Below are 57671 nucleotides of genomic sequence, written 5' to 3'. Positions count from 1 at the left end.
GCCGCCTCGACGTCGGGGGTCGCGAGGTCGACCCGGACCGGTGCGCCCAGGACGTGATCGGTCGTAAGCATGAGCTGGTCCTCCGATCTGTCGGTGGTGAACGAACCTTCGGCGGAAGGGCCTTGGCCGAGCGGGTGTGCCGAGCGGTTCCCAGCATGGCAGGGGGCACTGACAACGGGCCCGCCCGCGCCGCCCGCTGCTCGCCCGCCCCACGCCGCACGGCTCCTTTGCCTGCTTGACGCGCGCGCCGCCGCGGCGTATGAGAAACCGCCGCTGACGGATCGTTGTCTTATTTCTCCCGGAAAACGCAAGTCGTGATCGAGACGATTTCCTCCGCCGGCGGCGTCTCCCGCCGATTTCCAGAAATGATCAGTAAACGATCAGGCAGAATTCACGGGCACCGAACAGAACCGGCTACGGAACCAGCTGCGAACCGACAGCTGAACCGGCAGCGGAACCGATACGAGAATCAGGGAGAAGCCGTGAACCGAGAGCGAAGATTCGGCCGCAGAAGACTCTTACAGGCGGGGCTCGGCGTCGGCGGCGCGGCCCTGACGGCGAATCTCCTGCCCGCCCTGCCGGGCCCGCAGGGCCGGACCGCCTGGGCCGTGCCCGCCGGGGCGCCGCCCGGCGCGGACCGCCTCGGCGGCGGCTTCCCCGACTGGAGCAGATACGCGCGGCTGGCCGACGCCACCTTCGACGACGACGCCGAGGCCGGCGCCCTGAAGCCGGTGATCGCCGCCCTCAAGGCACAGCACGTCAGCGTGATCGAGGTCGACACCATCCTGTCGAACTGGCTGACGGACGCCGAGTACACCGCACACCTGAAGACGATCAAAACTTTCACGAACCTGGCGCACCAGTCCGGGATGCGGGTCGTCATGTATTACCCGTCGCTGGAATTGATCAGCGCCGGGGGCGAGAAGGGCCCCTCGTTCTACAAGAACAGCAACGGAAAGGCATGGGTGCAGCGCTCCCTGGACGGGAAGCCCAATGTCTTCTACGGCAGCCTGGTCGTATGGGTGGACCCCGGCGACGAAAGCTGCTGGATGAGCCCCAACTCCCCGTGGCGCGACTACTACCTGGGCCGGATCAAGCTGCTCGCGGCCACCGGCGTCGACGCGATCTGGCCGGACGTGCCGATCTACTTCGACGGCGCGGCCGACTGGTGCGACGCATCCACCTGGGCGGCGACCGCCTTCAAGGCGGACACCGGCCTCGACCTGCCGACGAAGAAGGACTTCGGCAACCTGACCTTCCGCCGCTTCGTGGAGTGGCGCCACCGCAATCTGCACCAGTGGCAGGTCGACATCGCCGCCGCCGGCGCGTCCGTCAACCCGGACCTGGTCACCTTCTCCGAGACGGTGAGCATGGACTACCAGTACGCCACCCTGATCGGGCTCGACGGCGCGTACACCCGGCAGACGCCGGGGCTCAGCCAGTGCTGGGAAGTGGACATCCTCAGCAACTACGACGGGATGCGGCACGCCACCGCCTCCGACTGGACCTGTCTGATCTCGATGTACAAGTACGCGCGGGCCGCCAGCGGCGCCAAGCCCGCCTGGGCGTTCTCCTACGGCTGGAAGGCCGACGACGCCTCCCTGGTGATGGCCGAGGTGCTGGCCTCCGGCTGCAACGCGTACGAGGTCAAGACGCCCTTCAAGAGCGACAGCGCCGACCTCCCGATGCGCACCCGCATGTACGGCTTCGCCGAGGCCCACGAGAAGCAGCTGTACGACGCCACGACGCTGGCGGACGTCGGCGTGTACCACTCCGCCGCCTCCCGCGACTTCGTCAGCCCCTCGTCGGGCAACGGCATGTACGTCACCACCAAGAAGCCCGCCGGTGTGAAGGAGTGGTGGGCCGACGAGGCGGAGGAGAGCTGCACCCGGCAGCAGTGGCTCGGCGAGTTCCGCGGCACCGTCAAGGCCCTGGTCTTCGAGCACATTCCGTTCACCACTGTGACCAGCCCCGGACTCACCGCCGCGGACCTGACCGGTTACCGGGCGCTGCTGCTGCCCAACCTCCAGGCCGTCTCGGACATCGAGGCCGAGGTGCTGCGCGGTTTCGTCTCGGGCGGCGGCACCGTCGTGATCACCGGCCCGGCGCCCACCGCGTACGACCAGCTGGGCACGGCCCGCGCCGAACTGGCCCTCGCCGACGTGCTCGGCTTCCGCAAGGCCGACCCGCTGCCTGTCAGCAAGGAGAATCGGTTCGGCTCCGGCGTCTGCTGGTATTTCAAGGCCCTGCTGGGCCACAGCTATCTGGCCTCCACCGACCAGGCGAGCGTCGACCAGCTCCTCGCCCCGGTCCGCGCGGCGGCCCCGGCGCAGGTCAAGTTCACCGGCGACCGCCGCGTCCACCTGGAGGCGAGCCGGCTCGGCGACGACACCATCGTGCAGCTGGTCAACTTCACCGGCTTCGGGGACGCCCCCGCCGCCTTCAAGGTCACCCCGGCGGCCTGCTCGGTCTCGCTCGTCGTCCCGGCGGGCAAGCAGGTGAAGGCGGCCACGGTCAGCTCGCCGGACGGGCCCTCGCCCGCCCCGCAGCCGGTCTCCTGGACCGTCTCCGGCGACGAGGCCACCGTCGCCCTGACCGTCACCCAGTACTCCCTCGTGACGATCACCACGGGCTGACCGCGCCCGCCCTACGCCCCGGGGACGCGGATGCGCCACAGCGACGTCGGCCGCTCCTCGTCCCCGGGGTGGGACTCGAAGGCGATCCACCGCCCGTCCGGCGACCAACTGGGCGCTCCGTCATAGCTGTTGTTCCGCGTCACCCGGACCGGGCGGCCGCCGTCGGCGGACATCACGAAGACCTGCGGTATCTCCAGCCCGCCCGAGGTGGAGGAGAAGACCACCGAACGGCCGTCCGGCGACCAGGTGGCGTCGGTGTGCTCGCCCGAGCCCGTGGTGAGCCGCCGCAGCCCGCCGCCGTCCGCGTTCACGACGTACAGCGCCCACGCGTCGCTGTGCTGCTCGCGGCGCTGGAAGACGAGCCGGTCGCCCCGCGGGGACCAGTTGGGCTGCCGGTTGTCCGTACCCGTGGCGGGGCCGTCGAGCAGCCGGGTCTGCCCGCTGCCGTCCCGCCGGATCTTCCACAGGGAGCCGAGCGCGGACCGCTCCGGCCGCGCCGCCGCGGCCTCCTCCTCCGCCTCGTCGCCGTCGTCCTCCGGATCCGCGTCCTCCGCTTCCGAGGGCGCCGGTTCCTCCCGCTCCACGCTCTCCTGGAAGGCGATCCAGTCCCCGCGCGGCGAGAAACTGGGCTCCAGATACCCCGACGCGCCGCCGTGCCGGGTCACTCTCGTGGGCTTGCCGCCGGGCGGCAGCACCCAGATCTCGTCGCGGTCCGCCCGGTCGGAGGCGAAGGTCACCCCGGCGGCCGGGTGCCAGCTGGAACCGGGCAGGTTCACCGCGGCCTGACCGGACTCGTCGAGCAGTTTCCGCGAACCGCCGCGCGCCGCGCGGGCGGACGGCCCGTCGGCTCCCGGCGGGAGCACCCGCAGCGCGGCGGAGCCCGCGTTGTAGCCATCGTGGAAGAGGGTGAAGAGCATCGACTTCCCGTCCGGCGAGAACGCGGGGTTCTGCGCGCTGGTCCGCCCGCCCGCGCGGTACATCAGCTCGGCGCCGTCCCCGCGCGTCGCCCGCCGCTCCGCCGGCCCCGTGGGGCTCCCGGGCCCGGTCGGCAGCTTTGGCTCGGCAGGCCCCGTGGGGTCCTTCGGCCCGGCTTCCCTCGTCGGGGCGTCCGACCCGGTGGGCCCGTGCGGGCGCGGCGGCTCGGCCGAGGAGCCGCACGCCGTCAGAACGAGGGCGGACAGCATGGCTGCGACGTACGGACGGCTGCGCATCGCCCCGACAGTAGCCCAGTCAACTCCGGTACCACTACGGCGAATTGACGAACCGGCCATTCCGCTACGCGAGCACGTTCTCCACGAACCAGCCATTCCGCTACGCGAGCACGTCCTCCACCCGGACGGGCAGCGCCCGGTGCCGCCGCCCCGTCGCGTGATGGATCGCGTTGACGATGGCGGGCGCCACCCCCACCAGCGCCACCTCGCCGCACCCCTTCACCCCGAGCGGGTTGACCAGCGGATCGGGCACGTCGATGAACTCGACGTCGATCCGTCCGACATCGGCGTTGACCGGGACGACGTACTCGGCCAGATCGGCGTTCCGGAACCCGCCGAAGCGGGGATCGGGCTCGCTGCGCTCGCGCAGCGCCGCCCCGATGCCCCAGACGACGCCCCCGCGGATCTGCGAGGCGGCGGTCACCGGACTCGCGACCCGGCCGCAGTCCACGACGCTCACCACCCGCGCCACCCGGACCCGCCCGATATCCGGTTCGACGCGGACCTCCGCGAAATGGGCGATGAAGCTGAACGCCGTGAAGCCGGGATACTCCGGCCCGGCCGGAGCGGGCAGCCCCGCCCGCAGCCGGTCGGCGGCCCGCGCGGACTGGCCCGGCGGGAGGGAGACCGCCTCCACCACGGTCTCCGGCCGCCCCGCGGCAGCCGTCGAAGCCGCCGCCGCGACCGTATCGAGGGGCCCCTCGTCCGGCGCCCCCAGGCGCGCCCGCAGCTCCCGCAGCGCGGCGTGGACCGCGGGCAGCGCCGTGGCCGTCCCCCACGAACCGGCGGTCAGGTGCTGCGGCACCCCGCCGGTGTCGCCGACCCCGATCCGTACGCGCGCGGCCGCGATCCCCAGGTCCAGGGCGACGGTACGGGCGATCGCGGTCCGCAGGCCCTGCCCCATCTCGTGCCCCGACACCTCGACGGCGACCGTGCCGTCGGCCGCCAGCCGCAGCCGCGCGACGGCGGGGCCCGCCGAGGCGCGGTACGCGCCGGCGGCGACGCCCCACCCGACGAGGGCGCCGTCGTCCGCGCGCATCGAGCCGGGCCGCGGCGGGCGGGCCGCCCAGCCGAACCGCTCCGCGCCCCGGCGCAGACACGCGGCGAGATGGCGGGAGGAGAACGGCCGCCCGGTCACGGGGTCGGTGCCCGTGTCGTTCGCCAGGCGCAGCGCCACCGGGTCGCGGCCCGTGGCGCAGGCGATCTCGTCCACCGCCGATTCGAGGGCGAACACGGCGGCGTGCTCGAAGGGGGCGCGCATGAACCCCGGCGTCTGCACATCGGTGCGGGTCAGCCGCTGATGGCCCCGGAAGTCCGCGATCCCGTACATGCGCGCGGTGACCGACGTGAAGTCGGAGGCGAACAGGTCGTGTCGCGACGTCTGCTGCCGCGTCTCGTGGACGGCGGCCGTGAGCCGCCCCGACCGGTCGGCGCCGAGCCGTATCCGATGGCGGCTCGCGGGGCGGAACGTACTCCCGTGGAACGTCTGCGTCCGGTCCACCACGAGCTTGACCGGCCTGCCGAGCCGGCGCGCGGCGACGGCCAGCGGGCCGACATGCGACTGGAGCCACGTCTTCTGCCCGAAACCGCCGCCGACCTGCGGGGACACCACGCGGACACGGGCCGGGTCGATGCCCAGCTGGCGGGCCAGGCCGTGCCGCACCGCCCCCGAGTTCTGCGTGCACTCGTGCACGACGAGGTCGTCGCCGCGCCACTCGACGACCGTGCCCAGCAGCTCCATCGGGACCTGGTGCTGCGCGCCGACGTCGAACTCCGCGTCGAACCGCACCGGGCTCCGCGCGAACGCCGCGTCGGCGTCGCCCACCGCCGTGTCCGCGAACATCGGCTGCGGCAGGGCCGCCGCCTGCCCGAGCGTCTCGGCGCCCGGCGCGTCGAGCGTCACGGCCACCGGCTTCTCCTCGTACCGCGCCCCGACCAGCGCTGCCGCCTCGGCGGCCGCGACCAGGGACTCGGCGACGACCAGCGCGATCGGCTGGCCGCGGTAGGCGATACGGTCGTCCAGCAGCGGCTGGAGGGTCTGGAAGCCGTAGCCGCCGCTCAACCGGTAGCCCGCGGGGCGCAGTTCGTGCTCCTCGAAGCGGGTCAGCACCAGCAGCACGCCGTCCACGGCACGGGCCGCGGCGGTCTCGACGTGCGTGACGCGGCCCTTGCCCGCGGTCGCGACGGCGAGGGCGGCGTACGCGAGGCCGGGCGGCGTGCGGTCCGCGCTGTAGCGGGTCGCGCCGGTCACCTTCTCGTAGGCGTCGACACGGGGGAGCGGGGCGTCGGGGGCCGCGGCGCTCATGAGGCGCTCCGTTCCGCGGCCGTACGCAGCGCCCGCGCGACGACCCGCGCCCCGAGCCGGATCGTGAAGGCGTTGTGCGAGCCCGGCCGGGCGCCGGCCAACGCGGCCTCGCCCGCGCGCACGGCGCTCTCCCGCGTCAACGGGCCTCCTATGACGACCCGTTCGGCCGCTTCGGCGCGCCAGGGTCGCGTGGCGACGCCGCCCAGCGCGATCCGGCAGTCCGCGACCCGGCCCCGGCCGTCGAGGGCGAGCACCACGGCCGCGGACGCCAGCGCGAAGGCGAAGGACTCGCGGTCGCGGACCTTGTGGAAGACGGAAGCGCGTCCGGCGGCGGTGGCCGGGACGCGGATGCGGACGATGAGTTCGCCCGCGCCGAGGGTGTGCTCCAGGTGCGGGGCGTCGGCCGGGTCCCGGTGGAGGTCGGCCAGCGCGATCGTACGGGCGCCATGGGGCCCGTACAGGTCGAGCCGGGCGCCGAAGGCGAGCAGCGCCACCGCCCAGTCGCCGGGGTAGGCGGCGGTGCAGGCGCCGCCCGCGCCGAGCACGGCGTGGCCCCGGTCGAGGCCGCCGCGGGCCGCGCAGCCGCTGCCCGGCCGCCGCTTGTCGCAGGGGAACGCCGGTCCGCCGCGGAAATAGCCGCACCGGGTGCGCTGGAGCAGATTGCCGCCCACCGTCGCCATGTTCCGCACCTGCGGCGAGGCGGCCTGGGCCAGCGACTCGGCCAGCGCCGGATAGCCGGCGCGCAGCACCGCGTCCTCGGCGACGTCGGCCATCCGCGCGCAGGCGCCGAAGACCAGCTCGTCGGGGCCGGACGTGTCGAACCCCGTCAGCTCCGGCAGCCGCCCGATGTCCACGACGGCCGACGGCGCCTCCACGCCCAGCTTCATCAGGTCGTACAGGCTCGTCCCGCCGGCCAGCAGGCGCGCGCCGGGCCCGCCCTCGGCGAGCGCGGCGACGGCCTCGGCGACGGTCGCGGGCGCGCGGTAGGAGAAGGGGCGCATCGGCTCAGTCCGCCGTCGCGCGCGCGTACTCGCGGACCGCGGCCACGATCCCCGGATACGCGCCGCACCGGCACAGGTTGCCGCTGAGGTACTCCCGGATCTCGTCGTCGTCCCCGGCGTGGCCCTCGGCCACGCACGCCAGGGCCGACATGATCTGGCCCGGCGTGCAGTAGCCGCACTGGAGCGCGTCATGGTCGATGAACGCCTGCTGAAGCGGGTGCGGGGCGCCGTCCGGCGCGGCCACCCCCTCGACGGTCGTCACCGCCCGGCCCCGGACCTGGAGGGCGAGGGTCAGACACGCCAGCACTCGGCGGCCGTCGACATGCACGGTGCACGCGCCGCACTGGCCGTGGTCGCAGCCCTTCTTCGCACCCGTCAGCGCCAGCCGCTCGCGCAGCACGTCGAGGAGGGATTCGCGTACGTCGAGGACGGGGCGGACCGTTTCCCCGTCCACCGCGAAGACCACCTCCGTCGCGTCGCCGGCGGACGAGCCGCGCTCCGGGTCCGTTGCCGTGTCGGTCACCGTTTCCTCCGTATATCCGCCGGTCCGGGCAGGTCTCGACGCGCTCACGGGCGTTCCCGCGCGGCTTTGACCAGCGCGGTGACGATGCGCTGGAGCAGGGGGCGCGAGGTGGCGAAGTTGAGCCGTACGAAGCCGCGTCCGGCGGCCCCGAACACGGATCCGTCGCTCAGCGCCACCTTGGCGTGCCGCAGGAAATAGCCGCCGGGGTCGTCCAGGCCGAGGCCCCGGCAGTCCAGCCACGCCAGATAGGTGGCCTCCGGCGAGCGGTGGCCGACCTCCGGCAGTTCGGCCGCGAGCGCCTGGGCGAGGAACTGGCGGTTCCCGTCCAGATAGCGCACCGCGCGCCGCCGCCACGCGTCCCCCTCGCGGTAGGCGGCGATATTGGCGACGATGCCCAGCGTGCTCGATCCGTGCCGCGCGTGGAAGGGCAACTGACGCCAGCGCACCACATCCTGAGGGTTCGTCAGGATGACCTGGGAGCACTTGAGCCCGGCGATGTTCCACGCCTTCGACGCGGACGTCACCGTGATGGTGTGCGCCGCCGCCTCGGCGGAGAGCGAGGCGTACGGAACGTGCCGGTGACCGGGGTAGACCAGGCCCGCGTGTACCTCGTCGGCGATCACCCGCGCGCCGTGCGCGGTGACGACGTCGCGCAGGGCGGTCAGCTCCGCCGGGGTGAACACCCGCCCGGCCGGATTGTGGGGGCTGCACAGGACGACGGTCCGCGCGCCCGCGGCCAGCGCCGCGCCGATGGCCTCTATGTCCAGCGCCGGGCGTCCGCCGTCGGGCGTCAGCGCCACCTCGACGAGGGGGCGGCCCAGCGCCTCGACGATCTCGAAGAACGGCGGATAGGCGGGCGTCGGGACGACCACGGCCGACCCGGGCGGGCTGTACGCGTCGATGCCCAGGCCGGCGCCGGTGAGGATGTCGGGCACCAGGAAGATCTGCTCGGCCGGCACGGACCAGCCGAAGCTGTCCCGCAGCCAGTCGGCGCAGGCCGCGGGCAGCCCCGTGCGGATGTCGCGCAGCGGATAGCCCGTCTCGCCGCGGTCGACCGCCCGGTGCAGCGCCTCCCGGACCTCCGGCGCCGGCGGGAAGTCCATCTCGGCCACCCACGCGCCCAGCACCGAGGGGCCGTTCCGCCCCCACTTGAGGGAGCGCCGCGCCATTGCGTCGTCTATGCCGATGTCGTGGAACTCGGATGCCATGCCGCGCCGCCCGCCGCCGTCCGGTAGCCCTCGGGGAATGTTCCAGTGGGAGAGCGGTCAGTGGGAGAACAGCCGCAGGCCCGTACGGACCAGGACGATGCCGTGCTCCCGGCAGGCCGCCTCGACCTCGTCGCTCCGCTTCGATCCGCCGCCCTCCACCACGCACCGCACGCCGTGCGCGGCGGCGACGTCCACGTTGTCGCGGAACGGGAAGAAGGCGTCCGAGGCGAGCGTGCAGGGCGCCTCGCGGGACAGCCACGCCGCGCGCTCACCGGCGTCGAGCTCGTCGACCGTCCGCAGCACGGTGTTCACCCGCTCCTGGAGCGGCGTGCCGGCCGGGAACGCGCCGCCGGTGATCCGCGGGTGCCGCCGCAGCCGCCAGCGGTCGGCCTTCTCCCCGGCCAGCCGCACGCAGTCCACCCGCGACTGCTGCCCCGTGCCGATGCCGACCGTCTTCCCGCCCAGGACGTACGCCACCGAGTTGGACTGCGCGTACCGCGCCGCGATCAGCCCCAGCACCGCGTCCCGGCGCAGCTCCTCGGTGAAACCCTCCGCGTCGCCCAGTGCGGCGCCGTCGATCGTCAGGGGGTCCCGGTCCTGGACGAGGCGCACCCCGAAGACGTCCCGGACCTCCTCCTGCGGCGGTACGTGGCCGGGGTCCATCTCCAGCACCAGGAACGTGCCGCGCTTCTTGCGGGAGAGCGTCGCGAGGACGCCCGGCTCGTACGCGGGGGCGATGACGCCGTCGGAGACGACGCGGGCCAGGAGCCGCGCGGTGTCCGCGTCGACGGGATGCGACACGGCCGCCATGTCGCCGTAGGACGAGCGCGGATCGCAGTCGCGGGCCCGCGCGTACGCGGACGCCACGTCCGAGAGCGGCGCGTCCAGCGCGAACGTGGCGCGGGCGGTCGCGTCGGTCTCGCCCGCGACGGCGGCGCCGGCCGGGGAGACGTGTTTCATGGAGGCCGCGGCGGGCGCCCCGAGCGCCGCGCTCGCCGCCCGCACCAACTGCCAGCCCTGGAGCGCGTCGAGGAGATTGACGACGGAAGGCGTGCCATTCAATACGGAGAACGGCAGGGGGCCGCCGTCCGGCATTGTCACCATGGCCCGCGCCTGCTGGGGGTTCAATCCGTATTTGAGCGGTAATCCGGTCTGACTGCTCGGCATTCGAATGACCTCTCCTGTGTCAACAGCAGGTGGTCGGCAGGCGGCCGACGGCCGGGCCGGACGGGCCGTGCGGCGGCCGGGCGGATTGCCCTCCGTCAAGGTAGCGGCAAGCCGGTGGCGGCCGTCAACCCGCTGAACAAGGCCACCGGGACCGTGGCGCGCGGCCGTCCGAGGTGTCCCCTTGCTGTCGGGGTAGCGCTCCCATACGCTCCAACGAGCTGTCCGCGACCGGGAAATGAGCCGGTTCGCCGAAGGAGGAGCCGCGCCGCCTTGGACGTAGAGAAGAAATCGGATACTCCGCAGAGAGTATTACCGGCGGAGTCGGCCCCGACAAGCTTTTCGTGGAGCTATTGGTCGCGGTTCGCCCTCGTCTACTGCTGCGGGATTCTCGCGGCCATGAGCCTCGGCAAAATGGCCCCCATCGCCGTGCAGCTGCGGGGCGCGCTGGGGCTGTCCCTCGACCAGATGTCGCTGGTCACCTCCGCCACGACGGCCGTCGCCGCGCTGTTCGGCATCCCGGTGAGCTACCTCCTGGTGCGCTTCCCGCTCCGCCGGGCCCTGGTGGCCGGCTGCCTCGTCATGGCCGTCGCCGGCTTCCTCGGCTCGCGGACCGGCGGCTTCGGCTCGATGATGGCGACGCGGCTGGTGGAGAGCCTCGGCTACGTGGCCGTGGTGGTCGCCGCGCCCGCGGTGATCATCTCCATGGGCGGGGGCGTCCGGCGCATCACCGCGCTCGCCGTGTGGGGCACCTTCTTCCCCGTCGGACTGGCGCTGGGACTCTTCGCCGGCGGCCTGCTCTCCGCCTGGTTCAGCTGGCGGACCTGGCTGGCCATCGCCGCGGTCACGCTCCTCGCGATGGGCGCCGTGGCCGCCGTCGTCCTCGGCCGGTCCGCCCGCCTCGCGGCGGCCGGCGCCGAGGGCGCGGAGGAGGGCGAGAGCGCCGCGGACCGGTCCGCGGCGGCGGGGGAGCGGCGGGTCCGCAGGCTCACCCGGCCGCTGCTCCTCGCCCTGGGGTTCGCCACCGCCAGCGGATCGATCGTCGCCGTCGTCTCCCTGCTCCCCACCTATCTGCACGAGGAACTGTCCGTCTCCACGGCCGAGGCCGGGACCCTGACCGGCGGCGTCTCCCTGGTCGGCACGGTCGGCGGCTTCCTCAGCGGCTGGCTGCTGCGCCGCGGCGTGCCCGTGCGCCGGGTCTTCACCGCCTCGCTGCTGATGCCGCTCGGCACGGCCGTCGCGTTCCTCAGCTCGGCGGGCGTCGCCCTGAGCGCCGTCGGAGCGGTGATCGTGGCCATCGCCAACGAACTGGTGGTCGCCGCAGTCTTCGCCACGATCCCGGCGGTCGTCTCCACCGCCGCCGACATCGGCATCACCAACGGCCTCGTGGCCCAGGTGGGCAGCGTGGGCTCGCTGGCCGGACCTCCGATGGCCAGTTTCGCGGTGCTCGCGGCCGACGGCTGGTGGGCCGTGGTGCCCACGGTGCTGCTTGTGTGCGTGGCGGGGACCGTGCTGCTGCGCGTTTCCGTGCGGCGGCTCCCGGCCTGATCCCGACGCCGGGAAGAAGAAGGCAGTTCAGCGGCCCGGTGCCGGGAAATTGATCAATTCCCGAATACGCCGCCGACGGATATGAGCCAAATCGATAAGATCGCCATTGTCACCCGGCCGTGCGTGAGTATGCTGAGCGCGGTTGACCACGGGATTGAATGATCATTCGGCGTCGTCCGGCGGCGCCGCCCGGAGGTGGGAGACGCGTGTTCCAGGGCCAGAATTCCGATCTCTTGGACGAAGTGCGCGCCGACGTACGGACCTGGCTCAAGGAGAACTGGCAGGTCGACCTCTTGCTCGGGGAATGGTGGCAGCGGCTCGCGGACGCCGGATTCGCATTTCCCACCTGGCCCGTCGGCATGGGCGGCCGGAAAACACAGCGCAAAGAAGCCAAGATCATAACCGAGGAAATCGGCCGGGCCGGGGCGCTCGGACCGCCCGGCGGCGTCGGCCAGATGATCGGCGGCCCCATCCTCATCGAATTCGGCACCGAGGAACAGCGCCGGCGCTGGGTGCCCGCGCTGGCCGCCGGAGCGGAATCCTGGTGCCAGCTGTTCAGCGAGCCGGGCGCCGGCTCCGACCTCGCCGCCCTCCAGCTCCGCGCCGACCGGGACGGAGACCGGTGGGTGCTCAACGGCCAGAAGCTCTGGTCGCGGGAGGCCGAGGCCGCCGAGCGCGGCCTGGTCCTCGCCCGGACCGATTCCTCCGTGCCCAAGCGCAAAGGCATCAGCTACTTCGTCGTCGACCTCGACCAGGACGGCGTCGAGGTCCGCCCCATCCGCCAGATGAACGGCCGCGCCACCTTCAACGAGGTCTTCCTCACCGACGTCGTCGTCCCCGCGGAGAACCTCATCGGCGCCCTCGGCCAGGGCTGGCCGGTGGCCCAGGCGTCCCTCATGTACGAGCGCGTGGAGGTCGGCGGCGGCGGGGTGCTCCGGCCCGCCCGCATCGCCTCGCCCGGCCGGCGGGGCGGCATGCTCGACCGCAGGATCGGCGACCTGATCGAGGAGAGCCGCCGCGCCGAGCGCGAGCGGCCCACCGTCCCCGGAGTCCGTACGCCCGCCGCGATGACCCGCCTCGCCCAGGAGACCGGCAAGGACCGGGACCCGCTCGTACGCCAGCGGATCGCGGCCATGCACGCGGTGGCGGAGACCAACCGCATGCGTGTGCAGCAGGCCCGTGCCGCGCGCCGAAAGGGCCGCAAACCCGGCCCCGAGGCGTCGTTGGGAAAAGTCGTCAGCTCCGCGCTCGGCCGCGAGGCACGCGACATCAGCCTCTCGCTCCTGGGCGCCGAGGCCATGGTGACGGGCGGCGAGACCACCGCCGGGGGCGCCTTTCAGCAGATGGCGCTGTCCGTGCAGTCGCTGTCCATCGCGGGCGGCACCGACGAAATCCAGCGCAATCTGATCGGCGAACGCCTCCTCGGGCTGCCCCGCGAGCCCGAAGCCGACCGGGACGCGCCCTTCCACCAACTGAGGGTCGGCACACAGGAAGCCGACGCGCCGAAAGTCGGCGCACCGGAGGCCGACGCGCCGAAAGTCGACGCGCCGAATGTCGGCGCACTGGAGAAGGAGCCGGGCGACACGGGCGCCTGACCCGTGCAGGCAGCCGCACCACCGCGCGACGAAGACGGCCGCGACACCGCGGCCGGTACGGACGTAATGGCATCGGCGGCACCGGGGGCAGCGTGAACCACCCGAGTTCGTACAGCACCTTGACGACGGCCGGCACGGTGAGGGCGGCGCAGGCCGGGGGAAACCCGTGAACGCCGACATCGGCGTCGATGCCGCCACCGACAGCGCCCCCGACACCGCCCTCGACATCGAAGGAGAAGGCGGCGAACTGGCCGTAGCCGCCCTGCGGAACGCCGGTGTGGACACCGTCTTCACGCTCTCCGGCGGCCATATCTTCTCCCTCCTGCACGCGGCGGACGAGGCCGGTCTGCGCATCGTCGACGTCCGCCACGAACAGACCGCCGTCTTCGCCGCGGAGGCGTACGCCAAGCTCACCCGCGGCCCCGGCGTCGCCCTGCTCACCGCCGGGCCCGGCGTCACGAACGGCATCAGCGCCATGGCGGGCGCCTGGTTCAACGGCTCACCGCTCGTCGTGCTCGGCGGCCGGGCCTCTCAGCGCCGCTGGGGCTCCGGCTCCCTCCAGGAGCTGGACCACGTACCGATGGTCGCGCCGGTCACCAAGGCCGCCCGTACGGTCACGGCGACGGACCGCATCGCCGACGAGGTGCGCGACGCGCTGGCCCTGGCGACGAGTCCCCACCGCGGGCCGGTCTTCCTGGACTTCCCCATCGACGTGCTTCACCGCCGGGCGGCCGTCGCCCTCGCCAACGCACCTTTGAAGCAAGCCAGTTCGCCCGATCCGGACGAGATCGGCAAGGCCGCCGAACTGCTTGCCGGAGCCGAGCGGCCCGCCCTGGTCGCGGGCGGCGACGTCTGGTGGGGCGGCGCCTGGAACGCGCTGCGCCACTGCGCCGAGGAGCTGCGCGTACCGGTGTTCATGAACGGGCAGGGGCGCGGCTGCCTCCCCGCCGACCATGAACTGGCCTTCGCCCGGGCCCGGCGCGCCCTCACGGAGGCCGACGTCGTCGCGGTCGTCGGCACGCCGCTCGACTTCCGCCTGTCCTTCGGACGGTTCAAGGACGCCCAGGTCGTGCACATCGTCGACGACCCCGCGCAGCGGGCGGCCCACGTGGCGACGGCGGCGGCGCCGGCCGGGGACCTCGCCGCCATTCTCGACGCCATGGCGGCCTGGCGCGGCGAACGCCGCGGCCACGAGGAGTGGATCGGGCGGCTCCAGGAGCGGGAGCGGGCCCTGCGCCGCGCCGAGGAAGCCCGACTGTGCTCCGACAGCACCCCCATCCACCCCGCGCGGGTGGTCGGCGAGGTGCGCGCGCAGCTCGACCGGGACGCCGTCGTCGTCGGCGACGGCGGCGACTTCGTGTCGTACGCGGGCAAGTTCCTGGACTCCCACCGCCCCGGCCACTGGCTCGACCCCGGCCCGTACGGCTGCCTGGGCAGCGGCGTCGGATACGCCGCCGCGGCCCGGCTGCGCCACCCCGGCCGCCAGGTCGCGCTGCTCCTCGGCGACGGCGCGTTCGGCTTCTCCGCGAGCGACGTCGACACCCTCGTACGCCATCGGCTGCCCGTCGCCATGATCGTCGGGAACAACGGCATCTGGGGGCTGGAGAAACACCCCATGCGCGAGCTCTACGGCAGCGACGTCGCCGCCGATCTGCGGCCCGGGTGCCGGTACGACCGGCTCGTCGAGGCGCTCGGCGGCGCCGGGGAGACGGTCGAACGCCCGGCGGACATCGCCCCCGCGCTGCGACGCGCCTTCGCGGCGGACGCGCCCTATCTCGTGAACGTGCTCACGGATCCCAAGGTCTCCTATCAGCGCTCCTCGAAACTCGGATGATTGCCATGAACCCAACGACTGGCCATGCCGCGTCCGCGCGGGAGCGGCTGCGCTTCGGCGTGCTGCAGTTCTTCTCCTGGCCGGGCAGGAAACACTCCCTGTCCACCGTCTACGACCGGGCGCTGAACCGCATCGACATCATGGAGCGGTCCGGGGCGTACGAGGCCGTATGGCTGGCCGAGCACCATTTCACGACCTATTCCGTATCGCCCTCGGTGAGCGTCATGGGGACCCTCGTGGCCGCCCGGACCGAGCGGCTGCGGATCGGCACCGCCGTCTCCCTGGCGCCGATGTACCACCCGCTGCGCCTCGCCGAGGAGATCGCGCTGCTCGACGTCATCTCCGGCGGCCGGGTCAACTGGGGCGCGGGGCGCGGCAACGACCCCGGCGAGTTCAAGGTATTCGACCTGGATCTGGAGCGCAGCTACGCGAAATTCCGCGAGAACGTGGACATCGTGCTGCACGCCTGGCAGGACGAACGCCTCACCTACCGCGGCGAATTCCATACCTTCGAGGACGTGGAAGTCCTGCCCAAGCCCCTTCAGCAGCCGCACCCCCCGGTCTGGCTGGCGTCCTCGTCGCCCGACGCGATCGCCTGGTCCGCGGCGGCCGGCTACTCCATCCTCATGGACCCGCATTCCACCCACGCGGACATCGGCGTCAAATACGCGGCCTATCGCGCGGGGCTGGCGGACGCGGGGCATTCCGTGGAGGGGCGGGTCACCCCCATGGCGCGGCTGATCGCCGTGGCCCCCACGGACGAAGAGGCACGCGAAATCGCGGTACGCGGCGCGCAGTGGACCGTGGGATCGATGAGCGATCCCTCCCGCCGCAAATACTCGAAGCGGCTGCGGCCGGGATCGCCGCCTCAGGACGAGGGGGCGCGCCGGAGCGCGGTGGAACGGTATGTGGACGACGTCATCATTCACGGCAGCCCGGCCCGTGTCGCCGAGCGGATTCAGGCCCTTCAGGAACAGATAGGGCTGCACTACCTGCTCTGCGCTCCGCTCAGCCACAGCTCATTCCTGCTGTTGACGAACGAGGTGATCCCGAAGCTCGTGTGAGGCATAATTTTCCCACCAGGCCGAACAGCGACAGCGAATGCCCTTGTGCGACGCGGCAGATGGCCTTTCACCCGAGTTCCGTGTGATCACCCGTTGGGGGCTGAGCTTGATCGTCAACCAGTGTCTGCTCGTCGATGGAGACGACACGCTATGGGAGAACAACATCTATTTCGAGCGTGCCATCGAGGAGTTCATCGACCTCGTCTTCCACGACCGGACGACCCGCGCCGAACTGCGCACCATGCTCGACGAGATCGAGACCGCGAACTGCAAGGTGCACGGTTATGGCGCCAAGAGCTTCGTCCGGAGCCTGCACGAATGCTATGAGCAGGTGCACGCGCAAGTGGCGTCCGTCGACCACGCCCAGGCCATCACCGAGCTCGGTGACCGCATTCTCGACCAAGTGCCTGTGCTGATTCCCGGAGTGCGGGAGACCCTGTCGCACCTCCGGCGCCGGCACCGGCTGATCCTGCTGACCAAGGGGGAGTTCGACGAGCAGACCACCAAGGTCGAACGGTCCGGGCTGGCCCCGCTCTTCGAGGACGTCGTCGTGGTCCCGGAGAAGACCGTCGACACCTACACCACGGTGGTGGAGCAGGCCAAGGCCGACGCCGACCGCACCTGGATGATCGGCAACTCCCCGAAGTCCGACATCGTGCCCGCGCTCGCGGCCGGGCTGCGCGCCGTGTACGTACCGCACCCCGACACCTGGGTGCTGGAGCGGCAGCCCGTGCCGGAAGCCCCCGACCACCTGCTCCGGATCGACCGCTTCTCCGAGCTGGCGGAGCACTTCTGATGGACCGCCCGCGCCTGGTCGCCGTAGGAGACGCGCTCGCCGACATCGTCGTCGCGGTACGGCCGGGCGCGTGCGAGGCGCTGGGCGTCGCCCCCGGCACGGCGGCGTTCCGCGACCGCGCGGCCCTGGAGGCCGCGGTCGAGCGCCTCGCCGGCGGGCCGGGAGCGGCGACGGCGGGCGGCAGCGCCGCCAACACCTGCGTGGCCTTCGCGGCGAGCGGCGGGCACGCGTCGCTGCTGACGGCCTCGATGACGGACGACCTGGCGCGGGCGATCGGCGCCGACCTCGCCGCGCGCGGCGTGAGCGTGCCGCTGCCGCCGGGCGCGCACGGCGCGACGGGCGCCACCGGCCGATGTCTGGTGCTGCTCCTGCCCGACGGCGAGCGGGCCTTCCTCATCTGGCAGGGCGAACCGGGGCGGCTGCGGGCCCTGCGCGACGGCGTGGCGGCCCACTTCGCCCGGCCGCTCTCCTGCGACGCGGTTCTCTTCGAGGGGTATCTCCTCGCCTCCGACGAGGGGCTGGAGGTGGGGCGGGCCGCCCTGGCCGCCGCGTCCGCCGTCGGCGCGGCGCGGATCCTCGCCCTTTCGGACCGGCGGCTGGTCCTGGAGCACCGGCAGCGTTTCGACGCCCTTCTGGCGGCCGGGGCGGACATCGTCCTCGGCAACGAATCCGAGGTCACGGCGGTCACCGGCAGGGCGACGGCACAGGACGCGGCGGCCGAACTGGCCGGGCGCGGCACGCTGGCCGTCGTCACCCTGGGGAGCCGCGGGGCGCTCGTGCACGGCCCCGCCGGCCGCCATCTGCTGACCGGCGAGGAGATCATCCCGGCCCCGAGTGCGCTCGGGGCCGGCGACGCGTTCGCGGGGGGCTTCCTGTTCGGCCTGCTCTCCGGCGCGGAACATCCCGTCTGCCTCGCGCTCGGAGCCGGCAGGGCGCAGGCGGTGCTGAAGGTCCGGCAGGCGCGCGCGCCCGTCCGGGGACCCACCGGAGGACCGGCCCTGACGACGCTGACCGGCGACATTCCTTGACTTTTGTATCCGCAGCCCCGTGACCACTCCCGCGCGCCTCGGGACATGACGTGTGGAGGAATTCTGTTGAGCAGAAAGCCTCTTGCTCCTGCCGCACCGCTGTGTTTAGCCTGACCGGGCGAGAAACCCCCTTTGTGAGAAGGAGATCGTCGACGTGACGACTACGGTTCGCACCGAAGGAATTGGTCCCTCCGCGGTTTTCGCACTCCCTTGGCTGGTAGCGGAGGAACACGGCTACTTCGCGGCCGAGGACATCGAAGTGGAATTCGTCAAGAATCGGGCCGAACAGACTCTCACCGAGCCTGCCGAAGACCATCAGCTCGTCGACTCCATTCGCAATCATGTGCCCTTCGAAGAGGGCCAGGTCGATCTGTACCGGGCCTGTGAATGGGGGCAGATCCGGCGGGCCCACGACAGCCGCCGGGGCGCGAAGATCATCGGCAAGCGGTCCTCCATCGCGGTCATGGCCCTGATGGCGGCCCCCGGTTCGCGGTACACCTACCCGCAGACGCTCGCCGACGCCCCGATCGCCGTGAGCTTCCACAACGGCAACCACTACGCCGCGATCCAGATGCTGGAGGGTTTCCTGACGCCCTCCGAGATCAAAACGGTCGGCTATCACACCATCGACGGCTACCACGCCGTCAAGAAGGGCGAGGCCGCGGTCGTAGCGCTCTCGGAGCCATGGATCGCACTGGCGGAGAAGCAGGGCTTCCAGAAGGTCATCGAGACCCACTACGCGGGCCTGGAGCTGGCCGCGCCCGATTTCGACCCCGCCGTGTACGCGGCCTGCAACCGCGCCATCGGCCGTGCCGTCGCCGATATCAACGCCGACAAGCGCCGGTATCTGCACTACCTGATCGACTCGCTGCCGGAGGAGTTCCACGGCGTGCTCACGCCGGACGACTTCCACCTGCCCCGGCTGCGCTATGCGGAGCCGGCCCCGTACGCCCGCGAGGAGTTCGAGAAGTCCTATGCGTGGATGCAGCGCTGGGGGCTGATCGAATCCGGCGCCGCATACGCGGATCTGGTCGTCGAAATTCCCGGCGAGGACGCACTCAAATAACCGGCGCCACCGCTTCGCGAGGGAGAGAGCATGTCCGAGGCAGACTCGCAGGAATGGGGCGTCCGCATCCGCACCGGATGCCGCGTCAGTTTCACCCTCATCGACCTGAACGGCGAGACCGGCCGGCGGAACGGCATGGCCTCCATGGCGCTCCGCTCACCCGGCTTCGAGGCCCTGATCCTCCCGGCCGGGAACAACACGGTCGAGGCCGATGAGAACGGCGCGGCCCACGCGGAGGCCGTGACCGCGCTCCTGGACCGGCTGCGCGCCGCGTGGGACGGGCCCGCCGCGCGCGTCGTCATCACCAAGGGGCTGCCGCCGCACACCGGCTTCGGCTCCGGCACCACCACCGCGGTCGCGGTCGGCCGGGCGTACGCCCAGTTCACCGGCCGGCCGATCGACGGCGCGGAGATCGCGCGGGCCGCGGGCCGCGCGGGCACCTCGGGCGCCAGCCCCAACCTGATCGAGCGCGGCGGCTTCCTGGTCGACGGCGGGCACCGCAACCCCGACGACTTCTCCGACGACCCGAAGCGCTATCTCGTGCCGACCCGGTACGCGGGCGGCGGTCGTCGCCCGCCGGTCCTGATCTCGACGCCGTTCCCGTCCTGGCCGATCCTCGTGATCATCCCGAACGGCCACCAGATGCACGGCGAAGTGGAGCGGGAATTCTTCGCCCGTACGCTGCCGATCCCCGCCGAAGAGGCCCGGCGCACCGCGCACGCCGTCCTGATGAACCTCGCCACCTCCGTCATGGAGGCCGACTACCGCGCCTTCTGCGAGGCGGTCAACTTCCTGACGTATGAGAGCTACTTCAAGCAGAAGCAGATCGACATGCAGTCCGACCAGGTCAAATTCCTGCTGGAAGAGGCCCGGAACGGCAAGGAGATCGACGCCATCGCGATGAGCTCCGAAGGCCCCATGTGCTACGCCTTCACCCGCCGGCCGCAGGCCGCCGTGGAGCGGCTCACCGAGCTGCGGGAGAGCGGCGTGGTGCGCGAGTTCTGGTTCAGCGGCGCGCGGAACGCGCCCGCCACCGTCGAGTGGATCCCCGCCCTCGACGACCTGTCCCTGGTCGACTGAGAGCCCCCTCGGCCGACTGAGAGACCGCGAGCGGGAGGACAGCGCGTTGCCGAAGAGGTATTCGACGAAGAACCTGGTCGCCCGGCGGGAGCCGGAGCCCGGCCGGAGCGGGGTGGGGTGCTTCGAATTCACCGACGACTACTCCGTCTTCCACTACGGGAAAATGCCCGACCGCATCCCCGACAAGGGAGAGGCGTGCTGCCGCATCGCGGCCTTCAACTTCGACCTGTTCGCCCGCGCGGGCATCCCCACCCACTACCGCGCCTTCCACCCGCCCGGCCGGCTGGAGTTCACCCTCCTGCGCGTCATCGACCCGCGGCTCCACCCGCTCGCCCCCGCCGACGTCAACCACCTGATCCCGCTCCAGGTCATCTTCCGCAACATCATCCCGCCCGGCTCGTCCGTCCTCCGCCGCCTGGCGCTCGGGCGGCTGACGCCGGCCGACATCGGACTGGACGCACCGCCCCGGCCGGGCGCCGTCCTGGACCGCCCGGCCATCGAATACACCACCAAGCTGGAGGAGATCGACCGCTTCATCGACCGCGGAGAGGCCGCCGAGACCGGCGGCCTGGACGACGCCCAGCAGACCGCCCTGGAGGAGCGCACGCGCGCCGTGGACGAGATCGTCACGGAGCACGCGCGCACCGTCGGCCTCGTGCACGCCGACGGGAAGGTCGAGTTCGGCCGCGACGACCGGGGCGAACTGATCCTGGTCGACCACGCCGGAACGCCCGACGAGGCCCGGCTGCTGCTCGACGGGGCCCACGTCAGCAAGCAGGTGTTCCGCGACCACTACGCCGCGAGCGGCTTGCAGGACCGGGTCGAGGAGTGGGTGCGCGAAGGGCGCCCCCGCGCCACGTGGCCCGCCCCGCCGCCGCTGCCCGGCGACGTCGTGGACCTGGCCGCGGAGATGTACCGCTCCCTGTGCGAAACCTGGACCGGTACGCGCGTATGGGGCGCCCGGCCGCTCGACCAGGTCGTGCGGCGGCTGGCGGACGCCGTGCCCGCCCCCGGCGGTGCGTGATGGACCTGGTCATCGTCGGCTGCCAGGCCGGGGACGAGGGCAAGGGGAAGATCACGGACCTGGTCAGCGAGGGCGCGTACGCCGTCGTCCGCTACCAGGCCGGCCCCAACACCGGGCACACGGTCGTCGCGGACGGCGGCGAGCACCGCTTCGTCCAGGTCCCCGCCGGGGTGCTGCGCGGCGCCGTCGGCGTGCTGGGCGGCGGATGCGTCATCGATCCCCGCTCCCTGCTCACGGAGCTGGCGGGGTTGCGGGACGGCGGCCTCGACATCGACCTGCGCATCAGCGAGTCCGCGCACGTCATCTTCCCGTACCACATCGAGCAGGACATCGCCCAGGACGACTGGCGCGGCCCGGAGTTGGCCACCTCGGCGGCGACCGGCTTCGCCGACGGCACCGGCCGCATCGGCACGACCCACCGCGGCGTCGGCCCCTGCCGCGAGGACAAGGTCGCGCGGATCGGGCTGCGCCTCGTCGACCTGCTCGACGAGGACCTGCTCAGCGCACGGCTCGCCCGGATCGTCCCGCTCAAGAGGGACCTGCTGGAGCGGGTCTTCGGCCGGCCGGACGGCAAGGAGCCGGTGGCCGACGAGGTCGCCCGGCTCGTCGAGGAGTACGGTGCGGCGGGCCGCTCCCTGGAGCCGCAGCTGTGCGACACCTCGCACTGGCTGCGCCAGGCGCGGGCCGCGGGCGAGTACCTCGTCTACGAGGGCTCGCAGAGCTTCGGCCTCGACCTGGAGCAGGGCACGTACCCGTACGTCACCAGCGGATTCACCGGCGCCGCCGGCGTCACGGTGGGGACCGGCACGTCACCGGCCCAGCGGTTCGCGGTCCTCGGCGTCGCCAAGGCGTACATGGTCCAGGTCGGCGGCGGCCCGCTGGTCGGCGAGCTCGACGGCGCGACGGCCGAGCACCTGGTCGGCCGCGGCCGGGAATGGGGCACGGTCACCGGCCGCCGCAGGCGCGTCGGCTGGTTCGACGCCCCCATGGTCCGGCGCGCCGTCGAGGTCGAGGGCATCACCGAACTGGTGCTGACCAACCTCGACGTGCTGGCCGGCCTGGACGAGGTCCAGGTGATCACGGGCTACCGGGTGGACGGGCGGACCGTGGACGCCTACCCGGTGCGGCTGCGGGACGCCGCGGCCGTGATCCCCGTACTGGAGCGGCTGCCGGGCTGGCCGGAGCAGGACTGGACCGACGTGGCGCGCCGGGGCACGGAGGCGCTGCCGCCCGCCGCCCGGCGGTACATCGACCGGCTGGCCGCGCTCCTGGACGTGGAGATCGTCGCCGCGGGCGTCGGCCCGGACCGCCGGGACACGGTCCCGCTCTCCGCGGACTCGCTGCTGTCCCAACTGTCCCGGAGATGAGCGCGGGACCGGAGACCGGGCGCGATACCGACGAAGCGGGGGTGCGGAGCTGATGGCAGCGGAGAGCGGAGGCCACGCGGATCGAGTCCGGGAGACGAGGCGGGCCTTCGGCCGGGCGGCCGCCGCGCAGCGGTGCGCGGCCGGAAGTTCCCGCGGTGCGCCCGGTCCAGGCCCTCCCACGGATTCCGATTCGCGCCGGACGCCGTCGGAGGGCATTGCGGCCCGGCATTCCCGTATTCGGCGTGCGCCTGGTCCCGGAGGCGATCGGCTCATACTTCGGCGAGGTCGATCGATCTTCGCGGCAGAGATCCCCGAGTTCCTGGAGATCACGACGGGGACGGCGGAAGGAGTCGTCATGGCGGTGGAACACCGGAGTATGCCCGTGGCAGGCGTGCAATTCCCACCGGAGTCGGCCCTCGGCCCGTTCGGAGAAATCGGGTGCCCCATCATTGAAGCAGCGCTACGCGAACTCGTGTTGAAATGATAAAGTCCGTAATACGGAGTGCAGAAACCTCCGCCACGAAAGCGAACAGCCGGAAAGTTGTTTTCCCCGTCAGGAGAACCAGCGGACGTGGTGGAGGAAGGGGCGGGACGTGGGCGGACAACGCGTGAACCGATGCCTGATAACAGCCGAGCGGGTCTGGGACGGCCGCGCGCCCGAACCGGTCCGCGAGGGCTTCGTCCGCGTCGAAGGCGAGCTGATCACCGCCGTCGGACGCCGCGCCGACCTCGGCCACGACGCCGCTGACGACACCCTCCACATCGACCTGCCCGGCGCCACCCTCCTCCCCGGCCTCATCAACGGCCACGCGCACATGGCCCTTTCGGGCTCGGACACCCCCATCCGCGACTACCGCCGCGAGGCCCGCGCCGGAGACGCGGCCCTGGCCGTACGGGCGGTGCGCAACCTGCGGTCCTCCGTCGAGTCCGGCGTCACCACCGTCCGCGACCTCGGCACGGTCGACGAGGTCGCCTTCCCGCTGCGCGCCGCCGTCGCCGACGGCCTCGTGCCGGGCTCGCGGGTGCTGGCCACCGGCCGGCCGATCACCGTGACGGGCGGCCACTGCCACTGGTTCAGCCACGAATGCGACACCGCCGCCGAGGTCCGCGTCGCCGTCCGGCGCCAGGTGCGCGACGGCGCCGACTGGATCAAACTCATGCTCAGCGGCGGCAATCTGACGCCCCGCAGCAACCCGCTGCGCCCCCAGTACAGCGCCGAGGAGGTCCGGGCCTGCGTCGAGGAGGGCGACCGGCTCGGCGTGCCGGTCGCGGTGCACGCCTACGACCCCGTGAGCATCCGCCGCGCGGCGGACGCCGGGGCGCGCACGCTGGAGCACTGCCTGTTCGAGACCGAGCGGGGCATCGAGTACGACCCGGCCACCGCGGAGCTGATGGCCGTGCGCGGCGTCGCGTTCGTCCCCACCATCAGCGGCGCGATGCACCGGATGCGCGGCGCCGCGCCCGGCACGCCCGCGCCGGTCGCCGCGCGGTTCCACAAGAAGCAGGTGCGGATCCGCGAGGTCTTCCGGAATCTGCTGGCGGCCGGGGCGCCCGTAATCGCCGGATCGGACGCCGGGGTGCCCCAGCGGCGATTCGACGGCTTTCCGGCCGACCTGGCCGCCCTCGTCGGAGAAGACGGCATCGGAATGACCGCACGCGAGGCGCTGGCGGCGGCGACCTCCGGAGCCGCGGAACATCTGGGAATCGGGGATGCGGGCGTGCTCGCACCGGGCAGGCGGGCGGATCTGCTCGCGGTGCGCGGCGACCCCCTGAGCGATATCAGCGCCATCGTCCAGCCCATCGTGGTCCTCGCCGGAGGAGTACGGGTGCTAAGGCCCGCGGGGGCCTGACAGGAGCGGCACATGAAATTCGGGATCTTCTTCGAGCTTTCGGTTCCGCAGCCACTGGCTCGGGGCGCCGAGACAAAGACCTACCAGGACGCGCTGGAACAGTGCCGATTGGCCGATGAACTGGGATTCACCACGGCGTGGGCGGTGGAACACCACTTTCTCCAGGAGTACTCCCACTGTTCGGCTCCCGAGGTATTCCTGACCGCCGCCGCCATGACGACCGAGAGGATTCGGGTCGGCCATGGCGGCGTCGTCTGCGTACCGCAGATCAACCACCCCATCCGGGTGGCGGAACGGGCCGCCGTGCTCGACATCGTCTCCGGCGGCCGCCTCGACATGGGCACCGCGCGGGCGTCGACGATCACGGAACTCGGCGGGTTCATGGCCGACCCCGACAGCACGAAGATCTCCTGGGACGAGTACGTCCATGTGCTGCCCAGGCTCTGGACCGAGGAGCGCACGGCCTACGAGGGCACCACGTTCTCGTTCCCCGAACGGCCCGTCGTCCCCAAGCCCGTACAGGACCCGCACCCGCCGCTGTGGGTCACCGTCACCTCGCCGGGGACCGAGCGCGACGCCGCCGACCGCGGCATCGGCTGCCTCGGCGTGGCCGCGGCGAGCTTCAAGGAGCAGGAGGCGCGCACCGCCGACTACCGCGAGCGGATCCAGCGGTGCGAGCCCGTCGGCGCGGTCGTCAACGACCAGGTCGCCACCATGAACTACCTCTTCTGCCACGAGGACGACGCCGTGGCGAGCCGCGTCGGCGGGGCGATGTTCACCGGCTTCGGGCTGCTCAACAGCCAACTGTTATGGGCCCGCGAGGTCTACCCCACACCGGCCTACCGCTCGCTCGGCAACCTGGCGGCGGGCAGCGTCGCGCAGGTCCGGCACGACGACCCCGGCGAGCAGCGGCCGATCCCCGACGGCATCGCGATCGGCAGCCCCGACCAGATCATCAAGGCCATCGGGATCTGGGAGTCCATCGGCGTGGACGCCATCAACTTCCTGCTGAACACCGCCGATCTGGTGCCGCAGGAACAGGTGCTGGAGAGCATGCGGCTGTTCGCCGCCGAAGTCATGCCCCACTTCGCGAAGGAGACGCGCTGATGCTCAGCGGCACCGCGAACCCCGAGGCGCTGGCCGCCGGCGCCCCGTACGTCACCGCCCTCGCCACCGAACCCCTGGTCTGCCGCGGCGTGGACCTGCTCCAGGCCGTGTACGAGGTCCACAGCGCGTCGAGGCTCGACCTGCTGCCCCCGGCCCTGCACCCCGTCAACCCCCCGGCGATCACGCTGACGGTCTTCACGGCGCGCGAGAGCGAGGCCGGGCCGTTCGCCCTCGCCGAGACCCGGATCGTCTGCCGCAGCGGCGTCCGCAGCCGGGGATTCCAGGTGTCCTGCTTCGTCCAGGGCGCCGAGGCCGGGCGGCTGCTCGCCGACCGGTGGGGGTACAGGGCCGACGAGGCGGAGATCGATGTGCGCCTGCGCCACCTCGGCGCCTCGGCCGTGGTCCGGCGCGGCGGGCGCCCGGTCCTCGACCTGCGGATGCTGCACCCGCAGGCCATCTCGGCCGCCGATGTGCAGTTCACGGACACCATGCAGCTGGCCCGGCTGCCCGGCGGCAGCCGACTCGTACAGGTCGAACGGGCCTACGCCATCGCCTCGGTGGAGCGCGGCCGCCCGTCGCTGCCCGTGTTCGACGCCGCCGCCTGGGGCGAGCCGCGGCTGCGCCCGACGCAGCCGGTCTCCGCGCTCGCGCTCACCGGCGAGCTGACCATCCGGCCGGTCCGCTACGTGTGCCGGGCCGACATCAGCGCCTTCGAAGGGACGGAACGAGTTGGCTAGGCAGCCGAACCCGCCGGACGAGCCCGCCCGTGCGCAGCAGGACGAACCCGCCTATCTGCGAGGGCACGAGCAGGCGGCGCCCATGCAGGCCGCGCCCGCGGGGCCGCTGAGGGGCATCCGCGTGGTGGACCTCACCCGCGCCGTCTCCGGCCCCTTCTGCACGATGATCCTCGCCGACCTGGGCGCCGAGGTGATCAAGGTCGAGCCGCCGGCGGGCGATCTCCCGCGGTTCGCCGGCCCGTTCACCACGGACGACACCGGACGGCAGATCGGCGGCCTGTTCGGCAGCATCAACCGCAACAAGCGCGGCATCGTCCTCGACCTGACCACCCCCGCCGACCGCGAGACGCTGCTGAGACTCGTCGACACCGCCGACGTCCTCGCCGAGAACTACCGGTCGGGCGTCATGGAGCGGTGGGGCCTGTCCTACGAGGCGCTCCACGAACGCAACCCCGCGATGGTGTACGCGTCGATCCGCGGCTTCGGCGACCCGCGCACCGGCAACAGCCCGTACGGCGACTGGCCGGCGTACGACGTCGTGGCGCAGGCCATGGGCGGGATCGTCAGCATGACGGGGGCCGACGCCGCGGAGGCGGTGCGGGTCGGCCCGACCATCGGTGACCTCTACCCGGCGGCCCTCTCCGCGATCGGCATCGTCTCCGCCGTGCTGCACGCGCGCCGGACCGGGCAGGGGCAGATGGTCGACGTGGCGATGGTCGACTCGATCGTCTCCCTCTGCGAAACGGCCGTCTACCGCTATTCGTACACCGGCGTCGTGAGCCGTCCGACGGGCAACAGTCATCCGCAGCTCGTGCCCTTCGACATCTATCCGACGAAGGACGGGAAATGCGCGATAGCCGCGCCGACCCCCAACCACTGGAAGATCCTCTGCGATGTCATCGGACGCCCGGAACTCGTGGGCGACGAGCGGACGGAATCCAATGGCGCGCGGGTGGCCAACGCCGAATTCGTGAAACAGGTGGTGACGGAGTGGACGGCTGAGCGGACGACCGCCGATATCGCGGAAATACTGGGCGGCCGCGTTCCGGTGGGCCCCGTCAACGACGCCGCCGACCTCTTCACCGACCCCCATGTCAAGGCCCGCGACATGCTCGTCGCCGTCGAACAGCCGGACGGCGCCCGCCCGGTGGTGTTCCCCAACTGCCCGATCCGCTTCACCTCGACCCCGTCGGGCGTCTACCGGCGGCCGCCGCTGCTCGGCGAGCACACCCAGGAGGTGCTGGCCGAACTGGACGCCGAGGGCGGGTCGGCGGAGCCGCCGTAGCGCCCCCGCCGCCCAGCGCGGACGCCCCCCTCAGCCGCGGCGACCTGTCAGGGCCAGCAGCCTGGCCTGCGGGTCGTCGGCGGCCGGGGCCGGATCGAGCTCGGCGAACCCCCACTGCCGCAGCATCTGCGGACGCGCGTCGAAGATCGCCGTGCACGCCTCGACGAGCTCCGCCGGCAGCCGCGGCTCCAGCCCGGCCGCGGTGCCGATGTCCCAGCCGTGGATCAGCACGTCGATGAAGCGCTGCCGGGCGTAGACCCGCCCCGGCCGCGCGCCGTACGAAAGGGGCCACAGCCGCTCCATGGCGTCCGCGGCCGCGAAGGCCCCGGCCGCGGCGGCGGCCGAGGACTCATAGGCGGCGACGGGATCGCCCCGGAGCAGATCGCCGTCGAGTTCTTTCCCGACGTCCTCGATCGTGCGGCCCAGACCGAGTTCCCGGACCCATAAATTCCCCGCCACCAAGTGATGGACGATATGCCGTATGTCCCACCCCGCGCAGGGGCTCGGCGCGTCCCATTGATCCGCACGGACGCCGCCGATGAATTGGCCGGTCGAGCGGAGCGATTCCTCGTGTAAAGCCCGAACATCCATGGCAGCACAGTAGGCGATTTCCGCGGCGCGCCCCATGGAATCCGCGCTATCCGGGCTCTTCCACGCGGTCGAGAATCCGCTGAATCGACCGGTCGTACGCACAGGTGCGGCCGAACGCCTTCGCCGCCAGCGACCGGCGGAACTCCGGGTCCACCGCCCCCGCCTCGCCCCCGGCGGACCGCAGGGCGCGCAGCACCTCGCCGTAGTCCGCCGGATCCACCACGGGCAGCACGCTCACGAAATTCTTGGCGGCGGCCCGCAGCATGGCGGGGCCGCCGATGTCGATCGACTCCAGCGCCCCCGCCACCCCGTCATCGGCCACGAGATCCTTGAAGTTGCAGGCCAGCACGTCGATCCGGGGAATGCCGTGCCGCCGCGCCTCGGCCTCGTCCGACGCGTCGCCCCGCCGGTAGAGCAGCCCGCCGAAGACGGACGGGTGGAAGGCCCGCACGCGACCGCCCATCATCTCCGGGACCCCCGAGAGATCCCCGATGACGGTCGCCTCCATGCCGGCGTCCCGCAGCAGCCGCGCGGTGCCGCTGGTGGCCACCAGCGCGGCGCCCAACTCCCGCAGCCCGGTGCCGAAGTCCACGATGCCGCTCTTGTCCGTCACCGACAGCACTGCGTACATCCTGCGATCCCTCCGTTGCGGGTCAGCCGGCGAACAGCTTCTCCACCCGTGACAGCGTCTCGCGCACATTCGCCTCGTCGATGGCGTCGTGCGCCTCGTGCGGCGACAGCCAGCGCAGCGGCGCGTCCGAGTGCTCCGGCCGTACGGCGTCCGGGTGCCGGGTGGCCAGGACGAACCGCAGGTCGGCGTGGTCGTGCGCGGGCTCCCGGCTGTTGGCCGGTACGGGCACGATCACCGTGTGCACGATCTCCGCGTCGGGCCAGGGCTCCAGGTCGCTCAGCCCCGTCTCCTCCTGCCCCTCCCGCACCGCGACGGTGAGCGGATCCGTCTCGCCCGGATCGCCGTGCCCCCCGACGAGCAGCCACGACTCGTGGCGCTTGTGCCAGCGCAGCAGCACCCGGCCGCTGTCGGGGTGGACGATGAACGCGGAAGCGGTGATGTGCAGGGGCAGCGACCGCTGCCAGGGGTCCTCGGCGGTCTCGACGAGCGTGCGGATCCGCTCGACGTCGGCGCGTTCCGCCTCGTCGTGCGGGGCGAGTCGGGCGAGCCTGTCGGCGACTGACTGTTGGGCGGCAAACATACGAGGCATCCTAGGGTCTTCGCCCGCCCCGTTTCAGGTGTCACCGGCCTCCTTCACCGACCTCACCCACGGTCTCCTTCGGCAGTCCCAGCACCCGCTCCGCGATGGCATTCCGCCGGACCTCGGCCGTGCCCGCGCCGATCGTCGCGCCCCGGCCCGCGAGGAAGGCGTCCTGCCACGCGCTCAGGCCGTAGCCGGCCCCTTCCGGACGCACCAGTTCCGCCGTGCCCGAGACGCCGAGCGCGATCTCGCCGAAGCGCCGCCGGAACTCGTCCCGGAACAGCGCGGCGACGGCCGCCTCGCCGCTCGTGTCCGCCCCGGCGGCGGTACGGGCGGCAAGGCGCAGCCCGGTGGCGCGCATCAGCGTGATCCGGGTGTACGCCCACGCCAGCCGCGCGCGGACCTCCGGCTCCCGCGCCCGGCCCGACTTGCGGGCCTCCCGGACCAGCTCCCAGAACCGCTCCTCGAACCCGAGGTGGGCACCGGCCGCCTCGTGGGCGCGGCCGTGCGCGAGGGCCGTCATCGCGGGCGCCCAGCCGCCGTCCACCCCGCCGATGACGTGCGACAGCGGCGCGCGGGCCCCGTCCAGACGGACCTCGCCGAGCCCCGAGGATCCGGTCAACTCCCTTACTGGGAGGACGTGTACGCCGTTCCCGGGCGTCAGCGGGACCAGGACCAGGGACAGTCCGCGGCGCGCCGGGGCGGCCGGGGACGTACGGCACAGGACGGCGATCACGTTCGCCCGGTGCGGCTCCGCGACCCAGGTCTTGAGTCCGCTGACGACGACCTCCCCGCCGCGGACCTCCCCGGCCGTGGCCGCCGACGCCAGGTCGGAGCCGTGCTCCGGCTCCGAGAAGCCCACGCAGTAGCGGTCCTCGCCGGAGACGATGCCCGGCAGGAGGGCGGACCGCTGCGCCGGTGTGCCGTGCTCCATGACGGCCGGTCCGATCAGGTGCTCGCCGGCGCCCCGCCCGACGAGCGGCGCTCCGGCCCGCGCGCATTCCTCCGCGAGGGCGAGCACGGCCGGCGGATCGAGCGCCGAGCCCCCGTACTCCTCGGGCCACGCCGGGCAGACCAGCCGCGCGGCCAGCAGCCTCCGCTCCCACACGTCGTACGGCCCGCCGGGGGAGGGCGCGTTGGCGCGGACCCACTCCCGTACGTACCGCCGGAACGCGTCCGTCTCGCCTCGTCGCACGGTGTCCCTTTCCACGTCCCTTTTCACGACTCTTTCCCCACCCCTTCGCGCCAGGTCCCGCCGACCCGCGGCGCGTCACGGGCTCAGACGCCGATGCGCCGGGCCAGCAGCTCGCGGTGGTAGGCGCCGTCGCCGAACAGCAGCTCGCTGCTCTTGGCCCGCTTGAAATACAGATGGGCGGGGTGCTCCCAGGTGTAGCCGATGCCGCCGTGGATCTGGATGTTCTCGGCGGCGGCGTGGAAATACGCCTCGGAGCAGTACGACTTGGCCAGGCTCGCCAGCGCGGGGACCTCGTCGCCGCCCTCCGCCGCCGCCCAGCCGGCGTAGTACGCGGCCGACCTGGCCGACTCCACCTCGATGAGCATGTCGGCGCACTTGTGCTTGATCGCCTGGAAGCTGCCGATCGGCCGCCCGAACTGGACGCGCAGCTTGGCGTAGGCGACGGACATGTCGAGCACCCGCTGCGCGCCGCCCGCCTGTTCGGCCGCCAGCGCGATCGCCGCGAGGTCGAGCATCTCGGACACGGCCGGCCACCCCCGGCCCTCGGCGCCGACGAGGCGGGCGGGCGTGCGGTCGAAGCGGAGCCGGGCGAGCTTACGGGTCTGGTCCATGGTGGGGGCCGGCGTCGCCGTGCAGCCGCTCGCGCCCCGGCCCACGGCGAACAGCGACACCCCCGCCGGGGTCCGGGCGACGACGAGCAGCAGGTCGGCGACGTGGCCGTCGAGGACGTAGAACTTCTCGCCGCTGAGGCTCCAGCCGCCGCCCGCACCGGTTTCGGCGGCCTCCATGGCGACGCCGTCGGCGTCCCAGCGGCCGGAGTGCTCGGTGAGGGCGACGGTGGCGATGGTGCGGCCGGCGGCGATGGCGGGCAGGAATTCCCGCTTGGCCGCTTCGTCGTCCGTCGCGAGCAGGAGGTTGGCGGCCAGGGCGACGGTCGAGAAGTACGGGGCGCAGAGCAGCGCGCGGCCCATCTCCTCCAGGACGACGACCAGTTCGGCGTAGGAGTGGCCGGCGCCGCCGTACCGCTCCGGAATGATGAGGCCCTGGAGGTCCAGTTGTCCGGCCATCTGCCGCCAGACGGCGGGGTCGAAGCCCTCGGCGCTCTCCATCAGCCGGCGGACCTCGGTTTCGGGGGACTTCTCGGTGAGGAATCGGCGCACCGTGCGCCGTAACTCCTCCTGGTCGTCGCTGAAGGGGTAGCTCACAACCGCTCCCGTCGGCTCGCGCAAATCACGCAGAGATAATCTAAGGGATGGGCTGTCGCTGCGGAAGGCGGCCGAGCGCGAAAGGGATTCCGGTCCCGGGGGAGCGGCGGCCGGCCGGGCGCGTTACGGGTGATGCGGGGCATCGGCGAAGATCGAATACCGCGATGCCCGCCAACTCCCGCTGGTCCGGGCGACCTTGACTGATCGAGAGGCGCTGATAATCTTTGCTTTTATGGCGGTTGATGCTGCCCGGATCCGAGCATACTGATCGAAATGCGCTGACCAGCATGTGCTGATCACCATGTGCTGATCGGAGAATCGCGGCCAAGGAATCGGTGCGACCAAGGAACCTGACCCAGAAGAGGACCTGGTGTAACCATGGATGTCACCCCGATGCGACTCAGCGGCGTCGTACCGTCCGTACGGCTCGGTGAACTCCGGACGGATATGCATTCCGCCGCGAAAGAGATCGAGACCCAGTTGACGGACTGGGGTTTCATGTCCGTCGAGGTGCCCGGCATCGGGGCACGGGTCGAAGCCATGATGAACAGCTTCGAGGCGGCTTGCGCCTCGGCCGACCCCAGCCTCGCCGACTTCGAGTACACCGCCGTCCCGCAGCTCTCCAACGGCGGCACGCACGGCTTCTTCCCGTACCTCTCGGAGATTCCGCGGCTCGCCAAGGGCGTGCCCGACCCCAAGGAATTCATCCATGTGAGCGGCGCCATGCTGGCCGACCAGCCGGCGGGGGCGGGCGCGGTCCTGGCGGCGTTCCCGGAATTCGGCGAGCGCGCCGCCGAGGTGTTCGACACCGCTTTCACCCTCATCTCGCTGTTCGGCGAGGTCATCCGGGGCATGATGCCGGAGGGCACCCCGGAATTCGGGCTCTCCAGGGACGCGACCAACCTGCGGGTGATCCATTACCGGGATCTGGACGGCCGGGAGGTGCTCGCGCACGAGCACTCCGGAATCCAGTTCCTGGGACTTCAGCTTCCGCCCTCCGACCAGGGATTGCAGTACATCCTGCACGACGGCACATGGGTCGAGCCGGTGATCGCCAAGTCCGACGTGGTGCTCTGCAACATCGGCAGGATGCTGTCCAGCGCTTCGCGGGGCCGATTCCGCCCGTCCACCCACCGCGTGCACTGCACGTACACGGAGACCGATTACGAACGGCTCTCGTCGGTGCTCTTCGCCTATCCGCCGCACAAGGCGCCGCAGTGGCAGATCTCGGACGAGGGGCTCACGGTTCTCGACGAGACGTGGGGGGACTTCATCGCGAACAGGTTCCGCGGCCTCGGAAACGAATGAAGGGAAATACCGGGCCGCTGTACCGCGCGGAGCGGCGACGGCGCGAAAGGGCCGGCCGGGAAATCGCCCGACCGGTACGCGAGTGGGAGGCAGAGACATGCGTGAAGGCGCCGTCGACCCGTTCGACAGCGACGCCCTCGCCCGGCTGGCGGACAGCGAGCCCGCCGACATCACCGGCCGCAGCAAGGAACTGTGGCTGCTGCCCGACGACCTGTGCCTGGTCCGGCTGATCCCGAGCCTGCGCAGCTTCACCTACGACCGCGACGAACTCGTCGACGAGACCGGCCCGTTGCGCCTGGACTTCTACGAACGCGCCGCGGCCGAGCTCACCAAGGCCGGGGTCCCCTGCGCATTCCGCGAACGCGTCGGCCGGAACATGTACGTGGCCGAGTACCGCCCGGCCCCGCCCTTCGAGGTCATCGTCAAGAACGTGGCGAACGGCTCCACGACCCGCAAGTACCCCGGACTCTTCCCGGACGGGGAGCCGCTGCCCCGCCCCGTGGTGAAGTTCGACTACCGGGTCGACCCGGAGGACCAGCCCATCGGCGAGGACTATCTGCGCGCCCTCGACCTGCCCGTGGACGCCATGCGGGACCACGCGTTCACCGTCAACGACGTCCTGCGGTCCTGGCTGGAGCCCCTGGAGATCTGGGACTTCTGCGTCATCTTCGGCCTCGACGCGGCCGGCGGGCTCAGCCTGATCTCCGAGGTGTCCCAGGACTGCATGCGCATCCGCCACCCCGACGGGTCGCGGCTCGACAAGGACCTGTTCCGCGACGGGATGTCCGGATCGGAGATCGTCACCCAGTGGAAGCGGGCCTTCGATGGCATCTGAGAGGGCGTCCGCGAGAGCGGTCGCGGCGGCGGGCGACGCGCCGGTGGCGCTCCTGACCGGCACCAACCGGGGGAGCGGCCGGGCCATCGCCGCCGCCCTGCACGACCGCGGCTACCGGGTGCGCTCGCTCAACCGCACGACGACCGACGAAGACTGGCTGGGCGAGATCCGCTGCGACCTCGCCGACCCGGCCCGGCTCGCCGAGGGCGTCGCCCGGGTCCTCGCGGAGACCGGACGGCTGGACGCCTGCGTGGCCAACGCCGTGGACCGGGTGCTCGATCCGATCGAGAAGCTGTCCGCGGAGGACTGGGACCGCATCGTCGCGGTGAACCTCACCTCCGTCTTCCACCTGATGAAGGCGGTGCTGCCGGCCCTGCGGAGCAGCCGCGGGCTCTTCGTGGCCATGGGCAGCAACGCGTCCACCCACTACTTCGAGGGCGGCGCGGTCTACAGCGCCACCAAGGCGGCGGTCAAGGCGCTGATGGAGACGCTGCTGCTGGAGGAGCGCGGCAACGGCGTCCGGGGCTGCCTGGTCACGCCGGGGGCCATCGCCAACCTGGAGGGCGACGACGCCCCGTACAAGATCAGTACCGAGTCGGTCGGCCGGTGCGTCGCCGACATCGTCGACGTCTGGCCCGCCGACCTCGTGGTCGGCGAGGTCGAACTCCGCCCGGCCGCCCTGCCCCGGCCCCCGGTGACCGGCATCGACCGGCTGCTGCACGTATAGCGACCGCCGATACGCCCGACCACGTGCGGCCGCCGTCGAAGCCCCCGGCCCGGACGGGTCCCGGGCCCGGCCGGCGGCCACAGGACGACGAACGGTGATGACATGGTGTCTCTCGCACTCCCCACGGGCTCTCTCGAAGAGCCGACGCTCGACCTGTTCCGGGCCGCCGGCCTGGCGGTGCGCAAGAGCTCACCGCGCGCCTACCGCGCGCGCATCGACTACCCCGGCGTCGAGCGCGTGGTGTTCTTCAAACCCCGCGAGATCCCGCTGATCGTCTCGGACGGGACCTTCGACTTCGGCGTCACCGGCGCCGACTGGATCGAGGAGACCGGCGCCAAGGTCGAGGTCGTGCACACCTTCGGGTATTCGAAGACGACCGACACCGGCTGGCGCGTGGTCCTCGCGGTCCCCGCGGACCACCCCGCGCGCAGCGAGCACGACCTCGGCCACGGCGCGCGGATAGCCACCGAGTACCCGACCATCGCGCAGGACCACTTCGAACGGTTGGGGCTGCACGCCGAGGTGATCCACTCGCACGGCACGACCGAGGCGAAGATCCCCGAACTGGCCGACGCTGTCATGGAGGTGGTGGAGACCGGCTCCTCGCTGCGCCAGAACAACCTGCGCGTCCTGAGCACCGTCCGCAGATGCGGGGTGAACCTCGTCGCCAGCCCCGCGGCCTGGGCCGACAGCTCCCTCCGCGCCGCGATCGAGACGCTGGCCTCGCTGCTGCGGGCCGCGCACGCGGGGGCGGCGCACCTGATGCTGACCGTCGTCGTCCCGGCGGAGCGCTGGCCGGAGGTCGAACCCCTGCTGCCGGCCCGCTGGTGGCGGCTGGGCGGCGGCGGATCCGATCCCCGACAGGTCGTCGTGCAGGGAGTGTTCAGGAAGAACCGGATCGCCGTGGCGATCGCCGGACTGACGCGGGCGGGCGCGGTGGAGATCGTGGAGACGCCCATCGGAAAGCTGGCGTCGGCATGACCTGAGACCGGCCCGGCAGCCGCCGGACAGCACATGTCCGCCAATTTGCGCACGTGTCACGGCGGCCCTCACGTCACCCACCTGCCCCAATCTCCTGTGGCTGCTGGGGCGTGTGGCCGGTCCTGTGCGGTGGGGGGAGCGAAAAGACGCGGACCTCTCTACGCTCCCCGGCCATGTGCAGAACAAAAATGAGACAGCTCGGTCTGTCCGCCTTAATCGCCCTTGCCCTCGGTCTGTTCGGCCTCGGGCAGCCCGCCTTCGCCGCCGCCGCCGACAACCCGCCGATCACCTTCACGGTCGACAAGCCCACGGCGACGCCCGGTACCACGGTCTCCATCACGATGACCTTCACCAACCCCGAGGCCACGTACGTACAGTTCGCGTACCAGTCGCTCCAGCCGACCTGGGAAACCGTGAGCTACGGCATGAAGTTCAACTTCCTCACCTGTAAGGGTGACGCGGGTGTCTGCGAGCCCGGCGGAGCGGTGAACTACACCGCGCCCATCGCGCCCGGAGCCAGCCGCTCGGTCACGATGACCTACCAGGTCGCCGCCGACTCGCCCTGCGTCGGCAACGGCACCATCGGCTTCTACGCCTACCTGCACTACGAGTTCGACAACGGGAAGAACGCCAAGGACGGCAGCTACTTCTCCCCGACCACCGCGGTGCAGTGCGCGCCCAGCGGCGCCCAGGCGGTCCACAGCAACGCCTGACCGCGGCCGCGGAACCGGTCAGCCGATCACCCGGTCGAGCGGCGGTCATGCATCAGGACCGATGACACAGCACGGATGAAACAGCACCGATGAACGACGAAGAGGGCGGCTCGGACGGTTTCCCCCGCGATGACGGCGACCATCGCGGGAGCGGTCCGGGCTGCCGAACCCGGCGCCCCGGCGGCCGGGCGTTCGCTAGCCTGTCGTCTCCTCACACCACATCCGCGCAGCGCTTCCCCCGGGAAGCAGTCGAGGAGCGTAAGGCATGCAGCGAGCGGTCGTCCTGGGCGGGAGCATCGCCGGGCTGATGGCGGCACGGGTCCTCAGCGACCACGCCGACGACGTCGTCATCGTCGAGCGGGACGGACTCGGCCCGGCGGACACCGGACGCCCCGGCGTCCCGCAGATCAAGCAGTTGCACGTGGTACTGGAGGGCGGCCGCCTCCAGATGGAGCGCTGGTTCCCCGGTCTGACGGCGGAACTGATCGCGGACGGCGCCGTACCGAGCGACGGCGACGCCATCGAGCACTACTTCGACGGCGTGCGCAAGGTGCCCGTGGCGGAAGAGACCACCATCGGGCTGACCCGCCCCTTCCTGGAAGGACGTATAAGGGACAGGGTGCTGGGCAGGGACAACGTCCGGCTCGTCCCCGGCCTCGTACGGGGCCTGCTGTTCGAGCGCGGCAGGGCGCGCGGCGTCCGGTTCGCGCCGCGGGGCGCCGAGGACGCGAAGGAGACCGAGACGCTGACGGCCGACCTGGTGGTGGACGCCACCGGCCGCTCCAGCCGCCTGGAGCACTGGCTGCGGGACGCCGGCTGGCAGCCGCCCCGGCTGGACCGCATGCGCATCGACCTCCGGTACACCACCGCCCTCTTCCGGCGCGGCGACGAACTGCCCGGCGTCGCCGTCGTGCAGTCCCTCTCCAGCCCGGCGCCCGCAGGCACGCCGCAGCAGGACTTCGGAGTGGTCGCGGAGGTCGAGGGCGGCCGCTGGATGGTGGTGCTCTCCGCGTACGGCCAGCCGCCGAACCGGGACGCCGCCACGTTCGTGGAGCGGGTCCGCGACACCCCCGGCGCGCCATTCGCGGAGATCGCCGCGTGCAGCCTGGACAGCGACATCGAGACATACCAGATGGCCGACAGCCGCCGCCGCACCTTCACCGGCCTGGGCCGCTTCCCGGCCGGGCTCGTCGTGGTGGGCGACGCCTTCGCGTCCTTCAACCCCGTGTACGGACAGGGCATGTCGTCCGCCGCGCTGCACGCCTCCTGCCTGTCCGCGTTCCTGCGCTCCGGCGAGCGGCTGGACGAGCCCGCCTGGGGGTACTTCCGGCGCGCCGAGGTCGTCGTCGACGCCGCCTGGGGCCTGTCCACCCTCGGCGACCTGGCCATGCCGCACGTGACGGGGCCCTACCCGCGCGGCTACCGCTTCACCAGCTGGTACGTCGAGAAGCTGGGCATCGCCTCCATGACCGACGCGGAGGTCAACCGCCGCTACCTCGCGGTGGCGCACATGCGCGAACACCCGCGCGTACTGACCGGGCCCAGCACCCTGTGGGCGGTCGCCCGGACCCTGCGGGCGACTCGCCGCCGAGCCCCGGTCCCGCCGCAGCGCTCCGGCTCCGGCTCCGTAGCGAACCGGCTCCGTAGCACACCGGCCTCGTAAAGCACCGGCCCGGCCCTCCGGCGGCGCGCCGGGCCGATAACCGGTTGCCGCCCCCGCCGCTCGGTGCTGAAGTGCGGGGATGGACGAGAAAACGGTACTGGTCACCTTCGACCGGGAGATGCGGCGGGACGCCCGGCCGGACGGGCCGGGCGCCCGCGTCGAGCGGACCGGCGGCGTGGTGCGGCAGGTCGGCGCGGACGGGCACGGGTGGAGCGCGGTCCTCTGGTCGGACCTGACCGAGGACACCGCCGACCGCGCCATCGCGGAGCAGGTGGAGTACTTCGCCTCCCTGAAGCGGGAGTTCGAGTGGAAGCACTACGCCCACGACCGCCCCGGCGACCTCGGCGAGCGGCTCGCCGCCGCCGGACTCGTCGCCGAGCCCCCGGAGTCCCTGATGGTCGCCGACGCCCGCGACCTGCCCACCGACGTCGTCCTGCCGGACGGCGTCGAACTGCGTGCCGTGACCGACGAGGCCGGCGTCGACCTCATGGCGGACGTCCACGAGCGGGTATTCGGGACGGACGTCACGCGGCTGCGGAACGCGGTGCTGACCCGGCTCGCCGAGGACCCCGACTCCATCGCCGCGGTCGTCGCCATGGACGGCGACGAGCCGGTCTGCTCGGCGCGGATCGAGTTCAACCAGGGCACCCGGTTCGCCGGCCTGTGGGGCGGCGGCACCCTGCCGCGATGGCGCGGCCGCGGCATCTACCGGGCCCTCATCGCGCACCGCGCCCGCCTCGCCGCGGAGCGCGGCTACCGCTACCTCCAGGTCGACGCGTCGGACGAGAGCGCCCCGATCCTGCACCGGCTCGGCTTCGCCCGGCTCAGCGTCACCACCCCCTACGTCTACCAGCCGTGACCGAGCCACCCGGACCGTCAGGAGCGTGACCCATGAGCCGCCTGAGCCTCCAGCGCTACGCCGCCGAGATCATCGCGCAGACCGACCTCCTGAGGTCGGCCGTCGAGGGAGCGGACCACACGGCGCCCGTGCCCACCTGCCCCGACTGGAACCTCGGCCGGCTGCTGCGGCACATCGGCGCCGCCCACCGCTGGGCCGACACGATCGTCGCCACCCGGGCGACCGGGCCCGTACCCCACGACCGGCTCGACGACGACACCGCCTATACGGACGTGGCCCCCGGCGAACTGGACGGCTGGCTCGCCGAGGGCGCCCGCAGCCTGGCGGGCTCGCTGTGCGAGGCCGGGCCCGACGCGGCGGTGTGGACCGTCGCGCCGGGCGGCACCCCGGTGTTCTGGGCCCGGCGCATGACGCACGAGACGCTCGTCCACCGGTCCGACGCGGCCCTGGCCGCCGGTGCGGAGTTCGCCGTCGCCGAGGAGACCGCCCTCGACGCGCTCGACGAGTGGATGGAGTTCGGCACCCTGCCCCAGGTCCTCGAACCCGGCCCCGGCGGGCGGGAGTTGCTCGGCCCCGGCCGCACCCTTCGTCTGCACGCCACCGACGCCCGGCCCGGGGAGGCGGACCGGCTGATCGACCTCACCGCCGCCCCCGTCACCTTCACCCGCGCGCCGGGCCGGGCCGCCGTCACCGTACGCGGCCCGCTGACCGACCTGGTGCTGGCGCTCTACCGCCGGCCCGCCCGCGGCAAGGGCGTCGAGATCATCGGCGACGCCGCGCTCTTCGACCTCTGGCTGGAACGGACCGGGGCCTGGCTCCAGGAGTGAGAGCCGGCCGCTACCACAGGCGGCCCGACCCGGTCGAACCGCCGCCTGCGCCGCACCCGGTCCTGCCATCATGGGCGTCCGCACGGATCAGCGGACCACGCGGCGAACGACCGCACACACAGCGAAGGCAGGCTGATGCCCGAAACTTGCGCCAGCGCCGTCATCCCGGCGGACGCCCCCTCGGTCTGGCGGGTGGTCAGGAACTTCGACGGCCTGCCCGACTGGCACCCCGCCATCGCGCACAGCGCCCTGGGCGACGGCGACGCCCACGATCGCGTCGGGAGCGTACGCACCCTACGGCTCGGCGACGGGAGCACCGTCGTCGAGACGCTGCTCTCGATCGACGACCAGCGGCGCGCGATCACCTACGAGATCATCGAGAGCCCCTTCGCCATCCGCGCCTACCGGTCGACGATCCAGGTCTCGCCGCTCACCACCACGGGCGAGTCCTTCGTCATGTGGTCCGTCGGGTTCGACTGCGACGCCCGCGACGCCGAGCGCCTGGTCGCGCTCTTCCGGGACGACGTCTTCACCGTCGGACTGCGCGGCCTGGCCGGATACTTCGCCCGCACTCCATGACGCCAGGGCCCTCGTGCCCGGCCGCCGCCCGCACTCCTCACTCCCCGTCGACGTCCCACGACGGACATGAATCGTGCAGCGTACACGCGGGTCCGAGGCCGCCGGGTGGCCGTCGGGCGCGGTTCGCTCAGGCGCCCCGTCCGTCGAGGGGGCCGAACACGCCGATCGCCTCCTCCGCCGAGGCGCGGGCGTTGACGTAGGCGTCGGCCCACTCGGCGGCGCCGGGGAAGGCGGACTCGGCGGCGATACGGGCGCAGGCCGCCGCGTAGTCGTACGGGGTGCGGCGCAGCTCGACGCCGGGCCCCAGGAGGGCCCAGTGGGCGCCGGGACGCCCGTACGGCATGCCGACGCTGCCGGGGTTGACGACCATCCGGCCGTGCGCGATCCGGGCGTACGGCATGTGGGTGTGCCCGCAGACGACCGTGCCGACGCCCTCGTCGACGGCGGCCATGACCTCGGCCCAGCGGGCGGCGCGGGAGTCGACGAGGACGATCTCCTCGTCGTCGCGCGGCGTCGCGTGGCAGAACAGGACGCGGCCGAGGCCCTCGATCTCCAGCTCGGCGCCGGCGGGGAGGGCGGCGAGCCGGGCGGTCTGCTCGGGGCGGAGCCGGCCGGCGGCCCAGGCGCTGACGGGGTCGGGGGACGGCTCGTCCTGGACCAGTTCGCGGTCCGCGTTGCCGCTGATCCACAGGGCCCGTTCGCCCAGCGAGTCGAGCAGGTCCAGGGTCTGGACCGGGAGCGGACCGGCGGCTATGTCGCCGGTGAGGACGATCCTGTCGGCGGCCCGGACGTCGGGCTCGGCGAGCACCGCCTCCAGCGCGGGGAGGACGCCGTGGATATCGGACAGGACTGCGACACGTCGGATCATGGGGGTGAACGTAATCGCGTCCGGCGGTGCGCGGCAGGCGAGTTCACCGCGGGCGCAAGAGGCCGAGGACGCCCCGGGCGACGCGAGAGGCCGCGGGGTTGGTCAGGCCCCGCGGCCCGTCGCGCCGCCCGAGGAGATCCGGCGCACCGGAGCACCGGCGGTGCGGCCGAGGTCAGGGGTGGTACTTCTCGACGACCTTGGTGGCGACGCCGCTCTGCAGCGTGACCCGCACCGTCAGGGACCCCATCTTGGCCGCCTTCTCCAACTGGGCGCCGGTGCACTTCGACGTGCCGTATCCGGTGCCGTCCACGGTGACGTTGCCGTTGGACGCGCAGATCGCCGCCGCCCCGAGCACCTTGGTGTCGCTCCTGACGGAGAACGCCTGCTCCATGCCGTCCTCCGGGGTCACGGTCAGCTTTCCCGGCGCGAGGTACTTGAGGACGCCGACCCAGGTGCCGTCCACGCCCTTGCCGTCCTCGCCGCTGCCGACCACGCCGCCGTTGACGCCCGCGCCGGCGTGCGAGCCCTGGCCGGAGCCCGCCCCCTGCTTGTCGCCGCCCGCGCTGCCGGAGGAACCGGAGCCGCCCGACGGCCCCTTGCCGGTGCCTTCGCTCCCGCCGGACCCCGAACCGCTGCTCCCAGTGGCGGCGGACGTGCCGGCGGGGGGCGCGGCGTTGCCCTTCCCGTCGTCCTGGCAGGCGGTGAGCGAGAGCGCGGCGACGGCGATCAGCGACGCCGCTGCGACGCGGCGCGTGCGGCGGATTGTGTTGGCGGCGAGCGACATGAGGTTCCCCCGAGTTGTCCGGTCGTACTGTGCTTTCGGTGGTACGGGTTCATCCTTCGGCAAGCCGTTGGCGAACCGCTAACGTCACACTAACGAAAGGCGGCCGGGGTTCTCCGGGCAGGTCCGCGACAGCGGTGCGGGGGAACGAATTCACCTGGAATGTGGGCACGTTCTTCATCATTCGACCTTGGAGCCGGGGGCGCGGCACGGCTCAGTGGTGCAGACCAATGCAGGTCAGCGCGGTGGAGCGGGGGACGCGAGGCCGGCACCGGAGAATGCTCCGCCTTCCGCTCACAACTCGCCGCTCGCCGCTGACTTTTCCGTGAAGAATGCGCTCACCGGAAAACGGTCGACCACCCGAAATCGCGGAGTCGTACCGGTCGGTGCAGAACGCAAACAGTGTCGGGAATTCGACCGTTGGGCGGGAAAGCCGCATTCGGCGGAGCCGGGCGGCGTCCGGCGCGATTCTCCCGGCGCGTCCGCCCGGACCCGCCGTCCGGCGCGGACCGACGGTGCGAATGGCCGTGCATCTGGCCAGTTTGCGAGTCGCCGCCCACCGCGCCGCACGGACCCGCGGCCGTCCGCCGCCGGACCGCCGCCGAGGAGGTAACGCGAGGTCGGGCGCGGGCCAAGCGCCCCGCGCACCTGCCCCGGGCAAACGGAGCGCGCCGGATTTCCGCGCACGCCGTCCGGGCCCGTGGCCGGTTCGGGACCTGCCCGCTATCGGCCCCGCGCGCCCATCCGATAGACGTTCATGCTCGACAGCCCACCCCACATCCGGGAGGTACGTCCATGACCGCAGGCAGGATCAGCGCCGCTTCGGGGAAGACTCGGTTCGACGACATCTACGACGCCCCGGACCCCCGCGCGTACTTCCGTCGCCTCGCCCCACTGGACTACGAGATCCCCCACCACGCCCAGGAGGTCTTCCGCCGCACCCGCGCCGAGCGCGCCGCGGCCGCCGGCGGCCCCGTGACCGTCCTCGACCTGTGCTGCTCGTACGGCATCAACGCCGCACTCCTCAACCACGACCTCACCCTCGGCGACCTGTACGCGCACTACACCGGCCCCGAGGCCGAGGCGCTGACGACGGCCGAGCTCGTCGAGCGCGACAAGGCGTTCTACGCCGCGCGGCGGCGCGCCGACGCCACGCCCGCCATCGGACTCGACACCGCCGAGAACGCCGTCCGGTACGCCCTCGCGGTGGGCCTCCTCGACCAGGCGTACGCGGAGAACCTGGAGCGCGTACCGCCGAGCACCGCGCTCGCCGGCGCCGTCGCCCGCACCGGACTGATCACGGTCACCGGCGGCATCGGCTACATCACCCACCGCACCATCGACGCCCTGCTGGACTGCGCGCGCACCCCGCTGTGGGTGAGCGCCTTCGTGCTGCGCACCGTCGCCTACGGGCCCATCGCCTCCAGCCTCGCCGGGCACGGGCTCGCGACCAGGCAGGACCTCTCGCGCACCTACCCGCAGCGGCTGTTCAGCGACCGGGCGGAGCAGCTCGGCGCCCTCGAACAGGTGCGGCTGGCGGGCGGCGACCCGACCGGCCTGGAGACTGAGGGCCGCTACCACACGCGGCTGTACCAGTCCCGCCCGTACCGGGACTGACGCCTGCCGGCGGCGGCCCCGGCCACTCCGCCGCGGACCGGCCCGCACCCCGGCCGCGGCAGACCGCCCGCCTTCCGGAGCCCTCGGGGCTCAGCGGCCCGTACGGCTCAGCGGCCCCAGCGCAGTCCCGCCGTCTGCACCGGCGCGTCCCACAGGCGCAGCATCTCCTCGTCGGCCTGGCAGATCGTCACCGAGGCGCCGGCCATGTCGAGAGCGGTCACGTAATTGCCGACGAGAGTGCGGGCCGCGACGACGCCGCGCTCGCCGAGCACCCGCTGCACCTCGGCGCTGAAGCCGTACAGCTCCAGCAGCGGCGTCGCGCCCATGCCGTTGACCAGCACCAGGACCGGCCCGGTGGGCGCGAGGTCGGAGAGCACCGCGTCGACCGCGAAGTCGGCGATCTCGTGCGAGGTCATCATGGCGCGCCGCTCCCGGCCCGGCTCGCCGTGGATGCCGATGCCGAGCTCCAGCTCGCCCTCCGGCAGATCGAAGGTGGGGCCGCCCTTCGACGGGGTCGAACAGGGGCTCAGCGCCACGCCGAAGCTGCGCGAGGACTCGTTGACGCGGCGGGCGATCGCCTCCACGCGCTCCAGCGGAGCGCCCTCCTCGGCGGCGGCCCCGGCGATCTTCTCCACGAACAGCGTGGCGCCGGTGCCGCGCCGCCCCGCCGTGAAGAGGCTGTCGGTCACCGCGACATCGTCGTTGACCAGCACGCTGGCCACCTGGATGCCCTCGTCCTCGGCGAGCTCGGCGGCCATGTTGAAGTTGAGGACGTCGCCCGTGTAGTTCTTCACGATGAACAGCACGCCCGCGCCGCTGTCCACCGCCGCCGCGGCCCGCACCATCTGATCCGGCACCGGCGAGGTGAAGACCTCGCCGGGACACGCCGCGTCCAGCATGCCGGGGCCGACGTACCCGCCGTGCAGCGGCTCGTGCCCGGACCCGCCGCCGGAGACCAGCGCGACCTTCCCCGCCACCGGCGCGTCCCGCCGTACGATCACCCGCTTCTCGACGTCCACGGTGAGGTCCGGATGGGCGGCGGCCATGCCCCGCAGCGCGTCCTCCACCACGGTCTCGGGAACGTTGATGAGCATCTTCATGCGGGTCTCCTCGGGCGCTGCGATCGGCGCCGGCGCCGACGTGGTGCCGGTGACCATATGGGTTACTTAGTGTGACAGTGCCAGGATATGCCGAGGTGCTCGAACGGTCGCAAGCCATGGGGGCCGGGGGCGCATCGGGCTCGGGCCGCCGCCGTACGGGCTCGTACAGGGCGATCGCCGCGGCGTCTACGGGCCGTACCGCGGCCGGGGCGTCAGCCGACCTCGGCGGGGCGCGGGCCCGCGACCTCGGCCGGGGACGGATCCTGCGGCGTGGTCCTGTTGAGGAACACCGTGAGCAGGGCGCCGATGATGTAGCACGCGCCGAACACCCACATGGTGCCCTCCACGCCGATCGGCGTCAGGCAGAGGCCGACCAGCGCCGGGCCGGCCGCCGTGCCGAGGCCCGCGCCGAGGTTCAGCCCGGCCATGGCCGCGCCCGTACGGCGCGGGGCGATCTGCGGCATCAGGGCGGACATCGGGGAGAACCCGGCCAGGCAGGCGCAGAACAGGCTGCCGATGAGCAGGGACAGCCAGAAGCTGTGCGTGGCGGTCGGGACGTAGTAGAAGGCGACGGTGGTGACGGCGCACCCCACACAGCCCATCCAGCGGAGCACGGGCGTGACCCCGTACTTGTCGCTCCAGTAGCCGGCGAGCAGGTTGAAGCCCAGGTTCACCAGGTACATCACGGAGTAGATGGTGAGCCAGTCGCCCAGCGCGAACCCGAGGGTCTTGGTGAAGTAGACCGGCAGGAAGACCGGGAAGCCGAACTGCGAGACGCCGTTGATGACCCGGACCATCCCCGCCACGGCCACCCGCGGCTCCTGCCAGAGCACGGAGACGCCCTTGACCAGGCCGCGCAGCGGGTTCTCCTCCGGGCGTTCGATCGGGCGGTTCCCGCCGGGTGCGCGGACCCGCATCCCTATGGCCGCGCCGATCGCGATCACCAGCAGGGCCGCCCACAGCGTGGGCAGCGGACCGATGACGGCGATGGACTCCTTGGCGATCAGCGGGCTCAGCGTGGAGAAGCCGGCGATGTAGGCGAACCAGAACCAGCCCACGGCCACGCCCAGTTTCTCCGGGTGCGCCGTCCGCACGATCCACATGAGGAACCCGTACGCGAACAGCGGATACCCGAAGCCCCGCAGCCCGTAGCAGACGAGCAGCATCAACGCGGAGTGCTGCGTCACCCCGAACGTGACGAACAGGACGTGGAAGACCACCCACACCGCGACGCCGACCGCCATCAGGCGGCGCGGGCCGAAGACGTCGGAGAGGGCGGCGGCCATCCACGCGGACACCCCGGCGGTCACGCCGTAGAGCGTGAACATCAGCGCCACCTGATGGGAGGGGAAGCCCTGATCGTTGAGGAACGCGGACAGGTAGCCCTGTTCGACGCCGTCGCCGATCATGAAGAACGCCAGAGCCAGATACCCCGCTGCCAGACTTCGCGGAATGCCGATCCTGTCGAGGATGTTGCTGTGTTCGCTTGCGTCCGGCATCGCTCCACCTTCCGTGTTTCTACGAGCGATCAGTAGCGGTGGCTGTCATCAGTCGGGCAGTCAGGCCAGGTCAAGTTGGTCGGGTCGGGCAGCGGGGTGTCGCGGCCGCTACTCGACATAGGCGGCGTCGTGGAAGCGGATCTCCGCGGCGAGGACCTTCCCGAAGACCGTGACCAGGTCAGACGCGGTCTCGGGCAGGATCTCCAGCGCGTCGATCTCGGCCTCCAGGAAACGCACCTGCGTGGTGAAGGGCTCGACGGTGTGCAGGTGCACCCAGTCCGCGACCTCGGCGCGCGCGGAGGGCGAGCGGACGGCCGCGCCGCACCAGTTCTCGTACAGCGACTCCGCCGCGTACATGCACGTCACGATGGCCGGGTAGCCGAGCGCGTCGGCCGCGTCGAGGACTTCCTCGGTGAGGACCGACGCCTGCTCCTGGGCGCGCGGGCCGACCTCCGGGACGCCGGTGGTCTCCAGCGCCCGGGTGAAGTAGTCGTACTGATCCGTCACGAGAGCGTGCAGCGTACGGGCGTGTCCGGCGAGCGCCTCCGCGCTGGGCGCCTCGCGGACGGCCGCGCCCGCCAGCCGGGCGGCGGTGTCCACGAACTCCCGCTCGAACAGCAGATACCGCGCGAAGACGGTGTCGCCGATGGTGTCGTCGGTGACCTCGCGGACGAACCGCATGGCCCGCGCCCGGTCCCATACGTCCGCGTTCCGCTCCTTGAGGGCCGCGCTGAGGGGGCCGGGCGGCGCCGACCGCGCATGTGTGTGCCGCGCTTGCATAAGGGGGTACCTCCGCTGTCGCTGCCGGACATCGCCGGTGTGGGAGAGGGGTCCGGCGGCCGGGCCGGAGGCGGCCCGCCGCGTCGGCGCGGTTCCCCGGCCGGTGCTGTCACGGCCGGAAGGGAGTCATCGCCGCCGATGAGAACCCTGTCGTTCTGTTGGCGGCCGGCGGCCGCGGCGCGGCCGCCGGCGGGGCTGGTGGGCCGTCCCCGTGCCGGGCCTCGTGGGCGGTCGGGGAGGGCGGTGGTTCCGTACGGCCCACCAGCGGTCTTTCAGCTGTCGATCGTGCCGCTGATCACGGCAGTTGGTAGCCCGCGCGCTCGGCGTGCCGGGTGAACTCCCGGACCTTCGCCTGGTCGACCCGGCCCCACCAGCGGCCGTTCTCCTTCAGGGAGGAGGCCACGATGGCGCCGTGGCACAGGGACAGCAGCCGCTCGGCGTTGTTCTCGGTCATGCCCGAGCCGATGATCACCGGCAGCGAGGTGGCGTCCATGATGCCCCGGACCTCGCTCTCCGCGGCCTCGTCGCCGGTGCGGCCACCGGTCGCGATGAGCACGTCCGCGTCGAAGAACTCGTTGTCCTCCGTCTGCTCGGCCAGGCTCCGGTCGGCGATGATGGAGTGCGAACCGTGCTTGACGTGCACGTCCGCGAACACCTTGAGCTGCTCGGCGCGGAGCGTCGCCCGGTACCGGGTGGCGGCGGGGGCCAGCCCCTCGATGAAGCCCTCGTTGGCCACGTAGGCGTTCGCCCACTGGTTGACGCGGACGAAGGACGACTGGGCGGCCTGGGCGGTGGCTATCGAGCAGTGCGCGCCGTTGGCCAGGACGTTCACGCCGACCGGCAGGCCGGCCTTTTCGCGCACGTGGTCGCCGATCACGGCCAGGTTGGCCGCGGTCTCGAAGCCCTGGTCCTCCGGCTTGGGGAAGGGCAGGTCCCAGGCGTTCTCCACGATCAGGCCGTGGACGCCGCCCTGCTGGTACGCCTTCGCCTCCTCCACGGCGAACTTGACGATGTCCGCGATGGACTCGCCGCGGTAGTGCGGGCTGCCGGGGAGCGGCGGGCAGTGCACGACGCCGATGACGACGCGCTCGGTGCCGAAGATCGAGGTCAGCGCCGACTCCTTGGGCGGGAAGACGCCTACCGTTCGCTCGCCTGCGGTGCTGTCGACGGGGTTGTTCATGATGTCCTTTCCATTGCGCCAGGTGCGGACCCGATGGCCGGGCCGGCCAGTCCCACCTGGTTCGAGAATTCGAAGCAGCTGGTGTATCCGGCGGTGACCAGCCGGGACCAGTGATCGAAGGCCTGCTCGGGGGTGGGGAAGAACCAGATCTCCACCTCGGAGAAGTCGCTCTGCCCCCGGACGTGGTACGCGCCGACCCGTCGTCCGCCCAGCCGCTCGGAGGCGTCGCGCTCCTTCTGGAACGCCGCCTCGTGCCGGGCCCGGACGTCGGGTTCGAGCTCGAACCACGTGGTGCGGGGGAGGGAGTAGTGCAGCCAGAGAGTGTCGTTCGTGTCGCTCATGTCATGTCCTCTGCAAGGCGTCCTCGAGCCGCGTACGGCGGCCGATGTAGTGGCGGGACGTGGTGAACTTGAAGTCCGCCACGCGGGTGTGCTCCCGCATCGCCGTCTGCACCATGGCGACGCCCGGCACCCGCCACACCCCGACGTGGTCCCACTCGCTCGCGCCGTCGAGGCGGTGCCGGCCGGCGATGGCGGCCCCGGCCGCCACGTCCGCGGAGAACGCGACGTCGCACTCCAGGTCGTACTCGCGCCGCTGCTGGGCGGAGGCGGCCTGCCAGGCGCTGTTCCACTTCCAGAGCGCGAAGAACGCCCAGTCGTCCTCGGGCCGGGACGCGGGGCCGACGACCGGCAGGAACTCCCGCGGCCCGAGCAGCCATTCGGTGCGCAGCGCACGCGACCAGCCCGCCTCTTCGAGGGCGAGCGTCCCGCGCAGCGCGGCCGACGGGGTGGGGGCCTCGAACATGCCGACGAAGTCGACGTCGTGGGAGAACCCGGTGGCGTACACGGTGGGGGCGTCCGCCGTCTCGTGCCCGGTCTCCTCGCCCGCCAGGATGCGGTCGACGGAGAGCCGCCAGCCCTCGGCCTTCAGGGCGTCGAGCCGCTCCATGACCGGCCGCAGGGCGCTGTCGGGGTTGTCGACGAACGGGGCGCGCAGTCGGGCCAGGAACAGGACGGCGCACCGCTGTCCCGGAGCCGCCTCGAAGACGTCCGTCTCCTCACTCAGCAGCGTCATGCGCTCCTCCTCTCCGTCAGCTCGGCCCGCGTGGCGTACGAGAGGTGGCCGCCGAACCCGGAGCAGCTGTGGGAGGCCGCCGCCACCGCGTAGCGCAGCGCGTCGAGCGGGTCGCCGGAGTCGAGCATCATGCCGACGAACGACCCGGCGAGGCAGTCGCCCGCGCCCGTCGTGTCGACCACGGGGGCCGCACCGGGGGCGACGGGGACGGTGACCTCCGCCGCGCCCGGCGTGCACCAGCGGGCGCCGTGCGAGCCGTCGGTGAACACCACCGAGCGGGCGCCGAGACCGAAGAGCACCTTGATCGCGTCGGGCCCGATGGCCCGCGCGGCGTGCGTGTTGCAGAACACCGTGGCCGCGCCGTCGATATGGTCCGCGAGCGTCTCGATGCCGTCGGGGAACGTCGCCGGCTCCAGGTCGATCGACCAGGGGACGCCGCTCTCGGCGCACCGGGCGATGACGGCTCGCGCCGCGGCGGGGTCGTAGACCGCGGTGTGCAGCCAGCCCGCGCCGGCCAGGGAGAGCTCCCGGCAGACGGCCTCGGAGGGGTACATGCGGACGCCGGGCACGAGGATGAGGTGCTTCTCGCCGTCCTCGGCGATGGTGATGACGGCCCGGCTGGAGGGGCCCGGCACCACCTCGGGCCGGAAGTCCACGCCGAGGCCGCGCGCCTGCTCGGCGCACTCCCGGCCGGCCGCGTCCGTTCCCACGGAGCTGACCAGCGCCGTCGGCGTCCCGGTGAGGGAGCAGGCGACGGCCGCGTTGGTCACCACGCCCCCAACCGAGTCGGTGAGGTAGTCGCTGACCACCTTCTCGTCGGCGGCGGGCAGGGAGCCCACCCGGAGCGTGGTGTCGAAGACGGTGTCCCCGACGAAGACCGCGGTCCTGTCCGGGGGGATTGCGCTGTTCGGAGGTGAGGCTGTGTTCATGGGCGAGTGAGCTCGATTCGGAAGCGGTATCTGTCGGCCCGGTATGTGATCACCACGTACTCCAGGGGGACGGCGGTCGCGGAGAGCGAGCGGCGGCGCGCGATCAGGATCGGAGCGCCCTTGGCGACGGCCAGCCGCTGCGCGAGCTGCGCGTCGGCGACGCCGCCCTCGATGTACTCCTCGCCCGAGCTGATGCGCGTACCGGTGGTGCGCTCGATCCACTCGTAGAGGGAGGAGTCCCGCAGCGCCGCCTCGGGCGGCGGCGTCGCGGGGTCGACGGCCCGCGGCGACAGCCACGAGACGCTGGAGGCGATGGGCTCGTCGTCGGCGAGCAGCACCCGGTCCACGCAGACCGCGTCGTCGCCCTCGGTCAGCCCCAGCTCCTTGGCGACCTGCGCCGGAGCGGGCAGCACGGAGACGGCGACCAGCCGGTAGCCCGGCGCCAGGCCGCGGGCCCGCATGTCGTCCGAGAACGAGGCCAGCAGGTTGAGCGGCTGTTCGACCTTGGGCGGCAGCACGATCGTGCCCTTTCCGGACCGCCGGCTCACCAGTTGGTCGCCCTCCAGCTCGTTCAGAGCGCTGCGGGCGGTGGTCCGGCTGATGCCGAAGCGCCGGGTCAGCAGCGTTTCGGACGGCAGCGCGTCACCGGCGGTGAACTCGCCGTCGGCGATGGCCGACCGCAGCAGTTCGGCGATCTGATGCCACTTCGGTACCGGGCCGTCCACCAGGTCTTCGTCATCCCAAGCCATGCCGAAAGTATCCGAACGTCATGACGTTTGGTCAACGGGTCCGCTCCATTGACTTTGTGTGCATCGGTGATCGCCCAGCGTTGCTCCCCGTACCCCGTTGACGTTCTCGCCGGAGCGCGCTTACGGTGCATCACCACGGCCCGGATCCGCTGCTCAGAGGCGGCGCGACCGCCGGGCGACCGGCCCCCGGGCGGCCTTGATCCGTCGGCGGCCGGGTGTTTCAGGACCGCACGTCGCTGCCTGGTCCCGCGCTGTCCCGGCCCGCCCGCGCGGCGGCCGGCCCCCGCGGCCCGACGGGCTGCCGCGCGGCAGTTCCACAGCGAATGGGGTGCCCTTTTTCATGATCGTCTTCTGTGGGTACGGCAACAGCGACCTCACCGTGAACGTGCCCGCCCTCCCCGGCGCGGGCGACCGGGTGCAGGCGCTCGGCATCGAGCGCCACGACGGCGGGATGGGCGCGAACGCGGCGGCCGCGGCGGCGCGGATGGGCGCCGACTCCCGGTTCGCCGGGGTCGTCGGGCCCGACGCGCTGAGCACCGCCTTCCTGGACGGCCTCGGCGCCGAGGGCGTGGACGTGGCGTGGACCTCCCGCGGGGGCCGCCTCACCACCGCCGTCATCCTCGTCACCCCGGACGGCGAGCGCTCCGTCATCAGCGAGGACGACGAACTCACCGGACGCCACGTGGCGGAAGTGGTGCGGCGGTGCGCCGAGGCCGGCGGCGGGTGGCTCTACCTCGACGGCTACCGCTTCCCCTGGGCGGCGGCCCTCCTGGACGGCGCGACGGGCGTCCGCACGGTCGTCGACCTGGACGGCTGCGAGAGCGCCGAGGCGGCGCGGGCCGCCCTGTCGGCGGCGGAACACGCGATCATCGGACGCGCGCAGGCCGAACGGCTCCTCGGCCCGGACCTCGGCGCGGTCGCCGTGTCGAACGGCACGCATCTCCTGGTCACCGACGGCGCCCGCGGCTGGCGGCTGCACACGCCGGACGGCGGCACGCGGGACGGAGCCGCCATCGAGGTGCGGGTCCGCGACGCCACCGGGGCGGGCGACTGCTTCGTCGGCTGCTACCTCGCCGAACTGGACCGCGGCGCGGAACCGGCCGCCGCCGCGGCCTTCGCCTCCGTCGCCGCGGGCCTGTCCTGCACGGGCCCCGGCGCCAGGGAGAGCCAGCCGGACCGGGAGGCCGTCACGGCGTACCTCGCGCGCGGCGCGTAGACCCGCGCACCGGTCCGGAGGGGTGAAGGTCCGGAGCGGTGAAGGGCCGGAGCGGTGCGCTCCGGCCCGGTGACGCTCATGGCATACGCGGTCAGTGGAACATGCGGTCAATGGAACATGCGGTCACCGCTGTCGGCCATGCGGTGGGTGCCGCTGTGCCGGCCGACCCAGTCGCGGATGAGGCCGATGGAGTTGGCGCACTGCCAGCTGTTGTCGTAGTCGCGCACTCCGGTGAAGGCGCCGTAGCCCGCGATGATGCCGTCCACCCGCGCGTCGCCCAGCAGTTTGTCGACGTACCACGGGTCGTTGTAGGTGGTCGTCCAGGACAGCGTCGCCGCGAGCTGCCCGGCGGCGCGGTCCGCGGCGCCCTTCTTCAGCTCCGCGCACGTGTTCCAGGTGGCCTCCGTGCAGTTGCCGAAGCCGTTGGTGATGTCGGTGTCGCCGTAGTCCATCACCCGGCGGCCCTTCGGGAAACCGGAACCGGACTGGTTGAAGGCGGCCGTGACCTTGTCGCGGGACCCGGTTGTCGTGATGCCCTCCAGCGGGCCGAGCCTGCCCTCCAGGCTCTTCCAGCCCCGGCCGCCGACGTCCGGGGTGCTGCCGCCGTGGTACTCGTAGAAGCCGTAGAGCACCTGGATGCCGGCGGCCGTCAGCCGCTGCGCCTTGTCGCGCAGCCCGGCGACGCTGCACGTGCGGTTCGGCTGCTCCCCGCAGTAGTTCGGGTCCTTGATGTCCAGCCAGACCAGCGACAGCCGGCGCCCCGCCTTGGCGTGCGAGAGGATGCGGTCGACCATGCTGTCGAAGGTGGGGCCGTACCGGTTGTCGCCGGCCGAGGAGCAGTCGTGCCACGCGCGCCATTCGTTCGGATTCCACCAGGCGCAGGTGTCGATCTCGATGGCGTTGGCGCCGTGGGCGATCGCGGCGTCCACGCCGCCCAGGGTGTCGACCCGGTGCGCGATGGCGTAGATCGCCTGCCGTTGGTCGGCCGCCGACGCCGGGCCCGTGCCGAGCGCGGTCGCGCCGACGAGCGCGCACAGCGCCGCCAACAGCGCCAGTACTCTCCGGGGGCGGGCGGCGTGTCGAAGGTGAGTGTTCAAGAAGGCACTCCTTCAAGCTGCTGAGACGTGACGGCGACGAGCCGTCCATCGATCGCGAGAATATAGCGCCTGAAGTGGTAAGAGTGATCGATCCTCGGTCCGTTTTAACGGACAAATGGCCATTTTCCGGCGCGAGTTGTGCCAGGGCCGCGCCCGTCACCAGTGCGCCGGGGCACTGGTGACGGGCGCGGACGCGTCACCGCGTCAGGACTCGGGAAGCTCCGCCCGTACCGTGCGGGCGGCGGCGACCAGGTTCTCCAGCGAGGCGCGCGTCTCGGGCCAGCCGCGGGTCTTCAGGCCGCAGTCGGGGTTGACCCACAGGCGCTGGGCGGGGATGGCCTTCAGCCCCTTGCGCAGCAGGGCGGCAGCCTCCTCGACGGAGGGGACGCGCGGGGAGTGGATGTCGTAGACGCCGGGGCCGGCCTCGCGCGGGTAGCCGTGCGCGGCCAGTTCGCGGGCGACCTGCATATGGGAGCGGGCCGCCTCCAGGCTGATGACGTCGGCGTCGAGGTCGTCGATGGCCTGCACGATGTCGCCGAACTCGGCGTAGCACATGTGCGTATGGATCTGCGTGGCCGGGCGCACGCCGCCGGTGGTGAGGCGGAAGGACTCGGTGGCCCAGGCCAGATAGCCGGGGCGGTCGGCGGCGCGCAGCGGGAGCGTCTCGCGCAGCGCCGGCTCGTCGACCTGGATGACCGACGTGCCCGCCGCCTCCAGGTCCTCGACCTCGTCGCGCAGGGCGAGCGCCACCTGCCGGGCGGTGTCGCCGAGCGGCTGGTCGTCGCGGACGAAGGACCACGCGAGCATCGTCACCGGGCCCGTGAGCATGCCCTTGACGGGCCGGTCGGTGAGCGAGTTCGCGTACGAGGTCCAGCGCACCGTCATCGGCTCCGGGCGCGAGATGTCGCCCGCGAGGACCGGCGGGCGCACATAGCGGGTGCCGTACGACTGCACCCAGCCGTGCTGGGTGGCGAGGTAGCCGGTCAGCTGCTCGGCGAAGTACTGCACCATGTCGTTGCGTTCGGGCTCGCCGTGCACCAGGACGTCGATGCCCGCCCGCTCCTGGAAGGCGAGGACCTCGCGGATCTCGTTCCGGATGCGCTCCTCGTAACCGGCGGTGTCGAGGCGGCCCGCGCGCAGATCGGCGCGGGCGGCGCGCAACTCGCCGGTCTGCGGGAACGATCCGATCGTGGTGGTCGGCAGCAGCGGCAGCCCGAGGCGGGCGCGCTGGGCGGCGGCGCGCCGCTCGTACGGGGCCGAGCGGCGGCCGTCCGCGTCGGTGACGGCGGCGGCGCGGGCCCGCACCGCCGGATCCCGCGTGATCGGGGAGTTGGCGCGGGACGCCAGGTCGGCCCGGTTGGCGGCGATCTCGGTGGCGATCGTGTCCGTGCCGCGCGCGAGGCCGCGGGCGAGCGTGACGATCTCCGCCGTCTTCTGCCGGGCGAAGGACAGCCAGCGCAGGATCTGCGGGTCGATGTCGCGCTCGGCCGCCGCGTCGATCGGCACGTGCAGGAGCGAGCAGGAGGCGGCCACGTCCACGCGGTCGGCGAGGCCGAGCAGGGTGGCGAGGGTGGACAGGGACTTCTCGAAGTCGTTGATCCAGATGTTGCGGCCGTTGACGACGCCCGCGACCAGGCGCTTGCCGGGCAGCCCGCCGACGGCGGCGAGGTCGTCCAGGTTGGCGGCGGCGGCCTCGGTGAGGTCGAGCGCGAGGCCGTCCACCGGGGCCTTGGCGAGGACGGGCAGCGCGTCGCCGAGCCGGTCGAAGTAGGAGGCGACGAGGAGCTTCGGCCGTTCGGCGAGGGCGCCCAGGTCGCGGTAGGCGCGGGCGGCGGCGTTCAGTTCGGCCGGGGTGCGGTCCTGGACGAGGGCGGGCTCGTCCAGCTGCACCCACTCGGCACCCGCCGCGCGCAGGTCGGCGAGGATCTCCGCGTACACGGGGAGCAGCCGGTCGAGGAGGGTGAGCGGTTCGAAGCCGGCGGCGACGCCGGGGGCGGGCTTGGCCAGCAGGAGATACGTGACGGGGCCGACGAGGACGGGGCGCGGGGTGTGGCCGAGGGCGCGGGCCTCCGTCAGCTCGGCGGCCTGCTTGGCGGAGTCGGCGGCGAAGACCGTGTCCGGACCCAGCTCCGGCACCAGGTAGTGGTAGTTGGTGTCGAACCACTTGGTCATCTCAAGGGGCGCCACGTCCTGGTTGCCGCGCGCCATGGCGAAGTAGCCGTCGAGCGGGTCGGCGTCGACGGCGGCGCGGTGCCGGGCGGGGACGGCGCCGACCATGACGCTGGTGTCCAGGACGTGGTCGTAGTACGAGAAGTCGCCGGTCGGCACCTCGTGGACGCCGGCGTCGGCCAACTGCCGCCAGTTCGCGCGGCGCAGGTCCGCGGCGGTCTCCCGGAGCGCGTCGGCGGTGACGCGGCCCTTCCAGTAGCCCTCGACGGCCTTCTTCAGTTCGCGGTTCGCGCCCTGGCGGGGATAGCCGTACACGGTGGCCCGTGCTGCCGCGGCTGCGGACTTCGCTGTCACGGAAATCTCCTTCGCGAGATGACTCCTTGAGAATCCCGGCGGCGGGACGCGGACGCGAAGGGTGACGGACCGGGCGGGCGTACGCGCGTCAGCGGCGCGGTGTCCCGCCTGATACGCACGCCGACCCGCCCACGAGGTCACCGGGATTTCCGTACGCGATCGGTCGCGTACGGGCAACGGGCAGGTCTTCGGACTCGCGGGCACATCTGCCGGGGCAGATTCCTACTGGCCGTCGCTTCCCGGACCCGTGGCCGGATCCAGTGCGTATGACGGCGGTCGTTCCCGCTCACCGCTGCGGGGCAGTCCCGGATTCCCACCGGGTTCCCTCTTGCGACGCGCCTGCCTGGCGGGCAGGGCGAACCAGCTGCAAGGGTCAGCCTAGAGGTCAGGGGGTTGTCCGGGCACCGCTGTTCACATCCCGGAAGGTGATGTGGGACACGGGGCGCGTCGGGAGCCGGCCGTCGGAGGGGGTGGACTTACTAGGACGTCCAACTATATCTTCGGGGCACAAGGTCCGCGGTGCAGGGAAGCCGGTGCGAATCCGACACGGTCCCGCCACTGTGACCGGGGAGTGCGCCGCCATCCACACGTCACTGGCGAGGTCTGCCGGGAAGACGGGCGGCGCGCGGGGATCCGGGAGTCAGGATACCGGCCGCGGGATGTTCCGTGTTGTCCACGAGGATGGAGCAGACACGCATGGCACCGGTCCGTACCCACGACCCTGGTGATCCGGCGGAGCGCACCCGACCCACCCCGCGCTCGTAGACCCTCGCGCCCCGGCGGCCCCGACGTCCGTCCGGCGGCCCGATGCTCACTGTCCCGCGGCCCGCGGCGGCGGCGCACCCACCCGTGCGCCCGCCGCCCGCCCGCCGCGCCGTCCCCGGATCTCCCCTGACGAGAGCAGGCACCCATGGTCCGCGAACTCACGCACTTCATCGGCGGCGAGCACACCGCCGGCACGTCCGGCCTCCACGGCGACGTGTACGACCCCAACACCGGTACGGTCCAGGCCCGCGTCCCCCTCGCGGGCCGCGCCGACACCGAGACGGCCATCGCCGACGCGGTCACCGCGCAGCAGGAGTGGGGCGAGTGGAACCCGCAGCGCCGCGCCCGCGTCCTGCTGCGCTTCCTCCAGCTCGTCGAGGGCGAGCGCGACTCCCTGGCCCGGCTGCTGTCGGCCGAGCACGGCAAGACCGTGGCCGACGCGCACGGCGACATCCAGCGCGGCCTGGAGGTCGTCGAGTTCGCCGCCGGCATTCCGCATCTCCTCAAGGGCGAGTTCACGGACAACGCCGGCACCGGCATCGACGTCCACTCGCTGCGCGCCCCGATCGGCGTGACCGCCGGCATCACCCCCTTCAACTTCCCCGCGATGATCCCCCTGTGGAAGGCCGCGCCCGCCCTGGCCTGCGGAAACGCGTTCATCCTCAAGCCCTCCGAGCGCGACCCGTCCGTACCGCTGCGGCTGGCCGAACTGTTCCTGGAGGCGGGCCTGCCGCCCGGCGTCCTGAACGTCGTCAACGGCGGCAAGGAAGCCGTCGACACCCTCCTGGAGGACCCGCGGGTCGGCGCGCTCGGCTTCGTCGGCTCCACCCCGGTCGCCGCGCACATCTACGCCACCGCCGCCGCCCACGGCAAGCGCGCCCAGTGCTTCGGCGGCGCCAAGAACCACATGATCGTGATGCCGGACGCCGACCTCGACCAGGCCGTCGACGCGCTCATCGGCGCCGGATACGGATCCGCGGGCGAGCGGTGCATGGCGATCTCGGTGGCCGTGCCCGTCGGCGAGGAGACGGCCGACCGGCTGGTCGCGGCCCTCAAGGAACGTGTCGGCACGCTGCGCATCGGCCGCAGCGACGACCCGGAGGCCGACTTCGGGCCGCTGGTGAGCCGCGACGCGCTCGACCGGGTCCGCCGCTATGTCGACATCGGCGTGAACGAGGGCGCCGAACTCGTCGCCGACGGCCGCGGCTTCACCCTCCCCGGCCACGAGAACGGGTTCTTCGCGGGCGCGTCCCTCTTCGACCGGGTCACCCCGCGGATGCGGATCTACCGCGAGGAGATCTTCGGCCCCGTCCTGTGCGTCGTACGCGCCGCCGACTACGAGGAAGCCCTCCGCCTGCCCAGCGAGCACC

Annotated in this window: 52 protein-coding genes and 2 riboswitches (2 of these 54 cut by a window edge); of the genes, 28 read left to right on the top strand and 24 right to left on the bottom strand. The window is 72.4% G+C overall.

Features of this window, described 5'->3' with window-relative positions; translation table 11 throughout:
- Positions 1-71, bottom strand: the beginning of a protein-coding gene (locus AB0I49_RS10705; protein WP_363226515.1) for a VOC family protein. Its footprint begins 715 nt before the window's first position; 71 of the gene's 786 nt are visible here — the first part of the coding sequence; the start codon lies at positions 69-71; its stop codon lies beyond the left edge, outside the window.
- A 411-nt stretch (positions 72-482) separates the two neighbouring features.
- On the opposite strand from AB0I49_RS10705, the gene AB0I49_RS10700 reads away from it, so the two are divergent.
- A complete protein-coding gene (locus tag AB0I49_RS10700; protein WP_363226514.1) occupies positions 483-2636 on the top strand; it encodes an alpha-amylase family protein in 2154 nt (717 codons plus the stop codon).
- An 11-nt stretch (positions 2637-2647) separates the two neighbouring features.
- Here AB0I49_RS10700 and AB0I49_RS10695 read toward each other — a convergent pair whose 3' ends face one another.
- The 6 genes from AB0I49_RS10695 to AB0I49_RS10670 form a co-directional block, all read right to left on the bottom strand.
- Positions 2648-3847 (bottom strand): hypothetical protein, encoded by a 1200-nt coding sequence (locus AB0I49_RS10695; RefSeq protein ID WP_363226513.1) that lies wholly within the window; start codon positions 3845-3847, stop codon positions 2648-2650.
- Positions 3848-3947: 100 nt separating this feature from the next.
- The gene (locus AB0I49_RS10690; protein WP_363226512.1) at positions 3948-6152 is read right to left on the bottom strand and encodes a xanthine dehydrogenase family protein molybdopterin-binding subunit; all 2205 of its coding nucleotides are present in this window, start codon (positions 6150-6152) and stop codon (positions 3948-3950) included.
- The gene (locus tag AB0I49_RS10685; RefSeq protein WP_363226511.1) at positions 6149-7153 is read right to left on the bottom strand and encodes a xanthine dehydrogenase family protein subunit M; all 1005 of its coding nucleotides are present in this window, start codon (positions 7151-7153) and stop codon (positions 6149-6151) included. The genes AB0I49_RS10690 and AB0I49_RS10685 overlap by 4 nt, the downstream gene beginning before the upstream one ends.
- 4 nt (positions 7154-7157) lie before the next feature.
- On the bottom strand, positions 7158-7619 hold the full coding sequence (locus tag AB0I49_RS10680; protein WP_363226708.1) for a (2Fe-2S)-binding protein: 462 nt from the start codon (positions 7617-7619) through the stop codon (positions 7158-7160).
- A 101-nt stretch (positions 7620-7720) separates the two neighbouring features.
- Positions 7721-8884 (bottom strand): MalY/PatB family protein, encoded by a 1164-nt coding sequence (locus AB0I49_RS10675; protein ID WP_363226510.1) that lies wholly within the window; start codon positions 8882-8884, stop codon positions 7721-7723.
- A 57-nt stretch (positions 8885-8941) separates the two neighbouring features.
- A complete protein-coding gene (locus AB0I49_RS10670) occupies positions 8942-10051 on the bottom strand; it encodes a phosphoribosylaminoimidazolecarboxamide formyltransferase (protein ID WP_363226509.1) in 1110 nt (369 codons plus the stop codon).
- A gap of 114 nt (positions 10052-10165) precedes the next feature.
- Here AB0I49_RS10670 and AB0I49_RS10665 point away from each other — a divergent pair, with 114 nt between their 5' ends.
- From AB0I49_RS10665 to AB0I49_RS10595, 15 genes are all read left to right on the top strand, one after another.
- Complete coding sequence (locus tag AB0I49_RS10665) at positions 10166-11596, top strand: MFS transporter (RefSeq protein ID WP_363226508.1); 1431 nt, start codon at positions 10166-10168, stop codon at positions 11594-11596.
- A gap of 206 nt (positions 11597-11802) precedes the next feature.
- On the top strand, positions 11803-13191 hold the full coding sequence (locus AB0I49_RS10660; protein ID WP_363226507.1) for an acyl-CoA dehydrogenase family protein: 1389 nt from the start codon (positions 11803-11805) through the stop codon (positions 13189-13191).
- Positions 13192-13357: 166 nt separating this feature from the next.
- Positions 13358-15025: an acetolactate synthase gene (locus AB0I49_RS10655; RefSeq protein WP_363226506.1), complete on the top strand. Its 1668-nt coding sequence runs from the start codon at positions 13358-13360 to the stop codon at positions 15023-15025.
- A 5-nt stretch (positions 15026-15030) separates the two neighbouring features.
- Positions 15031-16089 (top strand): LLM class flavin-dependent oxidoreductase, encoded by a 1059-nt coding sequence (locus AB0I49_RS10650; protein WP_363226505.1) that lies wholly within the window; start codon positions 15031-15033, stop codon positions 16087-16089.
- Between the two features lie 106 nt (positions 16090-16195).
- A complete protein-coding gene (locus tag AB0I49_RS10645; protein ID WP_363226504.1) occupies positions 16196-16885 on the top strand; it encodes an HAD family hydrolase in 690 nt (229 codons plus the stop codon).
- Entirely contained in the window at positions 16885-17913 is a 1029-nt protein-coding gene (locus tag AB0I49_RS10640) for a PfkB family carbohydrate kinase (RefSeq protein ID WP_363226502.1), read from the top strand. Before AB0I49_RS10645 ends, AB0I49_RS10640 begins: the two co-directional genes overlap by 1 nt.
- Positions 17914-18067: 154 nt before the next feature.
- Positions 18068-18979 (top strand): ABC transporter substrate-binding protein, encoded by a 912-nt coding sequence (locus AB0I49_RS10635; RefSeq protein WP_363226501.1) that lies wholly within the window; start codon positions 18068-18070, stop codon positions 18977-18979.
- 30 nt (positions 18980-19009) lie between these two features.
- Entirely contained in the window at positions 19010-20059 is a 1050-nt protein-coding gene (locus AB0I49_RS10630) for a beta-ribofuranosylaminobenzene 5'-phosphate synthase family protein (protein ID WP_363226500.1), read from the top strand.
- 46 nt (positions 20060-20105) lie between these two features.
- Complete coding sequence (locus AB0I49_RS10625; RefSeq protein ID WP_363226499.1) at positions 20106-21083, top strand: phosphoribosylaminoimidazolesuccinocarboxamide synthase; 978 nt, start codon at positions 20106-20108, stop codon at positions 21081-21083.
- Positions 21083-22450 carry an adenylosuccinate synthase gene (locus AB0I49_RS10620; protein ID WP_363226498.1) on the top strand — a complete coding sequence of 456 codons (1368 nt, stop codon included), beginning with the start codon at positions 21083-21085 and terminating at the stop codon, positions 22448-22450. The genes AB0I49_RS10625 and AB0I49_RS10620 overlap by 1 nt, the downstream gene beginning before the upstream one ends.
- Positions 22451-22502: 52 nt before the next feature.
- Positions 22503-22934 (top strand): hypothetical protein, encoded by a 432-nt coding sequence (locus AB0I49_RS10615; protein WP_363226496.1) that lies wholly within the window; start codon positions 22503-22505, stop codon positions 22932-22934.
- A gap of 124 nt (positions 22935-23058) precedes the next feature.
- Positions 23059-24300, top strand: coding sequence for an amidohydrolase family protein (locus AB0I49_RS10610; protein ID WP_363226495.1), 1242 nt, complete (start codon positions 23059-23061; stop codon positions 24298-24300).
- Between the two features lie 12 nt (positions 24301-24312).
- On the top strand, positions 24313-25407 hold the full coding sequence (locus AB0I49_RS10605; RefSeq protein WP_363226493.1) for an LLM class flavin-dependent oxidoreductase: 1095 nt from the start codon (positions 24313-24315) through the stop codon (positions 25405-25407).
- The gene (locus AB0I49_RS10600) at positions 25407-26144 is read left to right on the top strand and encodes a hypothetical protein (protein WP_363226492.1); all 738 of its coding nucleotides are present in this window, start codon (positions 25407-25409) and stop codon (positions 26142-26144) included. The genes AB0I49_RS10605 and AB0I49_RS10600 overlap by 1 nt, the downstream gene beginning before the upstream one ends.
- Positions 26137-27429 (top strand): CoA transferase, encoded by a 1293-nt coding sequence (locus AB0I49_RS10595; RefSeq protein WP_363226491.1) that lies wholly within the window; start codon positions 26137-26139, stop codon positions 27427-27429. Before AB0I49_RS10600 ends, AB0I49_RS10595 begins: the two co-directional genes overlap by 8 nt.
- A gap of 30 nt (positions 27430-27459) precedes the next feature.
- Here AB0I49_RS10595 and AB0I49_RS10590 read toward each other — a convergent pair whose 3' ends face one another.
- The 5 genes from AB0I49_RS10590 to AB0I49_RS10570 form a co-directional block, all read right to left on the bottom strand.
- A complete protein-coding gene (locus AB0I49_RS10590; RefSeq protein WP_363226490.1) occupies positions 27460-28020 on the bottom strand; it encodes a TIGR03086 family metal-binding protein in 561 nt (186 codons plus the stop codon).
- Positions 28021-28066: 46 nt separating this feature from the next.
- A complete protein-coding gene (locus tag AB0I49_RS10585) occupies positions 28067-28651 on the bottom strand; it encodes a hypothetical protein (protein WP_363226489.1) in 585 nt (194 codons plus the stop codon).
- Positions 28652-28673: 22 nt separating this feature from the next.
- Positions 28674-29231: an NUDIX domain-containing protein gene (locus AB0I49_RS10580; protein ID WP_363226488.1), complete on the bottom strand. Its 558-nt coding sequence runs from the start codon at positions 29229-29231 to the stop codon at positions 28674-28676.
- A 40-nt stretch (positions 29232-29271) separates the two neighbouring features.
- A complete protein-coding gene (locus AB0I49_RS10575) occupies positions 29272-30426 on the bottom strand; it encodes an acyl-CoA dehydrogenase family protein (RefSeq protein ID WP_363226487.1) in 1155 nt (384 codons plus the stop codon).
- A gap of 83 nt (positions 30427-30509) precedes the next feature.
- Positions 30510-31631 carry an acyl-CoA dehydrogenase family protein gene (locus AB0I49_RS10570; RefSeq protein ID WP_363226486.1) on the bottom strand — a complete coding sequence of 374 codons (1122 nt, stop codon included), beginning with the start codon at positions 31629-31631 and terminating at the stop codon, positions 30510-30512.
- Positions 31632-32009: 378 nt separating this feature from the next.
- Here AB0I49_RS10570 and AB0I49_RS10565 point away from each other — a divergent pair, with 378 nt between their 5' ends.
- From AB0I49_RS10565 to AB0I49_RS10525, 9 genes are all read left to right on the top strand, one after another.
- The gene (locus AB0I49_RS10565; protein ID WP_363226485.1) at positions 32010-32939 is read left to right on the top strand and encodes a hypothetical protein; all 930 of its coding nucleotides are present in this window, start codon (positions 32010-32012) and stop codon (positions 32937-32939) included.
- 97 nt (positions 32940-33036) lie between these two features.
- Entirely contained in the window at positions 33037-33774 is a 738-nt protein-coding gene (locus AB0I49_RS10560) for a phosphoribosylaminoimidazolesuccinocarboxamide synthase (RefSeq protein ID WP_363226484.1), read from the top strand.
- The gene (locus AB0I49_RS10555) at positions 33764-34501 is read left to right on the top strand and encodes an SDR family NAD(P)-dependent oxidoreductase (RefSeq protein WP_363226483.1); all 738 of its coding nucleotides are present in this window, start codon (positions 33764-33766) and stop codon (positions 34499-34501) included. The genes AB0I49_RS10560 and AB0I49_RS10555 overlap by 11 nt, the downstream gene beginning before the upstream one ends.
- A 102-nt stretch (positions 34502-34603) precedes the next feature.
- Positions 34604-35482: an ATP phosphoribosyltransferase gene (hisG, locus tag AB0I49_RS10550; protein ID WP_363226482.1), complete on the top strand. Its 879-nt coding sequence runs from the start codon at positions 34604-34606 to the stop codon at positions 35480-35482.
- A 188-nt stretch (positions 35483-35670) separates the two neighbouring features.
- Complete coding sequence (locus AB0I49_RS10545) at positions 35671-36195, top strand: hypothetical protein (protein WP_363226481.1); 525 nt, start codon at positions 35671-35673, stop codon at positions 36193-36195.
- Between the two features lie 265 nt (positions 36196-36460).
- Positions 36461-37858: a hypothetical protein gene (locus AB0I49_RS10540; protein ID WP_363226480.1), complete on the top strand. Its 1398-nt coding sequence runs from the start codon at positions 36461-36463 to the stop codon at positions 37856-37858.
- Positions 37859-37937: 79 nt separating this feature from the next.
- Positions 37938-38717, top strand: coding sequence for a GNAT family N-acetyltransferase (locus AB0I49_RS10535; protein WP_363226479.1), 780 nt, complete (start codon positions 37938-37940; stop codon positions 38715-38717).
- A gap of 32 nt (positions 38718-38749) precedes the next feature.
- Positions 38750-39544, top strand: a complete 795-nt coding sequence (locus AB0I49_RS10530) for a maleylpyruvate isomerase family mycothiol-dependent enzyme (protein WP_363226478.1) — start codon at positions 38750-38752, stop codon at positions 39542-39544.
- 135 nt (positions 39545-39679) lie between these two features.
- Complete coding sequence (locus AB0I49_RS10525; protein ID WP_363226477.1) at positions 39680-40123, top strand: SRPBCC family protein; 444 nt, start codon at positions 39680-39682, stop codon at positions 40121-40123.
- A 127-nt stretch (positions 40124-40250) separates the two neighbouring features.
- Here the strand turns inward: AB0I49_RS10525 and AB0I49_RS10520 are convergent, their stop codons facing one another.
- Both AB0I49_RS10520 and AB0I49_RS10515 read right to left on the bottom strand, forming a co-directional pair.
- Entirely contained in the window at positions 40251-40991 is a 741-nt protein-coding gene (locus AB0I49_RS10520; RefSeq protein WP_363226476.1) for a metallophosphoesterase family protein, read from the bottom strand.
- A gap of 172 nt (positions 40992-41163) precedes the next feature.
- On the bottom strand, positions 41164-41775 hold the full coding sequence (locus tag AB0I49_RS10515; protein ID WP_363226475.1) for a hypothetical protein: 612 nt from the start codon (positions 41773-41775) through the stop codon (positions 41164-41166).
- Between the two features lie 792 nt (positions 41776-42567).
- On the opposite strand from AB0I49_RS10515, the gene AB0I49_RS10510 reads away from it, so the two are divergent.
- Positions 42568-43389, top strand: coding sequence for a hypothetical protein (locus tag AB0I49_RS10510; protein ID WP_363226474.1), 822 nt, complete (start codon positions 42568-42570; stop codon positions 43387-43389).
- Positions 43390-43496: 107 nt separating this feature from the next.
- On the opposite strand, the gene dhaK is transcribed toward AB0I49_RS10510, so the two are convergent.
- The 8 genes from dhaK to AB0I49_RS10470 form a co-directional block, all read right to left on the bottom strand.
- The gene (gene dhaK / locus AB0I49_RS10505; protein WP_363226473.1) at positions 43497-44489 is read right to left on the bottom strand and encodes a dihydroxyacetone kinase subunit DhaK; all 993 of its coding nucleotides are present in this window, start codon (positions 44487-44489) and stop codon (positions 43497-43499) included.
- A 212-nt stretch (positions 44490-44701) separates the two neighbouring features.
- The gene (locus tag AB0I49_RS10500) at positions 44702-45988 is read right to left on the bottom strand and encodes an MFS transporter (protein WP_363226472.1); all 1287 of its coding nucleotides are present in this window, start codon (positions 45986-45988) and stop codon (positions 44702-44704) included.
- Positions 45989-46096: 108 nt separating this feature from the next.
- A complete protein-coding gene (locus AB0I49_RS10495; RefSeq protein ID WP_363226471.1) occupies positions 46097-46768 on the bottom strand; it encodes a TenA family protein in 672 nt (223 codons plus the stop codon).
- Positions 46769-47063: 295 nt separating this feature from the next.
- Positions 47064-47948, bottom strand: a complete 885-nt coding sequence (locus AB0I49_RS10490) for a BtpA/SgcQ family protein (RefSeq protein WP_363226470.1) — start codon at positions 47946-47948, stop codon at positions 47064-47066.
- Positions 47945-48289, bottom strand: a complete 345-nt coding sequence (locus AB0I49_RS10485; protein WP_363226469.1) for a hypothetical protein — start codon at positions 48287-48289, stop codon at positions 47945-47947. Before AB0I49_RS10485 ends, AB0I49_RS10490 begins: the two co-directional genes overlap by 4 nt.
- A gap of 1 nt (position 48290) precedes the next feature.
- A complete protein-coding gene (locus AB0I49_RS10480; RefSeq protein WP_363226468.1) occupies positions 48291-49022 on the bottom strand; it encodes a hypothetical protein in 732 nt (243 codons plus the stop codon).
- Positions 49019-49951, bottom strand: a complete 933-nt coding sequence (locus AB0I49_RS10475) for a carbohydrate kinase family protein (protein WP_363226467.1) — start codon at positions 49949-49951, stop codon at positions 49019-49021. Before AB0I49_RS10475 ends, AB0I49_RS10480 begins: the two co-directional genes overlap by 4 nt.
- Positions 49948-50700 (bottom strand): GntR family transcriptional regulator, encoded by a 753-nt coding sequence (locus tag AB0I49_RS10470; protein ID WP_363226465.1) that lies wholly within the window; start codon positions 50698-50700, stop codon positions 49948-49950. The genes AB0I49_RS10475 and AB0I49_RS10470 overlap by 4 nt, the downstream gene beginning before the upstream one ends.
- A gap of 340 nt (positions 50701-51040) precedes the next feature.
- On the opposite strand from AB0I49_RS10470, the gene AB0I49_RS10465 reads away from it, so the two are divergent.
- Entirely contained in the window at positions 51041-51916 is an 876-nt protein-coding gene (locus AB0I49_RS10465) for a carbohydrate kinase family protein (protein WP_363226464.1), read from the top strand.
- Positions 51917-52023: 107 nt separating this feature from the next.
- On the opposite strand, the gene AB0I49_RS10460 is transcribed toward AB0I49_RS10465, so the two are convergent.
- Complete coding sequence (locus AB0I49_RS10460; RefSeq protein WP_363226463.1) at positions 52024-53013, bottom strand: phospholipase; 990 nt, start codon at positions 53011-53013, stop codon at positions 52024-52026.
- 204 nt (positions 53014-53217) lie between these two features.
- Positions 53218-55536, bottom strand: a complete 2319-nt coding sequence (gene metE / locus AB0I49_RS10455; protein WP_363226462.1) for a 5-methyltetrahydropteroyltriglutamate--homocysteine S-methyltransferase — start codon at positions 55534-55536, stop codon at positions 53218-53220.
- A 161-nt stretch (positions 55537-55697) separates the two neighbouring features.
- Positions 55698-55916, bottom strand: a riboswitch (cobalamin riboswitch).
- A 106-nt stretch (positions 55917-56022) separates the two neighbouring features.
- Positions 56023-56208, top strand: a riboswitch (cobalamin riboswitch).
- A 238-nt stretch (positions 56209-56446) separates the two neighbouring features.
- Here metE and AB0I49_RS10450 point away from each other — a divergent pair.
- Positions 56447-57671 carry the 5' portion of a CoA-acylating methylmalonate-semialdehyde dehydrogenase gene (locus AB0I49_RS10450; protein WP_363226461.1) on the top strand. 275 nt of this gene lie beyond the right edge of the window, so only the first 1225 of its 1500 coding nucleotides appear in the window; the start codon lies at positions 56447-56449; its stop codon lies off the right edge, out of view.

The organism is Streptomyces sp. NPDC050617 (assembly GCF_040654795.1).
Taxonomy (GTDB): domain Bacteria; phylum Actinomycetota; class Actinomycetes; order Streptomycetales; family Streptomycetaceae; genus Streptomyces.
The sequence above is the reverse complement of the archived record's forward strand: the minus strand, read 5'-3'. Positions and strand labels throughout refer to the sequence as shown.

Excerpts from the sequence above, each read along its gene's own strand:
- AB0I49_RS10560 (WP_363226484.1), top strand. The coding sequence starts at position 33,037 with ATGCGTGAAGGCGCCGTCGACCCGTTCGACAGCGACGCCCTCGCCCGG.
- AB0I49_RS10690 (WP_363226512.1), bottom strand. The coding sequence starts at position 6,152 with ATGAGCGCCGCGGCCCCCGACGCCCCGCTCCCCCGTGTCGACGCCTAC.
- AB0I49_RS10530 (WP_363226478.1), top strand. The coding sequence starts at position 38,750 with ATGAGCCGCCTGAGCCTCCAGCGCTACGCCGCCGAGATCATCGCGCAG.
- AB0I49_RS10465 (WP_363226464.1), top strand. The coding sequence starts at position 51,041 with ATGATCGTCTTCTGTGGGTACGGCAACAGCGACCTCACCGTGAACGTG.
- AB0I49_RS10500 (WP_363226472.1), bottom strand. The coding sequence starts at position 45,988 with ATGCCGGACGCAAGCGAACACAGCAACATCCTCGACAGGATCGGCATT.
- AB0I49_RS10520 (WP_363226476.1), bottom strand. The coding sequence starts at position 40,991 with ATGATCCGACGTGTCGCAGTCCTGTCCGATATCCACGGCGTCCTCCCC.
- AB0I49_RS10475 (WP_363226467.1), bottom strand. The coding sequence starts at position 49,951 with ATGAACACAGCCTCACCTCCGAACAGCGCAATCCCCCCGGACAGGACC.
- AB0I49_RS10620 (WP_363226498.1), top strand. The coding sequence starts at position 21,083 with ATGGACCTGGTCATCGTCGGCTGCCAGGCCGGGGACGAGGGCAAGGGG.
- AB0I49_RS10565 (WP_363226485.1), top strand. The coding sequence starts at position 32,010 with ATGGATGTCACCCCGATGCGACTCAGCGGCGTCGTACCGTCCGTACGG.
- AB0I49_RS10510 (WP_363226474.1), top strand. The coding sequence starts at position 42,568 with ATGACCGCAGGCAGGATCAGCGCCGCTTCGGGGAAGACTCGGTTCGAC.
- AB0I49_RS10590 (WP_363226490.1), bottom strand. The coding sequence starts at position 28,020 with ATGGATGTTCGGGCTTTACACGAGGAATCGCTCCGCTCGACCGGCCAA.
- AB0I49_RS10545 (WP_363226481.1), top strand. The coding sequence starts at position 35,671 with ATGAGACAGCTCGGTCTGTCCGCCTTAATCGCCCTTGCCCTCGGTCTG.
- AB0I49_RS10580 (WP_363226488.1), bottom strand. The coding sequence starts at position 29,231 with ATGTTTGCCGCCCAACAGTCAGTCGCCGACAGGCTCGCCCGACTCGCC.
- AB0I49_RS10640 (WP_363226502.1), top strand. The coding sequence starts at position 16,885 with ATGGACCGCCCGCGCCTGGTCGCCGTAGGAGACGCGCTCGCCGACATC.
- AB0I49_RS10540 (WP_363226480.1), top strand. The coding sequence starts at position 36,461 with ATGCAGCGAGCGGTCGTCCTGGGCGGGAGCATCGCCGGGCTGATGGCG.
- AB0I49_RS10490 (WP_363226470.1), bottom strand. The coding sequence starts at position 47,948 with ATGAACAACCCCGTCGACAGCACCGCAGGCGAGCGAACGGTAGGCGTC.
- AB0I49_RS10605 (WP_363226493.1), top strand. The coding sequence starts at position 24,313 with ATGAAATTCGGGATCTTCTTCGAGCTTTCGGTTCCGCAGCCACTGGCT.
- AB0I49_RS10695 (WP_363226513.1), bottom strand. The coding sequence starts at position 3,847 with ATGCGCAGCCGTCCGTACGTCGCAGCCATGCTGTCCGCCCTCGTTCTG.
- AB0I49_RS10525 (WP_363226477.1), top strand. The coding sequence starts at position 39,680 with ATGCCCGAAACTTGCGCCAGCGCCGTCATCCCGGCGGACGCCCCCTCG.
- AB0I49_RS10585 (WP_363226489.1), bottom strand. The coding sequence starts at position 28,651 with ATGTACGCAGTGCTGTCGGTGACGGACAAGAGCGGCATCGTGGACTTC.
- AB0I49_RS10480 (WP_363226468.1), bottom strand. The coding sequence starts at position 49,022 with ATGACGCTGCTGAGTGAGGAGACGGACGTCTTCGAGGCGGCTCCGGGA.
- dhaK (WP_363226473.1), bottom strand. The coding sequence starts at position 44,489 with ATGAAGATGCTCATCAACGTTCCCGAGACCGTGGTGGAGGACGCGCTG.
- AB0I49_RS10535 (WP_363226479.1), top strand. The coding sequence starts at position 37,938 with ATGGACGAGAAAACGGTACTGGTCACCTTCGACCGGGAGATGCGGCGG.
- AB0I49_RS10675 (WP_363226510.1), bottom strand. The coding sequence starts at position 8,884 with ATGGCATCCGAGTTCCACGACATCGGCATAGACGACGCAATGGCGCGG.
- AB0I49_RS10630 (WP_363226500.1), top strand. The coding sequence starts at position 19,010 with ATGTCCGAGGCAGACTCGCAGGAATGGGGCGTCCGCATCCGCACCGGA.
- AB0I49_RS10470 (WP_363226465.1), bottom strand. The coding sequence starts at position 50,700 with ATGGCTTGGGATGACGAAGACCTGGTGGACGGCCCGGTACCGAAGTGG.
- AB0I49_RS10600 (WP_363226492.1), top strand. The coding sequence starts at position 25,407 with ATGCTCAGCGGCACCGCGAACCCCGAGGCGCTGGCCGCCGGCGCCCCG.
- AB0I49_RS10485 (WP_363226469.1), bottom strand. The coding sequence starts at position 48,289 with ATGAGCGACACGAACGACACTCTCTGGCTGCACTACTCCCTCCCCCGC.
- AB0I49_RS10555 (WP_363226483.1), top strand. The coding sequence starts at position 33,764 with ATGGCATCTGAGAGGGCGTCCGCGAGAGCGGTCGCGGCGGCGGGCGAC.
- AB0I49_RS10685 (WP_363226511.1), bottom strand. The coding sequence starts at position 7,153 with ATGCGCCCCTTCTCCTACCGCGCGCCCGCGACCGTCGCCGAGGCCGTC.
- hisG (WP_363226482.1), top strand. The coding sequence starts at position 34,604 with ATGGTGTCTCTCGCACTCCCCACGGGCTCTCTCGAAGAGCCGACGCTC.
- AB0I49_RS10515 (WP_363226475.1), bottom strand. The coding sequence starts at position 41,775 with ATGTCGCTCGCCGCCAACACAATCCGCCGCACGCGCCGCGTCGCAGCG.
- AB0I49_RS10650 (WP_363226505.1), top strand. The coding sequence starts at position 15,031 with ATGAACCCAACGACTGGCCATGCCGCGTCCGCGCGGGAGCGGCTGCGC.
- AB0I49_RS10495 (WP_363226471.1), bottom strand. The coding sequence starts at position 46,768 with ATGCAAGCGCGGCACACACATGCGCGGTCGGCGCCGCCCGGCCCCCTC.
- AB0I49_RS10670 (WP_363226509.1), bottom strand. The coding sequence starts at position 10,051 with ATGCCGAGCAGTCAGACCGGATTACCGCTCAAATACGGATTGAACCCC.
- AB0I49_RS10615 (WP_363226496.1), top strand. The coding sequence starts at position 22,503 with ATGGCAGCGGAGAGCGGAGGCCACGCGGATCGAGTCCGGGAGACGAGG.